The sequence below is a fragment of the Vibrio sp. V33_P6A3T137 genome (assembly GCF_009904835.1).
Taxonomy (GTDB): domain Bacteria; phylum Pseudomonadota; class Gammaproteobacteria; order Enterobacterales; family Vibrionaceae; genus Vibrio; species Vibrio metschnikovii.
This window is the reverse complement of the sequence record NZ_WXWK01000118.1, coordinates 1-57,671: the sequence shown is the minus strand read 5'-3', so window position 1 is coordinate 57,671 and position 57,671 is coordinate 1. Positions and strand designations below refer to the sequence as shown.

Genomic DNA, 57,671 nt, shown 5'->3' with positions numbered 1-57,671 from the left:
TAAATTTGGTAACGATGCACGCATTAAAATGCTAGAAGGCGTTAATGTTCTCGCTGACGCGGTAAAAGTGACTCTTGGCCCTAAAGGTCGTAACGTAGTATTAGACAAATCGTTTGGTGCTCCAGTTATCACTAAAGATGGTGTGTCCGTTGCGCGTGAAATTGAACTGGAAGACAAATTCCAGAACATGGGCGCACAAATGCTAAAAGAAGTCGCTTCACAAGCCAATGATGCTTCTGGTGACGGTACGACAACCGCAACCGTATTAGCACAAGCGATCATTACTGAAGGCTTGAAAGCTGTCGCTGCGGGTATGAATCCAATGGATTTGAAACGCGGTATTGATAAAGCTGTTGTTGCTGCCGTTGAAGCGTTGAAAGACCTATCAGCACCATGTGCAGATACTAAAGCCATCGCTCAAGTGGGCACTATTTCTGCAAACTCTGATTCAAGCGTGGGTAATATCATTGCTGAAGCAATGGAAAAAGTTGGCCGTGATGGCGTTATTACGGTTGAAGAAGGTCAAGGTCTACAAGATGAGCTTGATGTTGTGGAAGGTATGCAATTTGATCGCGGTTACCTATCTCCTTACTTCATTAACAACCAAGAAGCGGGTAGCGTTGACTTAGACAACCCATTCATTCTGTTGGTTGATAAGAAAATTTCTAACATCCGTGAATTACTGCCTGCGCTTGAAGGCGTCGCCAAAGCGTCTCGTCCATTACTGATTGTTGCGGAAGATGTCGAAGGCGAAGCGTTAGCCACTCTCGTTGTTAACAATATGCGTGGTATCGTTAAAGTTGCTGCGGTTAAAGCACCTGGTTTTGGTGACCGTCGTAAATCAATGCTACAAGACATTGCTATTCTAACTGGCGGTACCGTTATCTCTGAAGAGATTGGTCTTGAACTTGAAAAAGTGACGCTGGAAGATCTTGGCCAAGCAAAACGTATTTCTATCACCAAAGAAAACACCACCATTATTGATGGTGCTGGTGAAGAAGGAGCTATCAAAGGCCGCGTAGTGCAAATTCGTCAACAAATTGAAGATGCAACATCAGATTACGACAAAGAGAAACTGCAAGAGCGCGTTGCTAAATTGGCTGGCGGTGTAGCAGTAATCAAAGTCGGCGCAACCACTGAAGTTGAAATGAAAGAGAAGAAAGACCGCGTAGAAGATGCGCTACACGCGACTCGCGCTGCGGTTGAAGAAGGTGTTGTTGCGGGTGGTGGTGTTGCACTAATTCGTGCTGCCGCTAAAGTAGCGGGCCTTGAAGGTGACAACGAAGATCAAACCGTGGGTATCCGCCTTGCGCTTCGTGCAATGGAAGCCCCTATTCGTCAAATCGTTAAAAATGCTGGCGAAGAAGATTCGGTGGTTGCTAATAATGTTCGTGCTGGTGAAGGTAACTACGGTTACAACGCTGCAACGGGTGAATATGGCGATATGATCGAGATGGGTATCTTGGATCCAACTAAAGTTACTCGTAGTGCACTACAGTTCGCTGCTTCAGTTGCAGGTCTGATGATCACTACGGAAGCAATGGTGACTGAGCTACCAAAGAAAGATGGCCCAGCAATGCCTGATATGGGCGGCATGGGTGGTATGGGCGGCATGATGTGATGCTAGCCTAATGCGCTAATTAGTAAAAAACCGGAGTGAAAACTCCGGTTTTTTTATATTTATCGAGAGTGAAATGATGCAATTAACGGCCACGAAATCGTTGATGAACACCACGGCGTAAACTTTGAAAAGTATTTTCCACTTTATCAACACCATAGAGCACTAACAAAACCAGCAGGGTAATCACCACCGATTGTACCCAATAGCCTAAGCCGATCATTAAACCGAGTGCTGCGAGCACCCAAATTACCGCGGCAGAGGTTACGCCATGAATTTTACCGTCTTGAGTCATCATTACGCCGGCGCCTAAAAAACCCACCCCAGTAATAATTTGTCCTAGTACGCGCGCTTGATCTAAGGTATTTGGCGACAAAGACACTGCCATCGCCATAAAAAAATAGGTTCCGGAGATAATCAAAATCGAGGTTCTAATCCCAACGGGTTTGCCACGAGTTTGTCGCTCAATACCGACCAACAACCCATTAACCGCACAACAAAACAGTGCGTACCAGCTGAACGGCCCTAGATCAAGTAGGGTGTCTAAAGTGAACATGTTGTCTCCAAATGTGAGCGCGCGACAAAGGCGTCAGTATGCGTGATCTTGTTTGATTAGTTAAATCATAGACTTTATTGGTTTTGATAAAAAATGTTTATACTCTTTTTATCATCATCGACCACAATCACCGCAGTGATGACTTTTGACGGTGGTATGATGACCGATAGAGTTAGCGAATCATTCGAGGTGGAGATCTAAGGGCGTTTTGCTCGGTCGTCCACCAATTTCTCTGGTTAGCTTGGGAACTAAGTAACCAGACACTTGCTCGATCAGCCCTGCGATAATCGCTCTAGCTTGCTCATCACTAACATAAAAATGCGCCGCGCCTTGCACTTTATCTAGTACATGCAAGTAATAGGGCAAAACTCCAGCATCAAATAATGCTTCACTTAATGCGACTTGTGCCGGTACTGAATCGTTGACGCCTTTTAAGAGCACGCTTTGATTGAGTAGCGTTACTTTTTCGGCCCTTAAGCGAGCCAGTTGTTGGCTCAGTTCAGCATTAATTTCATTAGCGTGATTAATATGGGTTACGAGGATCACCTGCAAACGAGTTTCGGCGCATAAGCTTACTAGTTCATCGGTAATGCGAGCGGGGATCACCACGGGTAAGCGAGAATGAATCCGTAATCGCTTAATGTGTGGGATAGCGGCAATCTGTTCGATGAGCCAGCCCAGCTCATGATCTTTTGCCATGAGTGGATCGCCACCGGAAAGGATTACTTCATTGAGCTGTCGATGTTGGGCGATGTAGTCGAGGCTTTGCTGCCACACCAATTTATTGCCTTTATTGTCTTGATAAGGGAAATGGCGTCGAAAACAGTAGCGACAATTGATCGCGCAGCCACCTTTGACGATCAGTAAGCAGCGATTACGGTATTTATGCAATAACCCCGGCGTCGAGTTATTTTGTTCTTCGAGTGGATCCGTCGAGTAGCCAGGGTGAATAATAAATTCGTCACTCAATGGTAGCACTTGGCGCAAAAGGGGATCGTGAGGATTACCTTTTTCCATCCGCTCAACAAAACTCTGGGGCACTCGCTGCGCAAAAAGCGCTCTGGCTTTAAAGCCAGATTGCCAAGGCGATGGATCGATGGCTAACTGTGTGAGTAACTGCTCGGGATCGGAGATCCCATTCGCTAGCTGTTGCAGCCAGTTTTGCTCAACAGATTGGTGTTTTCGGGTTATTATATTTGGCATTGAATTTAACTCGAAGAAGGTAAGAGGAAAAAATGGCTACTGTTAGCACGAACGAATTTAAAGGCGGTCTGAAAATTATGCTTGATAATGAGCCTTGTGTCATTCTCGAAAACGAGTATGTGAAGCCAGGTAAAGGTCAAGCATTTAACCGTGTACGTATCCGTAAATTGCTTTCTGGTAAAGTGTTAGAGAAAACCTTCAAGTCAGGTGATTCTGCCGAAGTGGCTGATGTGATCGACATCGATCTGGATTATTTGTACAGCGATGGTGAATTCTATCATTTTATGAACAACGAAACGTTTGAGCAAATTGCCGCGGATGTAAAATCAGTCGGTGATAGCGCGAAATGGTTGGTTGAAAACACCAGTTGCACTTTGACATTATGGAATGGTAACCCAATCTCGGTCACGCCACCAAACTTCGTTGAATTAGAAGTCACCGAAACCGATCCTGGCCTAAAAGGCGATACGCAAGGTACTGGTGGTAAACCTGCGACTTTAGCTACTGGCGCTGTAGTTCGCGTACCTTTATTTATCGCTATTGGTGAAGTGATTAAAGTCGATACCCGCAGTGGCGAGTATGTTGGACGCGTGAAATAAGCTTCTATCCCCTTCCTACTTGAAGCTGCTGCGGTATTGGCTACGTTTGTTCACCTCAATCACATAGTTTGCCTATGCTCATGGGGATTTACTCACTTGCCGCCTACCTGCATCTTCAACTCGTTTGGGCATATCTCATCAAATAGAGATAAAAGAGCCAGCGCAATGCGCTGGCTCTTACGTTTAGTGTCCTTCCATCAGGGGTGAGCATCGATGGAAGGTTGAATGGTTAAATCAGCTTGCGTAACTAGATCAGAAAAATAAACACAACGGCTAACACAGAAATCAGCGCCGCAAATGCGTAACAAGCAATTTTTCCCGCCAAGCCAGTGTGAAATTTCAGATCGTGCATACCATGATGTAGACGGTGCATGGCATGCCACATCGGCAAAGCAAGGGTACCTATAATAAATAAAGCACCAATAATGCTGGTCGCGAAAGCAGTGACTCGCTCATAACTCATGGCTTGCGCATCAATCATACCCAGTGGAACCATGATCCCAAGCACGAGTACCGTGACCGGAGTAATCATCGCAAACCAAGTACCACCAGCACCAAATAGGCTCCACCAGATGGGTTCGTCTGAACGTTTTGGATTGGTATTCACCACAATAAGCTCCTTACACCACAATGAGAACGATCAGTGAAATGACAGCCACTGCCGCCCACTGAGTTAAGACAATGATCTTTTTATCCAGCAACTTACCTTTAATGCGAATCGGCATGACTTGCGGCATCATGCCAAAAAAGGTGTGTGCATGAAATAAGCTCCCCGCTAGAGCAACGATGTTAATCGCTACAACCAGTGGATTCGCCATAAACGCTAACCAATTCTGCCAAGCCTCGGGACCTTTGACTAAAGATCCCAGCCCGATAGTCAAAAATAGCGTGAATAGAATGAGTGGCAGTACGGTTGCTTCGCGTACCATATAAAGACGATAGAAAGGATCATCCTTCCACCACGTACGGGTCATTTCACGAACGTAAGGTTTACGATTACTCATTCTATGCCTCCACTTTTTTAGGTGAACCGTCAGGTTTCAACATGGCAATCACGAAATCCATGGAGGACTCGATTTTGCCTTGGTTAACGGCTGCAGCCGGATCAACATGTTTTGGGCAGACTTCTGAGCAGTAGCCAACGAAAGTACAGCCCCAAGCGCCGTTATCACCGTTGATCAGTTTCATGCGCTCGGCTTTACCGTTATCTCGGCTATCCAAATTATAACGGTGCGCCAAGGTCAGTGCTGCCGGGCCGATAAACTCAGAGTTAAGTCCAAATTGAGGGCAAGCGGCATAACACAGACCACAGTTGATGCAGCCTGCAAACTGCTTATAGCGAGCCATCTGCTCTGGCGTTTGTAAGTTCGCACCATCTTCAGGGGTACGATCATTACCAATGATGTACGGTTTAATCGCTTCTAGTCGTTCGATAAACGGCGTCATATCGACGATTAAATCTTTCTCAATCGCGAAGTTAGCGAGCGGTTCAATCTTGACACCATTTGGATAGTCACGCAGGAAGCTTTTACAGGCTAACTTAGGCACACCATTGACCATGATGCCGCAAGAGCCACAAATCGCCATCCGACAAGACCAGCGATAGGCGAGATCTTTATCGACATTATCTTTGATGTAACCGAGGGCATCGAGGACCGACATCGTGTCATCAAACGGTATCTCAAACGCCTGTAAATGAGGCTTTGCATCTTGCTCTGGGTCGTAACGTAAAATATCGACTTTTTGAATACGGTCTGCGGCCATTATTTTTGCTCCTCTGCGCGTTGCTCGGCGGCTTTTTCTGCGGCTGCGGCTTGATCAGCGGCTTCACCGTAGAGGCGCGCTTTAGGTTGAGACTTAGTGATTTTTACATCGCTGTAATCAATCTTTGGTGCGCTATCCGGTTGATAAAAGGCCAATGAGTGTTTCAGGAAGTTGACATCATCACGTTCAGTGCAGCCTTCATCAAGACGCTGGTGAGCACCACGCGATTCTTTACGTAGCATCGCTGAGTGTGCCATGGCTTGCGCCACCTCTAAGCCATAACCGACTTCAATCGCATACAGCAGATCGGTATTAAAGACTTTACCTTTATCTTTGATGCTGATGCGCTTATAACGCTCTTTCAGTTCAGCTAACTTATCGATGGTGGTTTGCATTAGATCTTCTTGGCGATAGATTCCACAACCCGCTTCCATGCTATGACCCATTTCGGTACGGATCGTCGCCCAGTTTTCATCACCCTCTTGATTCATCAATGCTTGAATCCGTGCTTCAACGGCCTTGACTTGCTCGTTAATCGCCGAGTCGTTCCAGCCTTTAAAGCTTTCCGCCCGTTGCACGGCATGTTCACCAGCGACGCGGCCAAAGACAACAAATTCAGCTAATGAGTTAGAGCCTAAACGGTTGGCCCCGTGTAGACCAACGGAGGCACATTCACCCACCGCAAATAAGCCTTTAATGCGAGTTTCACACTGGCCATTGGTTTCGATACCACCCATGGTGTAATGGACCGTTGGACGAATAGGAATAGGCTCTTTCGCTGGGTCAACGTTAACGTAGGCTTTTGATAGTTCGCAAATAAACGGTAAACGTTCTTGCAGATATTCTTCACCAAGATGACGCAAATCAAGTAGGACAACATCACCTAATGGATGTTTAATGGTGTTGCCTTTTTGCTGTTCGTGCCAGAAAGCTTGTGACACTTTGTCACGTGGTCCAAGTTCCATGTATTTATTTTTCGGCTGACCAACTGGGGTTTCTGGGCCCATGCCGTAATCTTGTAAATAACGGTAACCATGTTTATTGACGATGATACCGCCTTCTCCTCGGCAGCCTTCGGTCATTAAAATACCGGTACCTGGTAGTCCGGTTGGGTGATACTGGACAAATTCCATATCACGCAGTGGCACACCATGACGATACGCCATCGCCATGCCATCACCCGTTACAATACCGCCGTTGGTATTGCAATGGTAGACACGTCCAGCACCGCCAGTAGCGAGCACTACCGATTTTGCTTTAATAATGACCAGTTCACCTTCTGCCATATGAATGGCAATCAGGCCTTGCACTTCACCATCAACGACTAATAAATCGACCACAAAGTATTCGTCAAAACGCTTGATTTGTGGGTATTTAATTGAAGTTTGGAAGAGAGTATGCAGCATATGAAAGCCGGTTTTGTCGGCGGCAAACCAAGTCCGTTCGACTTTCATGCCTCCAAAACGACGAACGTTGACTTCCCCATTGTCTTTACGACTCCAAGGACAACCCCATTGCTCCATTTGGATCATTTCACGGGTTGCATTAGCAACGAAATATTCGACGACATCCTGTTCACACAGCCAATCACCACCACCAACGGTATCGTTAAAATGATTGTCTAGGCTGTCTTCTTCCTTGATAACTGCTGCGGAGCCACCTTCAGCGGCAACGGTATGGGAACGCATAGGGTAAACTTTAGAAATTAGTGCAACTTCTAAATTTGGGTTAGCTTCAGCCGCTGCAATAGCAGTACGAAGACCAGCGCCACCAGCGCCGATGACTGCGATATCTGTGGTAATCGTTTGCACAGTTATCCTCCAGTGTAGTGTATTGTGAGGCTTGGTTATCGCCTCTGATTATTATGTGGCGCGTGATGCGGCTAGAAAGATTCTTGATCCGCTCTCGCTACTCAACACTTGAACTCAAGTGCTGGCTCTAGTGTAGAAGAGCAGAGCGAAGAAAAAATTGATTCTGTTGGGTTTTTGCTTCGGTAGTGCAAGTACAAGCATACTTAATGTGCTTTGTGTGATAACGATCACGTACAGAGTGTGTGCTGTGGTTTATTTGGTTTTTTGGTTTCTCAGAGTAAAATGATGCTCTTTGTTCAATAACAGATATTTTTTATGAGTCAGCCACAGTGGATGCCGAGTGCATCAATTGCCCAATTACAGCAGCGTGCCCGTTTATTACAGAATATCCGCCAATTTTTTGCTGAGCGTGAGGTACTAGAGGTAGATACTCCTGCCATGAGTCAGGCGACGGTAACTGACATCCATCTGCAAACCTTTCAAACTCAATTTGTTGGGCCGGATTATGCCGCAGGAAAAACCTTGTATCTGATGACCAGTCCTGAATTTCATATGAAACGCTTACTGGCGGCAGGTAGTGGCTCTATTTATCAAATCAACAAAGCATTTCGTAATGAAGAAAATGGTCGTTATCATAATCCCGAGTTCACCTTACTCGAATGGTATCGAGTCGGTTTTGATCATCATGATTTGATGGATGAGGTGGATGCTTTACTGCAGATGATACTTTCTACCGATACCGCGGAGAGAATCACTTATCAAGATGCTTTTTTGCAGGTATTAAACGTCTGTCCGCTTGAGGCTAACCTCGTCGAGCTTAAGCAGGTGGCTGCTCAATTAGGTCTCAGTGATATCGCTGAGCCTGAGCAAGATCGTGATACTTTGTTGCAATTGCTGTTCAGCATTGGGGTTGAAGCTCATATCGGGCAACATAAACCTGTGTTTGTGTACGATTTTCCGGCTTCTCAAGCCGCATTAGCCAAGGTAAACCGAAACGATCCACGAGTGGCGGATCGCTTTGAGGTGTACTTTAAAGGCATCGAATTGGCGAATGGTTTCCATGAATTAGACGATGCGGCTGAGCAGCGCAAACGCTTTGAACAAGATAACCAAAAAAGAGTGGCGATGGGGCTTGTTGCGCAGCCGATCGATGAGCATTTATTGGCGGCTTTGGCTGCGGGATTGCCTGCTTGCGCTGGTGTCGCGTTAGGGATTGATCGTTTGATCATGTTGGCACTGGATGAAGATCACATCGATAAGGTCACGGCTTTTCCTTTTCCTCGCGCTTAGCACTCGCGTCAAGCTGGCAAGCCCGTTATACTCCATCACTGTTTTGAATTTCCACTGTAAGAGCACAGGATATGCAAGAGTACATTGACTTTTTTCAACAGAACATGATCCTCTCCCTCGCATGGGTAGGGGTGTTTATCGCGTTGATCTTAAATATTTATAAATCTTCCACCGCCGTCTATAAAGAGATCGGTGCCGCTCAGGTGACCCATTTAATGAACCGTGAAAATGGGATTGTGGTTGATATTCGTACTAAAGATGAATATAAGCAGGGACATATTACTGACGCAGTTCACATTTTACCATCTGAGATCAAAGCGGGTAACTTCCCTGCTATTGAAAAACATAAAGCTGACCCCATCATAGTCGTATGTAAAACAGGCCATAACTCTCGTGAAGCCGCGACACATCTAGCCAAAGCAGGATTTGAAAATGTTAGTCTGCTTAAAAATGGTTTAGTAACGTGGAGTGAAGCGAAGTTACCTTTGGTTCGTGGCAAAAAGTAATCGTTGCTGTGTCGTTTTGAGTAATGTTGCTTGCCACAAGCTGCGCTGAATGATTCGAGTTGTGATCGTTGCCATTGATTGGCAACGCCCTCTGGATGATTTATCGGTACTCGTTTAGTCTCAAGACAGTTGACTGACCACTATTTTTGATATTAAGGATTTTAATCATGGCTGAAGCCGCACAACAAGAAGCACCACAACAAAATTTCGCAATTCAACGTATCTTCCTCAAAGACGTTTCATTTGAAGCACCAAACTCTCCGACGATGTTTCAAAAAGAGTGGAATCCAGATGTTAAATTGGATCTAGACACGCAAAGTCGTGAGTTGGGTGAGGGTGTCTATGAAGTCGTGCTTCGTTTGACAGTAACGGTAAAAAATGCTGAAGAAACGGCCTTCCTGTGTGAAGTTCAGCAAGCGGGTATTTTTACTGCAGAGCAAATGGAAGCGGGCCAACTGGCTCATTGTTTGGGTGCATTCTGCCCAAATATTCTTTTCCCTTATGCGCGTGAAACTATTTCGAGCTTAGTGGTTAAAGGTACTTTCCCGCAGTTAAACCTAGCGCCAGTCAACTTCGACGCTCTATTTATGAACTACCTACAACAGCAAGCTGCCGGTGAAACTGCGCAAGCTTAATTTGATTTAATGGCTGTCTATATTCCTTACTGCTTGACCTCGCTTAGGAATAGGTAGAAAAATGCACAGAGCCGCTCATTGAGCTAAGCGATGTGCATTTTTGTTTTTAGTCTCGATCTAATAAGCGGTTACGAGCCGTTCAGGTTATTCATTCATTCGCTATTCATTAGGTAAAAAAATGACCGATTCGAAAGCACAGCATGTCAGTAGCAAACCGATAACCATGACCGTGATTGGTGCCGGTTCTTACGGTACTTCTCTGGCTATTTCGCTAGCACGTAATGGAGCAAATATTGTGTTATGGGGGCATGATCCTCAGCATATGGCTCGTTTACAGTCTGATCGTGCCAACCAAGAGTTTCTTCCCGGGATTGCCTTTCCAGACAGTTTAATTATTGAATCTGATTTGTCGAAAGCGGTGCAGGCCAGCCAAGATTTACTGGTTGTCGTTCCGAGCCATGTCTTCGGGGTAGTATTACGCAGCTTACAACCTCATCTGCGTCAAGACAGTCGTCTTTGCTGGGCAACCAAAGGCCTTGAACCTGAAACGGGACGTTTATTGCAAGACGTCGCCCTCGACATTCTCGGCAGTCGTGTGCCATTAGCGGTACTGTCTGGCCCTACCTTTGCAAAAGAGCTTGCTATGGGCATGCCAACGGCAATAGCGGTGGCTTCGCCTGATGCTCAGTTTGTTGTCGACTTGCAGGAAAAAATCCATTGCAACAAAACCTTTCGAGTGTATGCCAACCATGATTTTATCGGCATGCAACTGGGCGGTGCAGTGAAAAACGTGATTGCGATTGGTGCAGGCATGTCCGATGGGATTGGTTTTGGTGCTAATGCACGTACGGCGTTAATTACTCGAGGTTTAGCAGAGATGTCTCGTCTTGGCGCTGCCTTAGGAGCACAGCCAGAAACCTTTATGGGCATGGCAGGATTAGGCGACTTAGTATTAACGTGCACCGATAACCAGTCTCGTAATCGTCGTTTTGGTTTAGCGTTGGGTCAAGGTAAAGCGGTGGATGCTGCTCAGCAAGAGATTGGACAAGTGGTTGAAGGTTATCGTAATACCAAGGAAGTGTCGTTATTAGCTGCGCGTATGGGGGTTGAAATGCCGATTGTTGAGCAAATTTATCAGGTCTTATATCAAGGTAAAGATGCCCGTTTGGCTGCGCAAGACTTGCTCGCACGAGATAAAAAAGCTGAGCAATGATCGAGACTGCTGATGTGATCAGTAATCGATAACGGTTGAATTTTCAATACCTGATAGATACTGTGGAAGGATAGTGCTATCGCGACCCGTCTGGAGGATGAGCGTGATGAGGCTAAGTCAGTGAAAGGCAAAATAAAATGAAGCAGTGCGCACAGAAAAAAGTTTGGCAAACCATCATCCAAGAAGCACGTGAACAATCGGAACAAGAGCCGATGTTGGCGAGTTTCTATCACGCGACGATCATTAAGCATGACAGTTTATCGGCAGCATTAAGCTATATTTTAGCCAATAAACTCAATACGGCTTCTATGCCGGCCATGGCGGTGCGTGAAGTGGTAGAGGAAGCTTTGGCCGCTGATCCGACGATCAGTGAGTTTGCTGCCTGCGATATTTGTGCGACCGTGAATCGTGATCCTGCCGTATCGATGTACTCGATGCCGCTATTGTATCTCAAAGGTTATCATGCGCTACAGGGGTATCGCGTCGCCAACTGGCTTTGGAAGCAAGGGCGCATTGCACTGGCGACTTATCTACAAAATCAAATTTCAGTGGCTTGTCAGGTGGATATTCATCCTGCTGCAACCATTGGCTGTGGCATCATGCTTGACCATGCAACTGGGATTGTGATTGGTGAAACCGCCGTGGTTGAAAATGACGTCTCCATTTTACAAGATGTGACGCTAGGTGGTACTGGTAAAGAGTGTGGTGATCGTCATCCAAAAATTCGCGAAGGAGTGATGATTGGTGCGGGGGCCAAGATCCTGGGCAATATTGAAGTCGGTGAAGGCGCGAAAATTGGCTCGTGTTCAGTGGTATTGCAGCCGGTACCTCCTCATACCACCGTTGCTGGAGTGCCAGCGCGTATTGTTGGTCGTCCGAAAACAGATAAGCCCTCATTAGATATGGACCAGCAATTTAATGGTCGCTCACAAACCTTTATTGGTGGTGATGGTATTTGATCGCCTATCTACCTTAGCTACCCTGACCACTTCGAGTGGCGGTTAGGAAGGGAAGTAAACCAACAAAAAAAGAGGATGCTCAGCATCCTCTTTTTCATGTTGGGTCAATCAAGCCATCGCATTGAGTTCAGCGAGCGTCTCTTCTGCCCATTCGATCCATGCTTGACGGGTAAGTAAATTACGGCGTAAGGTCAGGCGTTCTAAACGCTGCTGTTTATCCATCATCGCAGGATTGGCATAGTATGCAGACTCGATGTCTTGATAGTGGGTAACAAGCTTACGAGATTCCTCAATTAATCCAATTAACTGGAGACGATAAGGTTCAGCAGATTGTACTGAGCACGCCATGAGCTTCGCACTGAACTCGTCTCTAACGGTTGGATGTGCCGTTGGTTGGTCAAACCATTCGCCTAAAGCTCGGCGGCCGGCTTCTGTTATTGAGTAAACTTTACGATCAGGCTTGCCATCTTGAGGCTCTAGTACACAAGTCACTAACCCTTGCTGCCCCATTTTGTTCAGTTCACGGTAAACTTGTTGATGACTTGCCTTCCAAAAATAGCCAATACTGGCTGAAAATTCCTTAGTGATATCGTATCCAGTAGCGTCACGAGTACTAAGAACGGTGAGAATAACGTGTGGTAATGACATGTCTTTAATCCAAATGGTGAGTAACTTCGTAATCGACTGAACCATCTTATGTACTTCTATCGGTACATTGGGATATGAGGTATCAGTCATGCAGCATCGAGTGCTGTCTCTGTCACCTTAAAAAGCCTTGTATCACCTAGGATTATGATGTTGTATTGATTGGACTGTGATTTGAAATAGTTATTAGGGCATCACAGGGTTTAGCATTATATCTAAATAATAAGCATAAAGTAGAATAAAAACAGTTTTTCGAATAAAAAAGTTGATAATTTTCTCAATAATCGCGGAAAGGCATAGAAAAGGCCATCTTTAGATGGCCTTTTGGTCTCTGTCTAGAGTTTTATTCTGTTTTTACTAACCTGTATTGCGCATTCCGGCTGCAATGCCAGCAATAGTGACCATTAACGCTTCCTCTAACTCGGGATCCGCCTCGGTGGATTGACGAGTCCGATACAACAACTCAGCTTGCAGCATGTTCAATGGCTCAACATAGATATTACGCAGACGAATCGACTCATGACCCCACGGATCGCTTTGCATCAGGTTCTCATTATTTTCAACATTGAGTACCGCTTTGATGTCTTTTTGGAGCTGGTCTCGTAAGCGATCGCCTAATGGACGTAATGCTGGCTCGACCAAACGTTGGTCATAGTAACGAGAGACATCAAGGTTACATTTTGTGTATACCATCTCTAACATGCCTAAGCGAGTAGAGAAGAATGGCCATTCACGACACATCTCCTCAAGCAGAGCTTGATGGCCTTTATCAACCGAGTATTGAATCGCTTCCCCAGCACCGAGCCACGCTGGGAGTACCAAACGGTTTTGACTCCATGAGAAGATCCAAGGGATCGCTCGTAGGCTCTCCACACCACCTTGCGGATTACGTTTGGCTGGGCGTGAGCCAAGCGGCAGTTTACCTAACTCAAGTTCAGGGGTTGCTTGACGGAAGTAAGGGACAAAATCCGGTTCGCCACGAACAATCGCTCGATACGCTTCACAAGAGACTTGTGAGAGGACTTCCATTAAGTCGCGCCACTCTTGCTTTGGTTCTGGTGGTGGTAATAGATTCGCTTCTAAAATAGCGCTGGCGTAAAGATGCAAGCTGTTGATCGCAACTTCGGGTAAGCCAAGTTTAAAACGGATCATTTCCCCTTGTTCGGTGACGCGCAATCCGGCTTTTAAACTCTTCGGTGGTTGTGATAACAGCGCAGCATGAGCCGGCGCACCACCACGACCAATCGAGCCACCACGACCGTGGAATAACGTCAGATCAATGCTCTCTTCTTCACACACCTTGACCAAGTCTTCCATGGCCCGATATTGAGCCCATCCGGCGGCCATCACCCCTGCATCTTTTGCGGAATCAGAATAGCCAATCATCACCATTTGTTGGTTTTGAATGAAGCCACGATAGAGATCGATAGCGAGTAGCTGTTTAATCACGCTTTCGGCATTATTGAGATCGTCGAGCGTTTCAAACAACGGGCAGACACTCATGCGGTAAGGGCAGCCAGACTCTTTTAATAATAGATGGACAGCCAAGACATCAGAGGCGGTATGAGCCATAGAAATTACATAAGCACCAAAGGCATCTTGCGGTTGGGCGGCAATGATTTTGCACGTTTCTAAGACCTCTTTGACCGATTCAGACGGCTGCCAATCTAGCGGAAGTAGCGGACGTTTAGAGCTCAGCTCATTGGTTAAAAAAGCCAGTTTGTCTTGTTCGCTCCACTGATTGTAATCGCCAATCCCTAGATAGCGTGTCAGTTCGGATAATGCCTCAGCGTGGCGGCTACTTTCTTGACGAATATCGAGACGAACCAAATGGACGCCAAAGGCTTTGACTCGACGCAGAGCATCAAGCAGTGATCCATCGGCAATCACCCCCATGCCACATTCATGCAGTGATTGATAGCACGCGTATAATGGGTCCCATAACTGACTTTCGGTCCGTAAAGGCGCTTTAACCGCCAATTTTTGGCCATGTAATTTACTGTCGAGAATATCCAGTGTGTCTTGCAATAAGTGACGTACACCTTTGAGGACCGCGCGATAAGGTTCGTGCTCTTCTTCACCCGCTAAAGCGCGGAGTGCATCGGTACACTTGGTCATTGATAATTCGCTGATCAATTCATTAATGTCAGCTAAGTATAAATCGGCGGCTTTCCAGCGTGAGAGGAGTAAAACTTCACGTGTGACACTATGGGTCACAAAGGGGTTGCCGTCGCGATCTCCACCCATCCAAGACGAAAAATGCACGGGACGTGCGTCAATCGGTAACCCTTCACCAAGGTTAGCTTTAATATTGTCGTTTAGCTCACGTAAAAATTCTGGAACGGCTTGCCAGAGAGAGTTTTCGACCACCGCAAAGCCCCATTTCGCTTCATCGAGTGGTGTTGGACGTTGTTTACGAATGACGTCAGAGTGCCAGCCTTGAGCAATTAATTGCTCTAAACGACGTTCAGTTTTTTGACGTTCTTTAGAAGACAGATCGCTCAGCTCAAGATTCGATAAACATTGGTTAATTTTGACCAAATTATTGATCATGGTACGACGAGTAATCTCCGTCGGATGGGCGGTGAGAACTAATTCAATGTTTAAATCACGAACGGCTTGGATTGCATCGAATTGGCTGATTTTTTTATCGGCCAATTTTGCGAATAAGCTTTGCAGCTCGTTGGCTTCACCAAGATGGTCTTCGCTATGCCGAGAAATGGTATGATATTGGTCCGCGATATTGGTTAAGTTGAGAAATTGGTTAAAGGCGCGCGCGACCGGAGTCAGTTGATCATTATTGAGGTGTTTGATTTCTTCGATGAGTTTTTCTCGATCGGCTTGGTTGCCGGCTCGAGCTGATTTAGAAAGTTGTCGGATGGTTTCGACTTTTGCCAAAATAACGTCGCCGTCAGCAGCTTGGATGGTTTGCCCTAATAATCGACCCAGCATGCTCACGTTACTTTTTAGAGCGGCGTATTTTTCATTCATTATCATCCTGCCTTGTAAAAAAATTACATCCAATGTCATCTATTTAATTACACAATCTAGCGAAGTTTGTCTAGTAGAGTCAAACAAAGCATACAAAGATTTCATTTATGTCAGGCTGCATTTTGTTAGAAAAATGGTGGCAAAATAACTTATTTTGTTGAAATTTTCTTACAATTGATTGAAACCATTAGCATGCTTATGCTGGCATCATCGATATAAAACCTTGATGAGATGTTGCGCCGCTCTCGCTATCAACACCATCCAACGAGCGGCGCGGGGGAAATGGGATTACTCAGTAAAGCAGTATTTATTGATGGCTTGAGAAAGAATATTCACGGTCGGTTCGATAAAATCGAAGGATAAATATTCATCGGGTTGATGCGCTTGATCGATAGAGCCGGGACCGAGAACTAAGGTTGGACACAACTGCTGTAGAAACGGAGCTTCAGTGCAATAGTTGACCGTTTGCGAGGGTTGTCCACACAGTTCACTCACGCCAAGGATAAACGGGTGATCGTGCTGACACTCGTAACCAGGGATAGGTTCATGCAATGCTTCAATCGCAATTCGACCTGGCCATTTGTCTTGAACGTCTTTGAGTGCGCCGCGCAGTAGGTTATCGAGTCCATCTAAGCTAATTCCCGGTAAAGGCCGGACATCATAATGCAGCTCACAACAGCCACAGATACGGTTCGGACTATCGCCGCCATGAATATGGCCGAGATTGAGGGTCGGACTCGGGATCTCGAAGCCTGGGTGATGATACTCTTTAATCAGTCGGTCACGCAGTTGCATCAGGGCAAACATGACTTCGTACATAATCTCAATCGCATTAACACCCAGCGCAGGATTGGATGAATGACCAGACTGCCCTGTTACGCGAATCGCATTGGCGACGTGGCCTTTATGCCCACGAACAGGCACTAAGCTGGTCGGTTCACCAATAATGCAGTAATCGGGTTGAAAAGGTGCGTTAGCCGTAAAATGTCTGGCACCCAGCATGGTCGTCTCTTCATCACAGGTCGCTAAGACATACAGGGGTTTATTTTGCTTACTCCAATCGATATTTTTTACTGCTTGATAAATGAAAGCAAAAAATCCCTTCATATCGGCGGTGCCTAAGCCGTAGAAACGATCGTTCGCTTGAGTTAAAGCATGAGGTTCAAAATTCCAGCGACCTTGATCAAAAGGCACCGTATCACTATGCCCAGCCAAGAGTAGTCCGCCTTCTCCCGCGCCTTTTTTGGCGATTAAATTATGTTTTCCTGGCGCAACCACTTCGACTTGAGTGGTAAAGCCGAGTGCTTCAAACCATTCGGCTAATTTAGCAATCACCTCACTGTTGCCGTGATCCCATGTCGGGTCAGTGGAGCTGATGGAAGGCGTGGAAATCAGGCCCGAATAGACCTCCAAGAAACTAGGTAATTGCATATTATCTTTGCTCCTACTATTGACAGAGTATCGCTGAAAATGTAAAACACATATTAAATCACTTTTTATGAATAAAAAACCAATTAAGACTCGTTTTTATAAATTAAAAATCAGTTTTAACTTGGCTTTCACTCCGCTTTGGGATGGGTATTAATGTTAAAAACCGCAATTATTGGTGCAAGTGGCTATACCGGTGCTGAATTAGCGCTGATGGTGGAAAAACACCCTCAACTCAAACTAGCAGGTTTATATGTTTCCGCCAACAGTCTCGATGCAGGAAAATCAATGGCTGAGCTGCATGGTAAATTAGCTGGGCTGATTGACATGGAGATTGAGCCTTTAGTTGACCCATTTGTTGTTGCGAGTCAGTGCGATGTGGTGTTTTTAGCGACGGCTCATGAAGTGAGTCACGACCTGGCACCGATTTTTCTCGCCCAAGATTGTCAGGTTTTTGATTTATCTGGTGCCTTTCGTGTGAAAAGTGAGGATTTTTATCCTAATTATTATGGTTTTGAGCACCAGCACCGTGAGTGGTTAGATAAGGCGGTGTATGGCTTAGCAGAATGGAACCGTGAAGCCATTCAGCATAGTTCACTGATTGCCGTTGCAGGGTGCTATCCGACGGCGGCGCAACTGGCTATTAAACCGTTGATTAACGCAAATTTGTTGGATACTGAGCAATGGCCAGTGATTAATGCGACCAGCGGCGTGACGGGGGCAGGTCGAAAAGCGACCTTAACCAACAGTTTTTGTGAAGTTAGCCTGCAGCCTTATGGCGTATTTACTCACCGTCATCAACCAGAAATTGCTACCCATTTAGGCTGTGAGGTGATTTTTACCCCGCATCTGGGCAATTTTAAACGGGGTATTTTAGCCACAATAACCATGAAGTTGGCAGCCGGTGTTACGGCGCAGCAGGTCGATGAGGCATTTACTCAAGCTTATGCTGATCAGCCTGCGGTGAGGCTAAAATCCAGTTTGCCATCGATTAAAGATGTGGAATTTACGCCGTTTTGTGATTTGGGATGGCGAGTGCAAGGTGAGCATATCATCGTCGTTTCAGCGATCGATAACTTACTAAAAGGGGCATCGAGTCAAGCGATGCAATGTTTAAATATTCATTACGGTTTTTCTGAGCTAACGGCTTTGGTGTAAAGCACCAAGCGTAAGGGTGAAATATGACAGATACACAGCATAATCCATTGGTGATTAAATTAGGCGGCGCAGCGCTGTCTTGTTCTGACACGCTAAGCAAATTGTTTGGCGCTATCGCACTGTATCAAGCTCAAGCTCAGCGACGAATTGTCATTGTTCATGGTGGCGGCTATTTGGTCGATGAGTTGATGGCAAAATTACACCTGCCGACGGTAAAGAAAGAAGGGCTACGCGTTACCCCTTATGAACAAATTCCTTTTATTGCCGGAGCGTTAGCGGGAACGGCCAATAAAATGCTCCAAGGACAAGCCATAAAAGACGGTTTGAATGCCATCGGTTTATGTTTAGCGGATGGCAGCTTATGTCAAGTCGAGGAACTCGATCCTGAACTGGGAGCGGTGGGTAAAGCTCTGCCGGGCGATTCACAACTGTTACAAGCCATTCTTAATGCTGGCGGGCTACCGATCATCAGTTCGATTGGGCTTACTGCAAACGGACAAATGATGAATGTCAATGCCGATCAGGCGGCGGTGGCGGTGGCCGGTGCACTGGATGCCGAGTTAGTTCTGCTCTCTGATGTGAGTGGAGTATTGGATGGCAAAGGGCACTTATTGCCGAGCTTGAACGCTCAGCAAGCCACCAGTTTGATTGCTGGTAAAGTGATCACCGATGGGATGATCGTCAAAGTCAAAGCCGCACTAGAGGCCGCCAATGATTTGGGGCGTCCGATTCAAGTCGCCACATGGCGCTATCCGGAAAAGCTGCACAAACTATTTGCTGGTGAAAGTATTGGAACCCAATTTTTACCGCAATAAATCACAATAGGCAATGAGTGGCGCATGGCCACTAAACACAATCAATAGACCTTAGTGCAGACCGCTAAGCGGGTACTGGGTAATGGAGAAAGCATCAATGAGTAAAGTTCAAGTTAATAAAGTAGTAGTTGCCTATTCTGGTGGTCTAGATACTTCAGTGATTATTCCGTGGCTAAAAGAAAACTATGCCTGTGAAGTGGTTGCCTTTGTTGCAGATGTCGGCCAAGGAGAAGAAGAGTTACAAGGCATTGAAGCAAAAGCGAAAGCCTCAGGCGCTTCAGAGTGTTATGTGGTCGATTTAAAAGAACAAATGGTTGCTGAATACATCTATCCAACCTTAAAAACAGGCGCGTATTACGAAGGGAAATATCTGCTGGGTACCTCAATGGCTCGCCCAATCATCGCTAAAGCACAAGTAGAGATCGCTCGTAAAGTCGGCGCTGATGCGCTGTGTCATGGTTGTACTGGTAAAGGCAACGATCAAGTACGTTTTGAAGGTGCGTTTGCTGCCCTTGCACCAGATTTGCATGTTATTGCCCCATGGCGAGAGTGGGATATTGTCAGCCGTGAAGAGTGTCTCGACTATCTGGCTGAGCGTAATATCCCTTGCGCAGCATCGTTAACTAAAATTTACTCACGTGATGCTAATGCGTGGCACATTTCCACTGAAGGTGGTGTACTGGAGAGCACTTGGAATGCACCCAATGAGGACTGCTGGGTATGGACCGTTGATCCTGAACAAGCACCGAATGACGCTGAGTATGTCACTTTACAAGTGGAAAAGGGGCAGGTAGTTGGTGTCGACGGTGAGCTGATGACACCTTATAACGCCTTAGTTTATTTGAACGAAAAAGGGGCTAAACATGGTGTTGGTCGGATCGACATTGTTGAAAACCGTTTGGTGGGGATGAAATCTCGCGGCTGTTATGAAACTCCGGGAGGCACGATCATGATGGAAGCACTACGTGCAGTAGAGCAACTGGTGTTAGACAAGGCATCGTTTGAGTTTCGTGAAGAGCTCGGCATTAAAGCCTCACATCTGGTGTATGATGGCCGTTGGTTCACCCCACTACGTGAAGCGGTGTTTGCCGCTGCTGATCAGCTCGCTCAGCAAGTCAACGGTGAAGTGGTGATCAAGCTTTACAAAGGGCAAGCGATCGCCACTCAGAAACGTTCTGCGAACAGTTTGTATTCAGAAGCGTTTGCTACCTTTGGGGCTGATGAAGTATATGACCAAAGTCATGCTGGTGGATTCATTCGTTTGTATTCTTTGGCGAGTCGGATTCGTGCCTTGAACGAAAATAAATAAGCCTCACTGGATTGAATGAGGCCATCGTTAGAGATTAGCTCATAAGGATCGCTCGGCGATCCTTGTTTTTAACCCGAGTACAAGATGTTTTCCTATGGCGTATGCGCCTTAGGTCAAAGGTAGGAGAAACGCAATGGCATTATGGGGCGGAAGATTTACCCAAGCAGCAGACACCCGGTTTAAACAATTTAACGACTCCCTGCGTTTTGACTACCGATTGGCTGAGCAAGATATTGTCGGCTCGATTGCTTGGTCGAAAGCATTACGGTCAGTCAACGTACTAACAGAACAAGAGCAACAAGCATTAGAATTGGCATTAAATGAGTTGAAGCTCGCGGTAATGGAAGATCCTGAGCAGATCTTGTCATCGGATGCGGAAGATATTCACTCGTGGGTTGAACAGCAGTTAATCAGTAAAGTGGGCGATTTAGGTAAGAAACTGCACACCGGACGTTCACGTAATGATCAAGTCGCCACCGATTTAAAATTATGGTGTCGTCAGCAAGGCCAGCAATTACTGCTCGGCTTGGATAGATTGCAGAGTCAGTTGGTTTCGGTCGCTGAACAACATCAAGCGACAGTACTGCCTGGTTATACGCACTTGCAACGTGCTCAACCCGTCACGTTTGCTCATTGGTGTTTGGCATATGTTGAGATGTTTGAGCGTGACTACTCACGTTTACAAGATGCGCTACAACGGCTGGATACTTGTCCCCTCGGCTCTGGCGCTTTGGCTGGAACCGCTTATCCTATTGATCGTCAGCAGTTGGCCTATGATCTTGGGTTTCGCCGGGCTACGCGTAATTCACTCGATTCGGTGTCGGATCGCGATCATGTGATGGAACTGATGTCGGTGGCATCGATTTCGATGCTTCACTTATCGCGTTTAGCCGAAGATATGATCTTCTATAACTCCGGTGAGTCTGGATTTATTGAATTAGCAGATACCGTAACCTCTGGCTCTTCATTAATGCCGCAGAAGAAAAATCCTGATGCTCTGGAACTGATCCGCGGTAAAACTGGTCGGGTTTATGGGTCATTAGCGGCGATGATGATGACCGTAAAAGCTTTGCCTTTGGCTTACAACAAAGACATGCAAGAAGATAAAGAAGGGCTGTTTGACGCGCTTGATACTTGGCATGATTGTATGGAAATGGCAGCCTTGTGTTTTGACGGGATCAAAGTGAAAACTGAGCGGACTTTAGAAGCGGCCAAACAAGGGTATGCTAATGCTACTGAGCTGGCCGACTATTTAGTGGCTAAAGGTATCCCGTTTCGTGAAGCGCACCATATTGTCGGCGTCGCGGTAGTTGGCGCTATCGAAAAAGGCTGCGCATTGGAAGAGTTATCCTTGGCTGAGTTAAAAGCCTTTTCTCCCGTGATTGAAGATGATGTTTACGCCATTTTAACCATCGAATCATGCTTAGAAAAACGCAGTGCACTCGGTGGTGTCGCTCCGTCACAAGTGGCTTATGCCGTTGAAGAGGCCGAAAAACGTTTGGCGAAGCGGGATACAAGTGCGGTCAAAGTACGTCCGGCACGCTTAACCGATATTGAACGTTTAGAAGGCATGGTTGCTTATTGGGCAAACATGGGCGAGAACTTACCGCGTTCACGAAGCGACATTGTACGCGATATCGGTTCGTTCGCTGTGGCTGAACATCATGGTGAGATCACGGGATGCGCCTCGCTCTACGTTTACGATTCAGGATTAGCAGAAATTCGTTCTCTTGGGGTTGAAGCGGGCTGGCAGCGTCAAGGTCAAGGGCGTGCGATTGTCCATTACTTAGTGAAAAAAGCCCAGCAAATGGCGATTAATAAAGTGTTCGTACTGACTCGTTCTCCGGAGTTCTTTATGAAACTGAACTTTATTCCAACCTCGAAAACGTTATTGCCGGAAAAGGTATTAAAAGATTGTGAGCAGTGCCCGCGGCAACATGCTTGTGATGAAGTAGCCTTAGAAGTGGATTTTGCCCAGCGGATTGTTATCCATCAACGATAAGTGTTGAGATCTTTTATGGTGAAACCAAGCAAAAGAAAAGATCAAAAAAGATCGTGTAAAGTGGAACCAACCAGAAAAAGCACAGTCTATATCTGTACCACTGCTTTTTCTTAGATCGCTCTAAGAGAGCCCTAAAACTCCTTTTCGTTTTAGGGCTTTTTTGTGGGCGAGTGATCAGTCGAGTTTTTTTGACGCTCTCGCCAAGGCAGTACGACAAACTTCATCCATAAATGTAAAAATAACAAACCATTAAAAGCGAAACCTGCGAAGAGAAGGGCGATGGATGCGATGGCGGTTGGCTCATTTCTAAATAACCAAAACCAGACTCCCCAGCAAGCGACAGATAGTACGGTTAACCAATCAATACAGCGTTGGCAACGACCAATTTTTTTCCAGAACCATGCTTGATCACAGTAGTGACAACTGGTGAGTTTCATGGTGACTCCTTAATGGATGAGGTGCAGCGCTTAAGTATGTTATCGCGTTAAGCGAAACACGAGAAGTATTAACCCATCAGTGTGAGATTAGTGGCAAAACATAAAAGCTTTGATAGTCATCAGCATTCAATGTTATGGTTTTTGATAGGTATATTCTTACTGCAGCAGTGACGCTATAACGAGACGCCTTTTCTGTTGCTTTCGATATGATTGATGGTTTTTATCTAGGAATAAGATGAACATTCGAGATTTTGAATACTTAGTTGCTCTTGCTGAGCACAAGCATTTTCGTAAAGCCGCTGAATCCTGCTTTGTCAGTCAGCCGACTCTTAGTGGACAAATTCGCAAGCTAGAAGATGAACTTGGTACGGTATTGTTAGAGCGTAGTAGTCGGCGGGTATTATTTACCGATTCTGGGCTACAGCTTGTTGACCAAGCCAAACGTATTCTCAGTGAAATTAAAGTTTTCAAAGATATGGCCAGTCAACAGGGAGGGGCCATGAGTGGCCCGATGCACATTGGGTTTATTCCGACGCTAGGCCCTTATTTATTGCCGAAGATTATCCCTGAGCTCAAAGCTCGATTTCCTGATTTGGAACTCTATTTACATGAAGCGCAAACGCATCAATTAGTGCGTCAGTTAGAAGAGGGCAAGCTCGATTGCTTGGTATTAGCCTCGGTTGAGGAGAGTGCCCCTTTTAAAGAGATCGATATCTACAACGAGCCGATGAGTATTGCTGTGCCTTGTTCACACGAATGGGCCAATCGTGATGAGGTGGATATGTTGGAACTGAACGGTAAAACCGTATTGGCATTAGGCGATGGTCACTGCTTACGTGACCAAGCGTTAGGTTTTTGTTTTGCTGCGGGGGCGAAAGACGATGAGCGTTTTAAAGCCACCAGTTTAGAAACCTTACGTAATATGGTCGCCGCTGGGGCTGGGATTACTTTATTACCTCAGCTCTCGCTACCGGATGAAAAAACCAAAGATGGTGTCTGTTATATCAAAGCGGTCAATCCACAGCCATCACGACAAATTGTTTTGGCTTATCGCCCCGGTTCACCGCTGCGCCAGCGCTATGAACAGCTAGCTCAGGTGATGAAAGAGCGCCTACAAGCGTTAGCCACTCAATAGCCTGCCTGTTCAGTGTCTGAAAATAACACCGCCCCTAATTGGGGCGGTCAAGATTAAAATAAGCTGTCACTATCATCTAAGTAGATACTGTGAGGGGTGTCCTCTTGTACATACTCTTTCGGTTCCGTTCCTTGGACAAAGTATTCGAACATAGAACTGGAATCTAATTTATTGGTGAGTAGCCCACTGTCGCGATCAATTCTCACGCGAATGATTTTCGGTGGAATGGCTTTGGGTTGGGCCGGTACACCATCGAGAGCGATGCGCATAAATTCTACCCATCCCGGTTGGGCTGTTTTCGCTCCGGCTTCCGCGCCAGTAATATCATCATCAGTATTCGGGTTAGGGGCTGTGCTACCTAAGTTACGACTATGATCATCAAATCCGACCCAAGCCGTTGCGACCATGCCTGGTCCAAAGCCATTATACCAAGCATCTTTCGAGTCGTTAGTTGTTCCTGTTTTTCCGCCCACATCACGACGTCTTAAGGTTTGTGCGCGCCAACCGGTACCATTCCATCCCGTTCCTGCACGCCAATCACCGCCACCCCAGATATTGCTATACATCATTTCACGAACGAGGAAAGCATTCTGTTCGGAAATCACCTGTGGTGCATAATTGACCGTGGCATCTTGCTCATTGAACGGATTATCGGATGAAGATTGACAATCCTGATGACAAACCACTTTGGGGTTAGCTAAAAACTCGACATGGCCAAAACTGTCTTCCACTTTGCTGATGTAGAACGGCTCAACATAATATCCACCGTTAGCAAATACCGAATAGCCTTGAGCCATTTTGACGGGCGTTAAGCTGCCTGCGCCTAGGGCAATGGTCTCAGAGCGAGGTAATTGAGATAACTCAAAACCGAAGCGGGTCAAGAAATGGCGAGTCTCTTCCAAGCCGACTTCTCGCAGTACCCGGACTGCCATGACGTTTTTCGACTGCGCTAGACCAATCCGCAGACGAGTGGGGCCGACGTAAGTCGGGGGCGAGTTTTTAGGACGCCAAGCAATACCTTGGCTTTGATCCCATTGGTTAATCGGAGCATCATTGATTAATGAGGCTAGAGTGAGGCCTTTTTCCAAAGCCGCAGAGTAAATGAACGGCTTGATACTTGACCCCACCTGACGGACCGATTGGGTTGCACGGTTAAAATTACTGTGCACGAAGTTAAAGCCACCAACCAGTGCTAGTATCGCACCATTATCGGGATCCATAGCAACGAACGCCGTATTCGCATTAGGCACTTGACTTAATGTCCAGTGTTCTTGTTCATCACCTATAGCGTGCTGGCGACGAATCCACACTTGTTCACCTACCGCAAGAATATCACTGGCTTTAGTCGGTAAAGGCCCTTGACGATCGTCAGTAATAAATCGCCTTGCCCAGTTCATGTCTTCCCATGCAATGGTTTTTAGCCCGGCATTTTTTACCCAAACCTGAGCCGATTTTTCTTCGACCTTAACGACAATCGAAGGCAGAAGATCACCGTAAGTGGGTTCACTACGTAAGTGAGCGATCATGGTCGGGGTATCCCAAGCCGATTGCCCCGCTTTCCAGAGTACTTTTTCGGCACCACGGTAGCCGTGACGCATGTCGTAAGCGAGGAGATTATCGATAGCGGCTTGGTTTGCGGCTTGTTGTAACTTGGTGTTGACCGTCGTGTAGACATTCATCCCAGAGGTATAGGCCGCTTCTTCACCATAACGTTCGACCATCCATGCGCGCGCAATTTCTGCCACGTAAGGAGCTCGTAGCTCAATTTCTGCGCCATGGAATTTGGAGATTAATGGTTCATTACGAGCCTGATCATACTCTTGTTGCGTGATGTAGTTTTCTGCCAGCATGCGTAATAAGACGACATTGCGACGGTGAGTGGCTCGCTCCACAGAGAAAAGGGGATTCATGGTAGAAGGGGCTTTGGGTAGGCCAGCAATCATCGCTATTTCGCTTAAAGTCAGATCTTTGACTTCTTTACCAAAGTAGGTTTGGGCTGCGGCACCAACACCGTAAGAACGATGACCGAGATAAATTTTATTCAGGTAAAGCTCCAAGATCTCTTCTTTACTCAAGAGCTGCTCAATATGAATGGCAATAAAGATCTCTTTAATTTTACGCATGATTTTCTTCTCATTGGATAAGAAGAAATTACGGGCCAGTTGTTGGGTAATGGTACTTGCCCCTTGAGAGGCACTCCCTGATGCCATGACGGCCACTGCAGCACGAGTAATACCAATCGGGTCAAAGCCGTAGTGTTCGTAAAAACGTGAATCCTCGGTTGCTATCACCGCTTCGAGTAATTCTGGTGGCATTTCATCAAGGCGCAATGGAATGCGTCGTTTTTCACCAAATTGAGCAATCAGTTTACCGTCTTCACTAAACACCTGCATGGGAGTTTGTAGCCGAAAGTCTTTTAATTCAGCGACATCGGGTAGATCTGGCTTTACATAAAAATAGAAGCCAAAGATTGTAGTGACTCCAAGAATAATGCAAATCAATGAAAATATGAGTAAACGCTTTATGAACTTCACCGGAGAATCCCTGTTTAGTAGAGGCTGTCTTAGTACAAACCCCTGTACTCTAGACTAAAACCTCAGCACTTAAAAATAGTGAACGGTTATTTTCTCACAAATAAGTGTGTGAGGCTGAGAATTGTCACTGGAGTTAATGGCATGAGTAAATCATTAGTTATTGGTGTCGATATCGGTCACCACAGCATCAAAGCTGTGGCTCTTAAACCAAATGGCGACAATTATTCGCTACACGGTTGCACAGAAATCGTCATTACTGACGACATTTTCGCCGATAACGACACGTTGAATTATCAGAAAATTGTAAAGAAACTCAAAGAACTAAAAAAGAGTTTGCCGCTATTTAGTCGCAAGGTTGCGATTGCACTGCCTGACACGGCGGTAATTAGTAAAGTATTACAAATAGATAGCGACTTAGACCCTCGTGAAAAAGAGTTTGCTATTTATCAGGCTTTTTCTCATCAATCGCCGTTGCCAATGGAAGAACTGAGCTTAGATTTTGTTCCCTTACCGATTCAAGCGTTCGCTAAAAACCGAACTGCGACCTATCAGGTGTATGCCACCCGAAGAGAAGTCGTCGCGAGTCGATTATCGGCGATTCAACAAGCCGGACTGGAAGCAACCTTACTGGATGTGCAATTACATGGTCTGGCTCAGATTTGGCAGCAGGTGAGTCAGGCTCAACAGCGCTCGAATTGGATGTTGGTCGATGTTGGTTATACCCAAACAACGTTATGTATCGATTTTGCTGATAAAGCGCCGTTTTATAAGGATATTGCTTTAGGTACACGCTGGTTTGAATTGCCGTCTCTGGCGGAAACGATGGCGCGCAGCGATGAACGTAACCAATGGCTATTCAATCGATTATTTGTCGAACGCCTAACCCGTCAACTGCAGTTATTTACTTCCGTTCATGGTCAGCAAAGCCTAGCGGGGATCTGGTTATCTGGTGGCGGGGCGATGATGGATGGGCTAGCAGAAACCATCACCGAGCAGCTTGGATTACCCTGTGAACGGTTCGCGCCATTAGCGACTTTTGTCAACAAAATCACTCAACGTAAGCGGTTAAATGATCAGCCTAAATTCACGACGGCTGCTGGTCTTGCGTTGCGAGGAATAGCATGGTTGGAGAGTGGGCATGTTGCATAGTATCAATTTATTCCCTTGGCGAGAGGCGCAGCGTGCTGATCATAAACGGCGCTTTCTCCAGCTTATGAGTCTTGGTGTCTTAGTCGCTTTGCTCATGCAATGGGGGACCGGCCATTACCTTGATCAGCAACAACAGCACCAACAGGCACGATTAGATTTTTTGAATCAGCATCTTCAGCAACTGGATCAGAGATTACGGGCGCTCAAAATGACCGAAGCTGAGCATCAAGCACTGCAAGCCCGGCTCAGTGTTGTTGAGTCCTTACAGCAAAAGCGCAATAAAACCACACAATTGATGAACTTGATGCCAGAGTTGATTCCTGAAGGGGTTTACGTCGACAAAATTAGTATGAAGGGGGATGCGGTCGAAGTCAGCGGGATTAGCGATAGTACCGCACGCTTAGCCACCATGTTAGATAAATTAGAAAGGTCACCACACTTATCAGCAGTAGGCATGCACTCGATTGTCGCTGGGAATCAGCGTTTTAATAAAGATTTTCAGAGTTTTAAGGTCTCTTTTCATTTTCATACTGCTCAACCAGGATTAGAGGCGTTGATTCGGCAAGGTGAACATCATGGCTAATTTTCGTGATTTAGATATCGATGAATTGCTTGAATGGCCGCTCAACGCACAACTGACGGTGATTGTGTTGGTCATGGTAGTGATTCAAGTCATCGGCTATGGCATGTATTTATCACCTAAACAAGAGGCACTCGAAGGGCTCAATCAGCAAGAGCAGAGTCTTAAATCATTAGTACGCATTAAGGCCAATAAAGTCGCGGCATTACCTCAGTTGCAAACTCAATTGGATGAGTTAGCTGAGCGTTATGATTTTTTATTGCGCCAACTCCCAGCACAGCAAGAGCTGGCCAGTTTGCTTGCTTCCGTCAACGAGCTGGGATTAGAACATGGGTTAACCTTTACTCGAATTGATTGGGGAGAAAAGCAACCGCAGGCATTTTTGTATCGCTTACCATTGAATATTGAACTGACGGGAAGTTACCACAACATTGGCGATTTTTCTCAGGCGATAGCCACGCTACCAAGAATCATCAATGTTGATGATGTGGATTGGCAAAGAGTCAGTCAAGAGAGCAGTACCTTACATTTCAGAGTACGGGCTTACACCTATCAATTTAAAGCGGAGGCAGGCGATGAGAAATAGTACGTCAATCGTGACTGCGCTAGTCACTTTTGTTTCTTTGATCGGCTGTAAAGCCAATCAAGAGTCTCTGGTGGACTACTTAGCGGAAGTGGAAGCTAAGAGTCAACAAGAGGTTGCTCAGCTAACGCCAGTGATTGCGTTTCAAGCTTTTGAATATGCACAGCATGACGCACGCGAGCCTTTTGTTTTACCACGAGAAGCGATTGCCCAAAATCAACCGATCACCAATCGCCATTGCTGGCAGCCTAAATCGAGAGGAAAAACCACTTCACTGGAGCGATATCCGCTAAATCAATTGCAATTGCGTGGTGTGATGCGCCGTGAAAGAGAGGTTTCTGCTTTGATTCAAACACCTGATGGAATGGTGGTTACTCTCCAAGCGGGTCAGTACGTCGGAGTAAATAATGGGCAAGTTATACGCGTGGCCGAGGATCATCTATTGATTAAAGAAACCTTACCAGATGGATTGGGGTGCTGGAATCAGCGTCACGTCACATTGGCTTTGAAATAAACATTTCTGTTTAGAGACTAAATTATGATTAAAGGATTACCTTCAAGTATCGCGGTAGTGCTGCGCTATCTGTGCATCACGCTATGGCTAGGTTTAGCATTGACGACGCAGGCTGCTCTAGCGAGTGATAGCAATCAGTTTAAACACATCGATTTTCGGGTAACCCCCGACAAAGCCGCGGTGATTGTGATTGAGTTAGCGTCGGCATCGAGTGTGGTTGATGTCCAGAAAACGACGCAGGGGTTGAGTATTGAATTATTAAAAACCGATGTGGCTGAGGAACAGCTTTATTTACTTGATGTTCAAGATTTCGCAACCATAGTTGAGAGTGTGGAAGTTTTTCGTCAAACACCAAGCACGTTGTTGTTGGCTAAAATACACGGTCCCTTTCATTATGATTATCAGCTCAAAGGTCGTTACGTTGAAGTGACGATCACGCCGTTAAAAGCCGAGGTTCAAAGTGCGCCAGCCAATCTACTTGAACCATCAGCCAAGCTGATTTCGATTAACTTTCAAGACATTCCGGTACGTAACGTTTTACAACTGATCGCTGATTATAATCAGTTTAACTTAGTGGTATCTGATTCAGTGGTAGGGAATTTAACCCTGCGTTTAGATGGTGTGCCATGGCAGCAAGTGTTGGACATTATTTTGCAGGTGAAAGGGTTGGATAAACGGGTTGAGGGCAATGTGATTTTGGTAGCGCCTAAGGCGGAACTCGATTTACGTGAAAAACAACAGCTGGAAAAAGCCCGTTTAGCAGAAGAGTTGGGAGACTTGCAGTCAGCCATCATCAAAATAAGTTTCGCGAAGGCGTCAGATATCGCTGAGATGATTGGTGGGACGGGAGCGGTGAATATGCTCTCTGAACGAGGTTCAATCAGTATCGATGAACGCACCAATGCCTTATTAATTCGCGAATTGCCGGAAAATATTCATGTGATCCGAGAGATCATTTCGGCGTTAGATATCCCTGTTAAGCAGGTACAAATTGAAGCGCGAATTGTGACCGTGAATGAAGGTAATCTTGATGAACTCGGTATTCGTTGGGGCGTGAGCTCAACACGCGGTAATAATACAGTTGGTGGTTCAATAGAAGGTAACTTAACGGGTATTGGTCTCTATCAACCAGAAGATGGTAGCGAAATGATCAATAACTTCCTTAATGTCAATTTGGGAGCCACAGCAGCGAATGCTTCGAGCATCGCGTTTCAGGTGGCAAAGCTGGGTTCAGGGACACTGCTCGATCTTGAACTTTCAGCGATGCAGCGAGAATCGAAGGCGGAAATTATTTCCAGTCCACGGCTCATCACTACCAATAAAAAGCCAGCTTATATAGAGCAGGGGACAGAGATCCCCTATTTAGAATCGTCTTCCAGCGGTGCGACTACGGTGGCATTTAAGAAAGCGGTACTGAGTTTACAGGTTACCCCGCAGATTACGCCGGATAATCGTTTGGTGCTGGATTTAAGTGTTACCCAAGACCGACCTGGCGATATTGTCAAAACCGGTACCGGAGAAGCGGTAGCGATCCACACGCAACGGATTGGTACTCAAGTTTTAGTCAATAATGGCGAAACCGTGGTACTGGGCGGTATTTTCCAACACAGCATCACTAATACGGTCGATAAAGTGCCATTACTGGGTGATTTACCGTTACTCGGTGCGCTTTTTCGACGTAGCTATCAGCAAATGGGCAAAAGTGAGCTACTGATTTTTGTTACTCCAAAGGTTGTAATTCAGTAACTTAGTGTGATTATTTCCGCTAAAGCAAAATTAAAGTTGCATTAGTGGCACCTTATCTAGATAATTTCGGGTCTTATCACGAATTATCTGTGAGGAATAGGTGCCACAAGCATTCCTATCGTCGACCGCTGTCTGGCGAATCTTGTGGCGATGTCATTGAATTAACGTTGTAAATTACTGCTAAACATGGCCGAAAAACGCAATATTTTTCTTGTTGGCCCGATGGGCGCTGGCAAAAGTACAATTGGTAGACACTTGGCTCAACAACTTCATATGGAGTTTGTTGATTCCGATACTGTCATTGAAGAGCGCACTGGCGCAGATATCGCATGGGTATTTGACGTTGAAGGTGAAGAAGGCTTCCGCAAACGCGAGGAAGCGGTGATCAATGATCTTACTGAGCAACAAGGTATTGTTCTCGCCACTGGTGGTGGCTCAGTGATCAGCAAAGAAAACCGTAACCGCCTTTCTGCTCGAGGCGTGGTTGTCTACTTAGAAACCACTATTGAAAAACAATTAGCACGTACTAACCGTGACAAGAAACGCCCTTTATTACAGACGGATCATCCTCGAGAAGTGCTAGAAGCACTTGCTGATGAGCGTAATCCTTTGTATGAAGAAATTGCGGACATCACAGTACGTACCGACGATCAAAGTGCAAAAGTGGTAGCCAACCAGATCGTAAAAATGCTAGAAGAACACTAACCAGTTCTTTTATTTTGGAGTGCAAACCATGGAACGGATTACGGTCAGCCTAGGTGAGCGTAGCTACCCCATTTCAATTGGTGCCGGATTATTAAATAATCCGGCCCTTCTTCCTCTTTCCGCCCAGCAAAAAGTGGTGGTGATCACCAATCATACGGTTGCGCCACTTTATGCTGAGCGATTACTTGCCGTTCTAAACCAAATCGGCTGTTCATCGGCTCTACTGGAACTTCCAGACGGCGAACAGTACAAAAATCTCGATACCTTCAATACGGTCATGAGCTATCTACTTGAGCATAATTACAGCCGCGATGTGGTGATTATTGCGCTTGGTGGTGGGGTGATTGGTGATCTCGTCGGGTTTGCGTCAGCGTGTTATCAACGCGGTGTCGATTTTATTCAAATCCCAACCACATTATTGGCTCAAGTCGACTCTTCTGTCGGTGGAAAAACCGCGGTGAATCATCCGTTGGGTAAAAATATGATTGGGGCATTTTACCAGCCTCAAGCGGTGATTATTGATACTGACTGCCTAGCGACACTGCCCCCCCGAGAGTTTGCCGCCGGCATGGCTGAAGTGATCAAATATGGCATTATTTATGATCATGATTTCTTTGTGTGGCTTGAAAACCATCTTGAAGACTTGTATGCGTTAGAGGCGTCCGCGCTGTCTTATGCGATTGCTCGTTGCTGCCAGATAAAGGCGGAAGTCGTTGCTCAAGACGAAAAGGAATCCGGAATTCGCGCTTTATTAAATCTAGGTCATACCTTTGGCCATGCCATTGAAGCCGAGTTAGGTTATGGCTGCTGGTTGCATGGTGAAGCCGTAGCGGCAGGCACGATGATGGCCGCAGTAACGGCTAAGTTACAAGGTTTGATCTCAGAGCAGCAGCAACAGCGTATTCATGCCATACTGAAAAAAGCGCGCTTACCTGTGCACACGCCGAGCAGCATGAGTTTTGATGATTTCATTAAACATATGATGCGTGATAAAAAGGTTTTGGCGGGTGAGTTACGCTTAGTGCTCCCAACCGGTATCGGAACGTCTGAAGTGGTAAAAGGGGTTTCGCAAACGGTGATTAAGCAAGCGATAGAAGATTGTCGTAATATATAGTGGTATTCTGCCTACTTGATGTTACAGCGGTGCTGGCCAGACGTTCCCATTCAATCTAAATTAGAATGAGTCTACCTGACCGCTGTATCGTTGATCAGTCAGTTTCGGTATCAGTATCAGACATTAAGCCATTAGGATCGTCGATGAGTGTGGAACATGAACTAGAGTTAGATTCGCAAACTGAACTGTTGGAACGATTACAGTTACTGACGCGTTTTGGTTCCAACCTAGTGAATGTTTTTGGCGGTCTAGGTGCCGGAAAATCTTGGTTAGCGCAACGTTACCTTGAGTATTGGGCGGCGGATAAAAATCAATCCTTACTTTTATGTCATCCTAATCAAAGCGATGAGCAGCATCGTACCACCATTCTTAGCCAAGTGTTATCAGAGCCACTGTTTAATGCCAAAGATGCGTTGCTTGATAGTTTTTCACGTTTGATTGGCGAGCGTACGACATGCGATATTGTTGTGGTGATTGATGATGCGCATTTGTTGTCTGATACGTTACTCTCCGAGTTATGGATGTGGGTGCTTGAAGCTCAGACTAATCCTCGCTGGACCATTAATGTGGTGTTATTTGCGCAAGCTAATCGTCTTGATGCGTTATTAACTCGCTTAACTTATGGTCAAGAACATAAACCGATTGAACTCGAGATCGAGCCATTATCAGAGTATGAGGCCGACCGGTTATTTGAACAGCGAGTCATGCGTTATGTTGATCCAACACTGGAGCGTCAAGCTCGTAGCGCATATAAAAAAGTGAATTATCTTCCGGGGGAGATCATGGCGTTAGTCGATCAAAAGCGTGAGAAGCGCATCATTATTCGCTCGATCATCGGCTCACCGCTGAATATTGGCTTGCTGGTACTATTATTGATGTTATTTATTGGTGGTGGCTACTGGTGGCTATGGTCCCAGCCGTCGCCAAATGAGACATTGCCTGTATTAACTCAACGAGCTGAGCAAACGGCGATTCCGACGTTACCGTCTCAAGAGGACAATGCTCGTTCTTATCAAAACGTCGCTGTGACGTCTTCACAACCGAACCCATCCAATCCGATGGCCGATGATGCCATTGCTTTGCCTCCCAAAGTGGTTGAGAGTTTAGAAGGGGTTGGTATCGCTGATACTGCACATCAGCGAGTGGTGATCACTTCCGATGTGGTAGATGCCTTACTGGATGGTCGTTCGGAATCAGTCGCTGTTGAGGTTAATCGCTATCCTATCACTCAAGGGACGAATGACGATTTGTCGATAGTGGAATCTGCTCCGTCATCAGGATCTATTCGTTTCTCTTTCGCTAGAGAAGAGTTGATGGCGATGTCGCCGCGCAGCTATACCTTACAGTTGGCGGCGGTGAATTCTCTGCAAGAAGTCCAAAACTTTATTGACCGTTATTCACTGACAGAAACGCTATACGTCTACCCAACCGTTCGTGATGAGGTGGATTGGTATATCGTTACTTATGATAACTATCCAACCATCCAGTTAGCTCGTGACGCGGTGGCTACTTTACCGCCTGCGGTACAAGCACTCGGTCCTTGGGCCAAATCACTTAGCCAAGTTCAACGTGAAATTCAACGTGCGAAATAACGCTGAGATTCAGTAGAAAATATGTTACATTCCGCACCCTTATTTTTGGTGATTGATTAGAGCAGTAGATGAAAAAGCAGCGTGCCTTTTTGAAATGGGCTGGGGGAAAGTTTGGCCTAGTCGAAGAGATTCAACGCCATCTGCCACCTGCAAGTCAGTTGGTTGAGCCTTTTGTCGGTGCAGGTTCGATTTTCCTTAATAGCGATTTTGAACATTATTTGTTGGCGGATATTAATCCGGATTTAATCAATTTATACAATTTATTAAAACATCAGCCGCAAGAGTATATTCGCGAAGCCAAGCGTTGGTTTACACCAGAAAATAATCGTAAAGAAGCCTATTTAGACGTACGTAAACAGTTTAATGACTGCGATGATGTGATGTATCGTTCGTTGGCTTTTCTGTATATGAATCGTTTTGGGTTTAATGGTTTATGCCGTTATAACAAAAAAGGTGGATTTAACGTGCCGTTTGGCTCGTACAAAAAACCGTATTTTCCTGAAGCCGAGCTAGAGTTTTTTGCACAGAAAGCGCAGCGTGCCACGTTTATTTGCGCAAGTTACCAACAAACTTTTCATCAAGCCATGGCATCCAGTGCTATTTACTGTGATCCTCCTTATGCGCCGTTGTCGAATACCGCGAATTTTACGGCTTATGCAGGGAATGGATTTAGTCTTGATGACCAAGCGGCTTTAGCCGATTTGGCTGAGAAAACCGCCCAAGAGCGGGGTATTCCGGTCCTTATTTCCAATCATGATACGATTTTAACTCGTCGCCTTTACCATGGTGCGCAACTGAATGTGGTTAAAGTTAAGCGCACGATCAGTCGTAATGGTGCTGGGCGGAATAAAGTCGATGAGTTATTGGCCTTATTTACACCTTAGTCAATAAAGTAATTCTCACTCTCTGAGGGAGTGAACGTCGCTTCCGGTTAGGATCTTTGCCACCCCTAGGTTAGAATACTGGGCATATTTTGTTTGCTATGTTCTATCACCGAAGAGGTCAGGTATGAAAGATTTTCTTATTGCTCCATCCATTCTCTCTGCAGATTTTGCGCGCCTTGGCGACGATGTTGATAAAGTGCTTGCCGCTGGAGCGGATGTGATTCACTTTGATGTGATGGATAATCATTACGTACCTAATCTGACCTTTGGTGCGCCAATTTGTAAAGCGCTACGTGATTATGGTATTACCGCGCCAATCGATGTGCATCTTATGGTTGAGCCGGTTGATCGAATTATTCCTGATTTTGCTAACGCTGGCGCATCAATGATCACCTTTCATGTGGAAGCCTCGAAGCATGTTGATCGCACCTTGCAACTGATCAAAGAGCATGGTTGTCAGGCTGGAGTGGTGCTGAATCCAGCCACGCCGCTCAGTCACCTCGATTACATTATGGACAAAGTCGATTTGATTCTCCTAATGTCGGTCAATCCAGGTTTTGGAGGCCAGTCCTTTATTCCGCACACGTTAGATAAGCTACGTGCGGTACGTGAGCGTATTACGCAAAGTGGTCGCTCCATTCGTTTAGAAATAGACGGGGGCGTAAAGGTCGAGAATATCCGTGAAATCGCCCAAGCTGGCGCGGATATGTTTGTTGCCGGGTCGGCAATTTTTGGCGAGCCAGATTATAAAGCGGTGATTGATGCTATGCGTAGTGAACTGGCTGGTGTTGAACGTCGTAATTAATAAGATAGTTATTATTCCTTACCGCTGAGCGCCGATGACGTCCATCGGCAAGCGACTGTGATTCGTCGGTAGGGAGAGCACAAATAGGACAGAGTTTTGCAATCAATAAAATTAATCGCGTTTGATCTCGATGGGACACTGCTTGATAGTGTGCCAGATCTTGCTGTTGCTGCTGATCAAGCGGTGCGCGCTTTGGGCTATCCTGGGGTAACGGAATCTCAGGTACGTGACTATGTCGGTAATGGTGCCGATGTGTTAATCGGTCGCTGTTTAAGTCAAAGTCTCAATATCGACCCTGAGCTGAATAATGATACTCATCAACAAGCGCGTTTGTTATTTGATGAGTATTATGCGCAAACGGGCCACCAATTGAGCCACCTCTATCCGAATGTAAAGCATACCTTGGCGGAACTGCATCGCGCGGGGTTTATCTTAGCGTTGGTGACCAATAAGCCGAGTAAATTTGTGCCTGATGTTCTTGCTCAACATGGTTTAGCTGAGCTATTTAGTGATGTGATTGGTGGCGATACCTTTAGCCATAAAAAGCCCGATCCTATGGCCCTTAATTGGTTGCTCGAAAAGCACCACTTGAAGGCAGAGCAAATGTTGATGGTCGGTGATTCGAAAAACGACATTTTAGCGGCCCAAAATGCGGGCTGTGCTTCATTTGGCTTAACCTATGGTTATAACCACGGTGAGCCAATTGCCAATGCCAAGCCTGATGTGGTGGCGGATGATATCGTTCAACTCCTCGATGTTGTTATGGTTTGCGCGTAAAAATTATCACTTGCCTCTGGTAAAATACTCATCAATGAGTACACTGCTAAACTGCGCCTATTCACTGTAAGCGCAGTTTTTTATTGGTTTTATACCCTTCCTACTTGAAGCTATTGCGGTGTTGGCGACGTTCGTTCACCCCAAGCATAGAACTTATCTATGCTCGTGGGCTAGGTTCATTTGCTGCCGATTAGTCATGCTCAGTGGTGTGGGTATCGCCTTCCCTTATTTTGAATCACAAGGAAATTATACTCATGAGCAAACCCATCGTATTGAGTGGTGTTCAACCATCTGGTGAACTCAGCATTGGTAACTATTTGGGTGCTCTGCGTCAATGGCAACAGATGCAAGATGATTATGATTGTCAGTACTGTGTGGTTGATTTACATGCGATTACCGTACGTCAAGATCCAAAGGCGTTATATGAAGCGACACTCGATGCGTTATCCATCTGTTTTGCCGTTGGTGTCGATCCGCAAAAAAGCACCTTGTTTGTCCAATCTCATGTGCCTGAACATACTCAACTTGGCTGGATACTTAATTGTTATACCCAAATGGGTGAACTCAGTCGCATGACTCAGTTTAAAGACAAATCGGCTCGTTATGCCAATGATGTCAATGCCGGACTATTTGGTTATCCAGTATTGATGGCGGCCGATATCTTGCTCTATGGCGCGCATCAAGTTCCCGTGGGCAGCGATCAAAAACAGCACCTAGAACTCGCGCGTGATATCGCGACACGTTTTAACAATATTTACAGTCCAGAACAACCGATCTTCACCATTCCTGAACCGTATATTCCGCAGGTCAATGCACGAGTCATGAGCCTGCAAGATGCGACTAAGAAAATGTCAAAATCGGACGATAATCGTAAAAATGTGATTACGTTATTGGAAGATCCCAAGTCGATTATCAAGAAGATCAATAAAGCGCAAACGGATACCGAAACACCACCGCGTATCGCCTTTGATACTGAGCAAAAAGCTGGTATCTCGAATTTAATGAGCCTATATTCAGCGGCCACAGGCAAAACCTTTGCTGAGATTGAAGCGCAATACCAAGGCGTTGAAATGTACGGTCCTTTTAAAAAGGATGTCGGAGAGGCATTAGTCGCGATGCTTGCTCCGGTACAAGCGGAGTACCATCGTATTCGCGATGACAGAGCCTATCTGGATGCGGTCATGAAAGCCGGGGCCGAAAAAGCCTCCGCTCGCGCTGCTCTCACACTGAAAAACGTTCAGCAAGCGGTTGGATTTGTGCCTCGTCCATAAGCTCCCCCTTGATTCTACGACACTGAATAAGCCCAAAGCGAATGACTCACTTTGGGCTTATTTGTCTGCTAGCGACTACAAGATGAATCAACACGGTCTACACTTAGTGGGAGTAGTACAGTAAGGGGATCGCGATGAAATGGTGGTTATTGTGTGGATTGCTGATCATCAGCAATGGATTAGCTGCGAGCCCTTTACGGGTTTGTGTAGGTAATATGAATGTATGGCCACCTTTTACTTATTGGCAAGGCGCTACCGATGAAGAAAAAGCTCAATCATTAACCGGATCAGCCACGACATTGGTATTACAATCCCTTGAACACTTAAACGTGGATTATCAGCTTTTGTTTATGCCGTGGGCGAGGGTACAGCATGAGCTAGCTCAGGCGAATGGACGCTGTGATTTGACGTGGAATGCCAGCTATCGTCATGACAGAGCGGAATACAGCTACTTTTCAGTCACCCTGTATCGTATTCAACTCGGTTATTTTACTCTCGCTGATTCGAATAATCTCCTCAGTCATCATCAAGGTTCTGGCGTATTGTGTGGTGTACACGGTTTTAATTATCAAGACTTTGGCCTATCTCGCGAGCCATCGTTGCGTTTAAACACCGTCCAACAAGCGTTAGATATGTTACAAAAGCAGCGCTGTGATTGGTTTCTAAGTGAAATTGAGCCAATTTATGGTGGTATTCAGCTTGGTCTTTATCAGCTTGAACGGCCAATTACACCTCATTTATTGGGTAGAGATAAGCAGTTTCATGTGCAAATCCGTCGTGATTTACCGGAGGCATTATTCCTACTCAATGGTATTAACCAATATTTACTCGATGCCCAGCAAAGTGGACATGCACAAGCTGTATTTGATCGTTTTTTATTGTTCAATGCGGCGGAACATCAAGACCCTTAATGTCGATGACTCTTATTCGACTCAAGTAAAGCACTTGCCTTTCTACAACGGTGCTGCACAATATCGCCTTCTGTTTCTTCAACTGACTGGCACGGCTGATATTATGTTGCTTCTCATCGATAACTACGATTCTTTTACCTACAACTTATATCAATATTTCTGTGAATTAGGGAAAGAGGTCAAAGTCGTACGTAATGATCAGATAGACATCAAGGGGATTGAAGCCCTTAATCCGAGCCATTTAGTGATTTCCCCCGGACCTTGTACGCCGAATGAAGCGGGGATTTCTCTCCAAGCGATCACTCATTTTGCCGAGAAGCTACCGATATTAGGGGTATGCCTTGGTCATCAGGCGATCGCGCAAGTGTTTGGTGGACACGTGGTGCGCGCCAGACAAGTCATGCACGGTAAAACATCACTGATTAAGCACAATGGACGCAGTGTGTTCGTTGGCTTAAACAATCCCTTGACGGTCACCCGCTACCACTCATTAGTGGTTGCAAAGCACTCGCTACCGGCATGTTTTGAACTCACGGCATGGACAGAATTAGACGATGGTTCTGTCGATGAAATTATGGGTTATCAACATCGAACGTTACCGATTGATGCGGTGCAGTTTCATCCCGAATCGATTAAAACCGAGCAAGGGCATCAGCTACTGGCTAATTTCTTAAATCGTTAAGCCAACCATTACCGATCTTGATCACTTTTCTTAACATTTCTTTCGTCTAAATGGCGCTTGATCGTGATGTGCGATTTTATGCGCCTTTATAGTCTCTCTCCTTGGTGAATCCCTTGCCTTACAATGGCTATCTATTCTATTTTGCATGCGAAGGTAAAAAATACTTCATAAAAGACAGTCGTTAGTGCATAAATAATCAGAGGCGATATCGAGTACACTAGTATTGATGTCGTGAAAAGAATATTTCGCTATTGAATTGGTTAATATTTTGTAAATACAATGCCGTATTAGTGATAATGCCATACAAAATCTTACGCTAAGGTTTTGTCGCCAAATGGCAGAGCAACTTGGCATGCGGTATAAGAAGGAATGGGTAATGACAATGGAAAAACAGATACAACGTGGTTTATTTGATGAGGTGATGGTGCCTTGTTATAACCCGATGGCGTTCATCCCAGTAAAAGGACAAGGCTCCCGAGTTTGGGATCAGCAGGGACGAGAGTACATCGATTTTGCTGGTGGTATTGCAGTCAGTTGCTTAGGACACTGCCATCCGGCCATGGTTAATGCATTAACCGAGCAAGCCAATAAATTGTGGCATTTGAGTAATGTGATGACTAATGAGCCAGCATTACAACTTGCTAATAAATTGATTGAACTGAGTTTTGCTGACAAAGTCTTTTTTGCCAACTCAGGCGCTGAAGCCAATGAAGCGGCACTGAAATTAGCTCGTCGTTATGCGGCTGACGTTTATGGTCCAGAGAAAACGGAAATCATTGCCTTTAAACAAGGCTTCCATGGCCGAACCTTCTTCACTGTCACGGTAGGTGGACAAGCGGCTTACTCTGACGGTTTTGGACCGAAACCCGGCGATATTACTCACCTGCCTTATAACGATATTGATGCTTTGCAAGCGCATATGTCGGATCGCACCTGCGCGATCATGATGGAACCCCTACAAGGCGAAGGCGGTATTATTTCGCCAACGCCAGAATTTGTTCAGGCGGTGCGTGAACTGTGCGATAAGCATAACGCGCTACTGATTTTTGATGAAGTTCAAACTGGTAATGGGCGTACGGGGCACTTTTATGCTTACCAAGGTTTAGGTGTCACGCCAGATATCTTAAGTACGGCGAAATCATTAGGTGGCGGCTTCCCGATTGGTGCGATGTTAACCACTAATAAGCTTGCCGAGCATATGAAAGTCGGTACCCACGGTTCAACGTATGGCGGTAACCCTTTAGCGTGCGCTGTTGGTCTGGCCGTCGTTGATATTGTTAGTCAACCAGAAACCTTAGCGGGTGTGAAGCAACGTGAAGCTTGGTTTCGCGAGGGATTAACCAAAATTAATGATAAGTACCATGTGTTTTCTGAAATCCGTGGTCAAGGTTTACTGCTTGGCGCGGCACTCAATGAGCAGTGGCAAGGCCGTTCTCGAGACATTTTATTAGCGGCTGGAGAGCATGGATTAATGCTGTTGGTGGCGGGACCGAACGTGATCCGTATGACGCCTTCATTATTGATCACTCAACAAGAAATCGAACAAGGATTGGCTAAACTCGAGCAAGCGATCGCAACACTCGTGTAGTCTTTCTGCTATTCACACCCACCATGGATAGCGGTGGGTGTTTGCTGTCTTCGCTAGGCCAAGCTGGCCTAGTGCTATGCATCTGGAGGGAATATTGATGCTAGTTATTCGCCCTATTGCAACGTCTGACTATCCGGCACTTCATGACTGTGCCATTGAATCGGGTCATGGCTTTACGTCACTGCCCGTTAATCAAGAATTACTCACCAATCGTATTGAACACTCAGAATACAGCTTTGCTAAACCGTCCGTAACGCAACCAGGGGATGAAGGTTATTTAATGGTCGGTGTAGACAGTGTAACCGGAGAGGTGGCTGGTACGACGGGGATCGAAGCGGCGGTTGGTTGGGATCGTCCTTTTTATTCTTATCATATTAGTACGATTGTCCATGCCTCACATAAGCTTGGGGTCAACAATGTCGTTAAATTACTCACCTTTGGTAACAACTACACCGGATGCTCAGAGATTTGCAGCTTATTTTTGCGAGAGCACTTTCGCCAAGGTTTGAATGGCCGCTTAATGTCAAAGAGTCGTTTTTTAATGATGGCGGAGCATCCAGAACGTTTCTCTAAAACCATCTTTGCTGAGATGCGAGGCGTCTCTGATGCGGATGGTAATTCTCCCTTTTGGCAGTGGCTGCAAGAGCACTTCTTTTCAATCGACTTTACCTTGGCTGACTATTTAACTGGGATCGGTAAAAAAGGTTTTATTGCCGACTTAATGCCCAAGTTGCCGATTTATATCAATTTACTCAGTCCTGAAGCCCAAGCGGTGATTGGCCAAGTGCACGAGAATACTCGTCCAGCCCTCAAGTTATTGGAAGACGAAGGATTTACTTGCCGTAATTACGTCGATATTTTTGATGCCGGCCCAGCCGTAGAATGTGATGTCCGTAATATTGAATCGGTGCGTAATTCTGTTCGTGCTAGGGTTGAAGTCGCGCGTCATTCCAGCACCCAACAATATTTGATGTGTAATACCTCATTTACTCATTTTCGTGCTACCGCCGAAAAAGCGGCCTACAACCGTGAGCGAGAAACGGTGTTGATTACTCCCGAAGTGGCTCAAGCATTAAACGTTGACCAAGGGGATTGGTTGCGAATTTTGGCTCAATAGTTTTTAGATAAGGAAGATACAATGACTCAGTGGATAGCAGGTCAATGGATTGCTGGACAAGGCGATGCGTTGAGTTCAATCAGCCCTTACGATGATCAAGTGATTTGGCAAGGTAATAGCGCCACAGCAGAGCAGGTTGAACAAGCGATCAGCGCGGCTCGCCAAGCATTCATCGCATGGAAAAATCGCCCGTTTGCTGAGCGTGAACAAGTGGTGTTGGCTTTTGCTGAGCAGGTCAAAGCCAACAGTGAAAAAATTGCTGAGGTAATCGCTAAAGAAACCGGCAAACCATTATGGGAAACGCGCACCGAAGCCGCGGCGATGGCTGGTAAAATTGCGATTTCTATTCGTGCTTACCATGAACGTACTGGGCAGCAGCAACGTGAGGTGGCAGGCAATACGATTGTATTGCGGCATCGTCCTCTTGGCGTAATGGCGGTATTTGGTCCATATAATTTTCCTGCCCATTTACCCAATGGCCATATTGTTCCTGCTTTACTGGCTGGTAATACCGTGGTGTTTAAACCTTCAGAGCAAACCCCATGGACTGGTGAGCTAGCGATGCAGTTATGGCAAGCGGCGGGATTACCTGATGGTGTGCTTAACCTAGTACAAGGTGCGAAAGAAACGGGTATTGCGCTCGCGCAATCAAAAAATATTGATGGCTTGCTCTTTACTGGTAGTGCGAATACGGGGCACCTCTTACATCGTCAGTTTGCCGGTCAACCCGATAAAATGTTAGCACTGGAGATGGGCGGCAATAATCCGATGGTGATTTCTGAGCACTATGGCGATATTGATGCGGCGGTATACACTATTATTCAGTCAGCGTTTATTAGTGCGGGACAACGTTGTACTTGCGCTCGTCGTCTTTATTTACCTGAAGGCGAAAAAGGCGATAAGTTGCTTGATAAGTTGCTAAAAGCGACCGAGCAGCTGCGCATTGATCAGCCTTTTGCTGATCCTGCACCCTTTATGGGGCCACAGATTTCACGTGCTGCCGCTGAGTTTATTTTGACGGCACAAGCGAATTTACAAGCGTTAGGCGGAAAAAGTTTATTAACCGCGAAGGCACAACAAGCGGCGTTCGTCACACCAGGGATTATTGATGTCACTGCGATTAATGATTTACCTGATGAAGAATATTTCGGCCCATTATTGCAAGTCATTCGTTATCAAACACTGCCTCAAGCTGTAGCACTGGCTAATAATACGCGCTTTGGTTTGTCAGCAGGCTTAGTGTCGACCGACGATCAAGAGTGGCAATATTTTATTGATCATATTCGCGCCGGAATTGTTAACCGTAACCGTCAACTTACCGGAGCCAGTGGCGATGCTCCCTTTGGTGGGCCGGGTGCGTCAGGTAACTTACGCCCCAGCGCGTTTTACGCCGCGGATTACTGTGCTTACCCAATGGCGTCGATGGAAGGGCAAGCGACAGAATTACCCGCGACACTATCACCAGGGGTTGTTTTGCCTTAAGTCGTCAACACAGCTAAAGAGTGTAGATAATGTTTAACCCATAACGTCTCTATCGCGAGAGACGTTATCCACCCACTGACAAGGAGGCGTCATGACGCCAAGTGCGCTTTTTCAATGTTTATGGAATGACTATATTCAGCGTCTTTGCCCTGCGGCAGAAAAAGTCCATCATTTGCTCCAGGAAGACGAAGTACTGATCAATGACCACATTGCTTTACGAACTTTTAATATCGCACCACTGGGTATAGAGACTTTGGCCAAGCCGTTTCTGGCCTTAGGCTACGTTGCTTGCGGTGATTATCTGTTTGAAAGCAAAAAGCTGGTGGCGAAGCATTATGAGCACCCTGATCCTAAGCAACCTAAGGTATTTATTAGTGAATTGAAGGTCGAAGAGTGCTCAGCAGAGTTACAAGCGATAGTCGCTAAGTTAGTGGCTCAAGTCGAGACGACTCGCCTTGATGATGTCGATTTTCTTTACGCGGGCCGTCTATGGGATCTTTCGTTTGCGGATTATCAAATCTTAGCCAAAGAAAGCGAGTATGCGGCGTGGTTAGCCGCCCATGGTTATGGGGCCAATCACTTTACGGTGAGTGTTAATCAGCTCAAGGCATTTAATGAGGTCAAAGCGGTCAATGATCATCTGCGTCAGGCGGGCTTTACTATCAATGAAAATGGCGGTGAAGTGAAAGGCACACCAGAAGTATTACTAGAACAGTCCTCGACTATGGCTGATAAGGTGCCAGTCTCGTTTAACGACGGTGTTGAAGTGATCCCTGGTGGTTTTTATGAGTTCGCTAAACGTTATCCGATGGCGAACGGTCAACTGTATAGCGGCTTTGTGGCGGCTTCAGCAGATAAAATCTTTGAAAGTACCGATCTTCGTTAGTAAAAAAAACGGAACGGGTAGCCAACGATGAACAACAAAAAAGCTACTTTAGGTCAACTAAAGTAGCTTATTCAGGCTTTAAGCATGTTAAACCAGAGGTTAACGAGTGCCGTAGACCACGATGGTTTTACCGTGTGCTGATATCAGATTTTGCTCTTCAAGCATTTTCAGAATCCGGCCAACGGTTTCACGAGAGCAACCAACGATTTGACCAATTTCTTGACGAGTGATTTTGATTTGCATCCCATCAGGGTGAGTCATTGCATCGGGTTGTTTTGCTAGGTTTAGTAGAGTTTGTGCAATACGACCAGTCACATCAAGGAACGCCAAATCACCGACTTTTTGGCTGGTCACTTGTAGGCGACGAGCCATTTGCCCTGATAGACGCATCAGGATATCGGGGTTAACTTGAATCAATTGACGGAACTTCTTAAAAGAAATTTCCGCGACTTCACAAGGGGATTTAGCTCGAACCCAAGCGGTACGTTCTTGATCTTCTTCGAACAGACCAAGCTCGCCGATGAAATCACCTTGGTTAAGGTAAGAAAGAATCATCTCTTTACCTTCTTCGTCTTTAATTAGTACCGCAACAGAACCTTTAACAATGTAGTACAAGGTTTCCGCTTTTTCGCCCGCATGGATCAGCGTGCTTTTTGAAGGGTACTTATGAATATGACAATGTGAAAGGAACCACTCTAGTGTTGGGTCGGTTTGAGGTTTACCTAGAACCATAATATCTCACTTCCTCTGCAGGGTACGCTCGCTGCTGTCCGTATATTTTAGCGAAGCCTTAATGGATTAACTAGAATAAGAGGACTTCCTAATGGCTGCAAGCTATCTTGTGTTCGGTAAGGAATAGTATCCTTTTTCGAACGCGATTTCTTGATTTTAATCGTATCAAACCATGGATATTTTACGCAAAAACGTGCACATGATCACGGTATGAAAAGTAATCGTGTTAATAAGACCGTAGCCTGACCGATTATGCGAATTTCTTACTCATCAGGTCAAGATAAGGCAATCTCAACCAATTTTTCCGGATTCAATTAATTGCTGGAGTAAGGGTTGCACGATAAGTTCCATAGCAAAGCCCATTTTGCCGCCAGGAACCACAATCGTGTTGTGACGCGACATAAACGAGCCATCAATCATTGCCAGTAAATAGGGATAATCGACATTCTTTATTCCGCGTAAACGGATCACCACAAAGCTTTCATCTAAACTCGGGATGCCTTTCGCATTGAGAGGATTTGAGGTGTCGACCGTAGGCACTCGTTGAAAGTTAATGTGCGTACGCGAAAACTGAGGGGTAATGTAATTCAGATAATCGTCCATTGAGCGAACGATAGAATCCATGACGGCTTCACGAGAATGGCCGCGGTCACGAGTATCGCGCACGTATTTTTGGATCCATTCCAAATTGACAATTGGAACCATGCCAATCAAAAAATCGACATGTTGCGCGACATTAATGTCACCATCGACCACTCCGCCATGTAAGCCTTCATAAAATAAGACATTGGTATCATCAGGCAACTGCTGCCAAGGTGTGAAGGTACCAGGCATCTGATTATAGGGGACGGCTTCATCAAAAGTATGCAGATAACGACGAATTTGTCCTGCGCCCGTTTTGCCATATTGGCGGAAAAAATCCTGCAGAGCAGGGAAGTCATTCGCTTGCGGACCGAAGTAGCTAATATGTCGACCTTGTTCTCTTGCTTTACGAATTTCAATATCCATTTCTGGACGAGTGAAGCGGTGGAAGCTATCACCTTCCACCCAAGCGGGTTTAATGTTCATCATATTGAACATTTTGCGGAAAGCTTCTGATGTGGTCGTTGTACCAGCGCCTGATGAACCGGTGACCGCAATAATGGGGTGTTTTGCTGACATGACATACCTTGTCTGTTGATCCTTGAGGGGCAAAGCCCATGGCTGGTTTCACTATATCATGGAAAAAACGCAGCAGAAAACGCCGATTTTTACCGTCAGCGTGCGGTACTTTTGATATCGATCGTTTCGTGTAACTCAGAATAGACGATCATCGCTTGCCCACTGCGCAGTTGAGCGATGACTTGATCGATTTTGTCTTGTAAGCTGATTTCACTTTCACCGTAGTCAGTGCCTTCGCGTAATACAAACTCACGAATTAAATTGTCTAGAGTGTCACTGGCGATATGTTGCCAAGGAACGATCATAAATACCTCATGATTTTATGAACTGATAATCTCTGTTTTACGATATTTTGCTGCCATATGACGCTAAATGACGCTAATTTTTATTTCTGTCGCCAATTAGCGTAGTAACTCGGCAAAGCCTGCTCAAGCCAGAACCTAGGTTGACGTAAGCTGCCAGCTAAAAAGCCAACATGGCCACCGTGTTCAAATAATTGGTAGTTAATCTGTGGGTTTAAAGGACCGCGCGGGATCACTGCTTCAGTCATAAACGGATCATCGGCAGCATGAATGATCAGCGTAGGGATAGTAATCGCGCCTAATTTCATGAGTCCTGAGCATTGTTGATAGTACTCTTGCGCATCTTTAAAGCCGTGTAGCGGTGCGGTGATCAAATCATCAAATTGATAGAGCTTGCTTACTTGACGAATGGATTGCGTGGTTAAACCTAGCTCATTTTGTAGCAATGGGGCTTTTCTTAACGCATTATTTTTTAATGATGAGAGTAAATAACGGCGATAAATTTTTGAAAAGCCCTGTTCAATGCGTTGCGAACACGCCGCTAAATCCAGTGGTGCGGAAATGATGGTTGCCGCATCGACAATCGGATCATCCCGATAGCGCGCCAAATAGTTGACCAGCATATTACCGCCTAAAGAGACTCCAGTTGCAATGATGGTACGCTGAGGGAATTGCGCTCGTAGGTATTCAAGTACGAAACGCGCGTCTTCCGTTTCACCCGAATGGTAAGCTCGAGCTAAGCGGTTGGGTTTTCCGCTGCAGCCTCGAAAATGCATCATCACCGATAGCCAACCATGTCGAGCAAACGCATCCATTAAGCCATTAGCATAAGGGCTATAAAAACTGCCTTCTAAACCGTGAAATAAGACAAAAATGGGTTTATCGACACCGGGGAGGGCTGGTTCACTCCATGCTAAATCAAGAAAATCGTTATCTGGCGTGGTTAAGGTTTGCCAAACCGGCGTAAAGCAAGCCGCTCGACGAATTAAGCGCGGTAGTAGGGTTTGTAAATGTGGGTTGGTTAATCCCTTCGCGGCAGTAAACGGCGACATCAAAAACCTCAATTCTTTATGAGCATCATGTTGGTTTTACCGGGGTAGAGAATAGAGAGATCAAATGCTCAGCGCCAAGTTGTCGACAGTAGCGCTCAGTCAACGCTAGGTCTTTGGTCGGGGATAATCGGAATCCCTGTACGCAGCCGATCAGCTCTGCTTGTTGCTGTTTTTCTAACCGCAATTCAAACTGTAGCGCTTCACGGTACAGTGTTTCTGATAGGTGAGACTTTAGTTTACGGCGCAACTCACGAAAAGAGTGAACTAAGCTTTCTGAATGACTTAAACACGCCAATAAGCGTGGCCATTCTGAGTCGTTAATACTGAGTTGTTGTTCGTCTAACCACTTGAGCAGCAAGAGTAAATTAACATTCCCCTGAAACTGGTTTTGCAGACACAAGCACGCTTCTTTTACTTCATTAACCGCATAATAGTCGAGGCTAAATTGCCATAAGCCTTCTAACGTTAATGATGAATACGCGTGCGTTGGGATCATTACTGAGTGAATTCCTGTTCCAGTTGTTCAAGATGTTCTTGCTCGGCCATCCAATCACTTTCTACTTGTTCAAGCGCGCTTTTTGCTGACGCTTGATTAGCAATCACTTCGGTTAATTGGGCTTTGTTCTCTGCGTCATACAAACTGGCCTCAGAGAGATTTAACTCGGCTTGGGCGAGAATGGCATTCAATTTATCCATTTTCTCTTCTAACTGTGTCAATTTTTTGCGAATTGGCGCGGTTTGTTTACGAAAATCAGCTTCGCGACGTTTTTGCTCTTTTTTCGCCGCAGCACTGTTGGTGCTGTCTTTGACTGGCTGAGTCGCTTGGGCTTCTTTGCGGGCAATTTTCTGCTGATCGGTTAGCCATTTGTAGTAATCGGTTAAGTCACCATCAAAAGGAGCGACTTGCTGATCATGCACTAAATACAGCTCGTCAGTGGTCGCGCGTAATAGGTAGCGGTCATGACTGACGATAACCATTGCACCTTCAAAGCTTTGTAAGGCAAAGGTCAAGGCTTGGCGCATGTCTAAATCTAAATGGTTGGTGGGTTCGTCCAACAACAACAGATTAGGTTTTTGCCACACAATCAGCGCCAGCACCAAACGGGCTTTTTCGCCACCGGAGAAAGGGGCCACTTTTTCTAGCGATTTTTCACCCTGAAAACCAAAACTGCCTAAATAATTGCGCAGCTCAAGTTCGGTTTTATCAGGGGCAATTTGCATCATGTGCTGCAACGGCGTTTCTTGTGGGTGTAATGTTTCCAACTGATGCTGGGCAAAGTAGCCGATTTTCACGCCTTGAGAGTAAGTGAGATCGCCACTTTGCGGTTTCAGTTCACTGGAGAGCAGTTTAATTAATGTTGATTTACCCGCGCCATTACGACCTAGCAAACCAATTCGGCTACCCGGGACTAAGTTAAGACGAATCTTTTCGAGGATCAGCCGATCGTCATATCCGGCAGCCACGTTATCCATCATTAAAATCGGATTAGGCAAGGCGGCAGGTTGACGGAACTCAAAGCTAAACGGGTTATCAAATTGCGCTGGTAAAACTTGCTCCATTTTTTCCAGTGCTTTAATTCGGCTTTGTGCTTGGCGCGCTTTTGAGGCTTTATAGCGAAAGCGATCAATGTAGCTTTGCATATGTGCCATCTGCTTTTGCTGTTTTTGATATTGCGCTTGTTGCTGCATTAGCTTTTGCGCGCGTTGCACTTCAAACGATGAGTAGTTACCGGTGTACTCATTGAGCTGTTGATTTTCAATATGAATAATCCGATTGACGATCGGGTCAAGAAAATCACGATCGTGAGAGATCAACAGTAGCGTACCAGGATAGCTTTGTAGCCAACGCTCAAGCCACATCACTGCATCTAAATCGAGGTGGTTAGTGGGCTCGTCGAGGAGCAATAAATCAGAGCGACAGATCAGCGCTTGGGCAAGGTTAAGACGCATGCGCCAGCCACCAGAAAATTGGGTTAAATTCCAACTCATTTGTTGTTGACTGAAACCTAAACCATCCAGCAGTTCGGCAGCGCGCGCTTGAATGCTGTAACCACCAATGGTTTCAATATGACCATGCAACTCGGCAACACGGGTGCCATTATCTTGCTGTTCTGCTTCACGGAGTTGTTGTTCTAAGCGACGATATTCTCGATCACCATCAATCACGTATTCTAAAGCTTGTCGCTCTAAAGCGGGCGTTTCTTGGGCAACCCAAGCCAACTCCCAGTGAGCCGGTTGATTAAATGAGCCGGCATCAATCGATAACTCCTCTTTCATTAATGCAAATAGTGTTGATTTACCACAGCCGTTTTTACCGACTAAACCGACTTTATCGCCGGGATGAATAGTGGCTGAGGTTTTATCAAGCAGCGGTTTTCCGCCACGGAGTAATTGAATGTCAGAGAAGATAATCATAAAGAGTCGTGTCTAGTTAGCCGTGTATGTCGCCGCGAATAGTAGGAGTAATCTTGATCAATGTCGATGATTATACCGATTCGTTGATGGTCTTCCTAGGCTGTTCTCTATCGTTTAGCGACATTGGCTCGTTACATGCTCGGCTATCGCTTGGTCGGCTTTAAGGCTACAATTTGTGTTACTGTTGAGCCGCTTACGATAAGGAAATCCGTTGGTTGCTCTATCGACCGTTCGCATCTATTAAAGAGAATCAAGGAATGACCAAGGATAAGGATAAAGAGAACGCATCCTCCCATCATCAAGTGGGCACCGCCGATCGACCCAAGGTATTGGTTATTTACGCTCACCCCGACCCTGATCACTCGCTGGCTAATCGTCTGCTGATTGAACGAATTATCGCTTTGCCTCATGTTGAAGTACTTGATCTGTACGCGACCTATCCCGATTTTTTTATCGATGTGAATCAAGAGCATCAACGTTTACTGGAAGTTGATGTGATTGTCTTTCAACACCCGTTGTACATGTATTCGTGTCCTGCATTATTAAAAGAGTGGATTGATAAAGTGCTCGGTAAAGGTTTTGCCTTTGGACCAGAAAGTGCGCTGCAAGGTAAGTGTTGGCGAAGCGTGATCACGACCGGTGGGCATCGAGAGGCTTTTAGTGCTGAGGGATACAATCGTTATCCATTGAGTGAAATTCTACAACCTTTTGAATTAACCGCCGCGTTATGTCGTATGCGCTGGATTGATCCGTTAGTGATGTATTGGGCAAGGCACATCAGTGATGCTGAACGCAGGCAACATGCTGATCAGTATGTCGCTTGGCTAGAAGGGTTACGTCATGATGACTGATTGGCTGTCCAGTTCGGTGATTTTTTTGACGGCTGCCGTGGTCGCAGTACCGATTGCTCAACGTTTAGGGCTTGGGGCTATTTTGGGCTACTTACTCGCCGGGATTGTGATTGGTCCTTGGGGTTTTAAGCTTATCACTGATGTTAATGCGATTTTGAACTTTGCCGAATTTGGTGTGGTACTGCTGCTATTTTTGATTGGCTTAGAGCTAAACCCTAAGCGATTGTGGCAAATGAAAGGACCGATCCTTGGGCAGGGTGGGTCACAGATGTTAATCACCAGTAGCGTGCTCGCGAGCGGTTTATGGATGTACGGTTTCTCTTGGCCAGTGAGTATCACGGTTGGGTTGATTCTTGCTCAATCATCGACGGCAATAGCGCTACGTACCATTGATGAAATGCGGTTAACCTTAAGTGATACGGGACGCACGGTATTTGCCGTGTCGCTGTTTCAAGATTTAGCGGTTATTCCAACGCTCGCTTTAGTTGCCATTTTTGCCGGCCAAACAACGGGTGACAGCTTGCCATTAATGTGGATGTTGGCAGGGGTAGCAGGGCTATTAATGGCTGGGCATTTCCTATTGCAGCCTTTATTTCGGTGGGTGGTGAATAGCCAAGTGCGCGAGCTATTTACCGTAGCCTCGCTATTGTTGGTTATTGCGATTGCCTTATTGATGGAAAAGCTGGGTTTGTCGATGGCCTTAGGGGCTTTTCTGGCAGGCATGCTGCTTGCGGAAAGTGAGTTTCGTCATGAGTTAAGTACAGCCATTGAGCCTTTTAAAGGCTTACTGTTGGGGCTATTTTTTATCGCCGTGGGCATGTCGGTTAATATCGCCTTACTGTGGCAGGAGTGGTGGCTGGTCAGTCTGCTGGTGATCGGGTTAATCAGTGTCAAAATGGCGATCATGTATGGTTTAGCGCGTCTAGCTAAAGTGCGCTCGAAAGCACGCAGTCGCAGTGCGTTGATTTTGAGTCAAGGCGGAGAAATTGGTTTTGTCATTTTGACGGCCGCGACGGAGGGGCAATTATTCACGGCTAGTCAGTCAGCGTTGCTGGTTTTAGTGATCAGTGTCTCGATGATGACGACCCCATTATTGCTCAAACTCCAAACCTTCTATTATAGCCAGACGTTAAATAGCCCTGAAGAGGAGCCTGACAACACGATTGGCCATCAAACTCCGCAAGTGATCATCGCTGGTTTTGGTCGCTTTGGACAGATCGTTGGCCGATTAATGTACGCCAATAAGATTAAAATTACCGTATTAGAGAGTGATGCCAGCCAAATTAAACTGCTGCGTAAATATGGTTATAAGGTGTTTTATGGCGATGCGACCCACCTTGAACTGTTGCGCTCTGCGGGGGCTGCACAGGCAGAGGCGATAGTGATCTGTACCGATGAACCCGATGAAGTGATGCGGATTGTGACTTTGTGTCAACAGCACTTCCCACAATTAAAAATCTTAGCACGGGCGCGAAGTCAGGTAGAGGCCTATCAATTATTAAGCCACGGTATCGCAGGACATTCTCGAGAGACGTTTCTTGGCGCTTTAGATTTAGGCCGCCAAGTACTTGTGCAATTAGGCATGCACCCTTATCAAGCGAAACGAGCAGAAGCGCACTTTCGGCGGTTGGATGTCACGATGCTTAAAGAATTATTGCCGCAGCACAGTGATGATAAAAACTTAACGTTACGGACTAAAGCGGCTCGTAAAGAGCTGGAAGAGATTTTTGGACGAGAGATGGCAAATGATCGTCAAGCTCGTGATTATTGGGAAAAACGTAGGACGAAATAGTGAGCACAAAAAAACGTTTTATTGCTGGAGCCAGTTGCCCAAATTGTAAAACACAAGACACACTGCGCTGGTGGATAGAGAATAATATTGAGCTGGTTGAGTGTGTAGAATGTGATTACGCAGAGCAACGTAAACCGCAATCGGTAGAAAAAAGCCAACATGCTACTGAGCAAATGATTGGGATTTTTAAACCAGAATAATTGAGTTTCAGTGTATAATCTTCATAATATTGCTCATCTCTCTCTTAATCTGAGATGAGCAAAACAAAACCAACCTCCTTGGAGCCGTTATGAAAATTGAAAAAAATATGGTTGTGAGCATTGCCTACCAAGTAAAAATGGAAGATGGCGTGGTCGTAGACCAATCAACAGTGGAAGCCCCACTGGAGTATCTACATGGTCACAACAACCTAATCACTGGTCTTGAGCGTGAGCTAGAAGGTAAAGTTATCGGTGATAAATTTAGCGCTACTGTCGCACCAGAAGATGCTTACGGTGAACACAGTGATGCGCTAGTACAACGTGTTCCTGCGGATGTTTTCCAAGGTGTGGATGAGTTGGAAGTCGGTATGCGTTTCTTAGCTGATACCGATCAAGGTCCTATCCCTGTTGAGATCACCGAAGTCGATGGTGATGAAGTGGTGGTTGATGGTAACCACATGTTAGCCGGCCAGACCTTGACGTTTGATGTTGAAGTGATTGCGCTACGTGAAGCGACAGCTGAAGAGCTTGAGCATGGTCACATTCATCATGCTGGTGGCTGTGGTCACGACCATGGGCATGACCACGATCACGATGGTTGCTGCGGTGGCGAAGGTCATCACCATCATGGACAAGAAAAAGAAGGCTGCTGTGGTGGCGGTAGCTGCGGCTCTCATTAATCGATAGCCAAAGATAACTTATTACGATGGAAACGAGCGGCTAAGACCGATTGGTATTCGGAAATCGTGTAAGTTTGTCGATATTGAAAGCGTTAACTGTTCTGCGGTTAGCGCTTTTTTTAAAGGAACTCTACGATGAAATCTCCTTTTGCAATCGCCATTCATGGCGGAGCTGGCACTATCTTGCGTGAGCAGATGAGCGCTTCACTGCAGCAAGAAATAACCCAAACCTTAGAGGCGGCGGTGCGCGCGGGACATCAGCACTTAGAGCAAGGCGGCGATGCGCTAGATGCGGTTGTCGCTGCTGTTACTTTACTTGAAGATTCGCCGTTATTTAATGCTGGCAAAGGCTCCGTCTTGACTCATCAAGAAATGGTTGAGATGGATGCCGCGGTGATGGATGGTCAACAACGGCGCGTTGGCGCGATTGCTGGGGTAAAACACATCAAAAATCCGGTTGTTCTGGCGAGAGATGTGCTATTGCACAGTGAGCATGTATTTTTGATTGGGGAAGGAGCAGAAGCCTTTGCTTTTGCGCAGGGCCATACGTATACCGAACAGGACTATTTTTTTACTGAGCGACGTTATGAGCAATTATTAGCCATGAAAGCCAGTGATCAAACGGCGTTATCTGAATCGGTTTATCCAGATGATAAGAAATATGGCACCGTGGGTGCGGTTGCGCTCGATCAACAGGGTAATTTGGCGGCGGCGACCAGTACAGGTGGCATCAGCAACAAGCGCTATGGACGCGTCGGGGATTCGCCGATCATTGGCGCAGGTACGCTGGCTGAAAATGGTAATGTGGCTATCTCAGCCACTGGAGTGGGTGAATATTTTATTCGCTATCAGGTAGCGGGAGAAGTCGCCGCTCGAATGCGTTACCTGCAACAAGACCTCGTCACCGCCTGTGAGACGGTTATTCAAGGTGAACTCAAGCAAGTGGGAGGCGAAGGAGGATTGATCGCTATTGATCAACAGGGCCACATTCATTTTGCGATGAACAGTTCCGGCATGTATCGTGCGGCGATTGACCGTGATGGGATTTGCTCGGTAAAAATTTATGCTGATGAATAAACGCGGCGATGCCTTCTGAGTGTCAGGTTGATTTTCATCAGTGTCTCACTACTGGCGACTGGCAATTGCCACGCGTTTAAAAAATAACTGCAAGTCGAAGGATTCGGTGCTAGAATCCTTTTTTAACTAGCAATCAGACTTGGAAAGATGGGAAATAACGTAGTCGTTCTAGGCACCCAGTGGGGTGACGAAGGTAAAGGCAAGATAGTTGACCTTTTAACAGAAGATGCCAAATATGTGGTTCGCTATCAAGGTGGCCATAACGCTGGACATACTCTAGTCATCGACGGTGAAAAAACCGTTCTTCACTTAATTCCGTCCGGTATTCTCCGCAACAACGTAAAATGCATCATTGGTAATGGCGTGGTTCTGTCACCCGATGCATTAATCAAAGAGATGACACCGCTTGAAGAGCGTGGCATTCCTGTTAAGGAGCGTCTGTTTATTTCTGAAGCTTGTCCTTTGATTCTTCCTTATCATATCGCTCTTGATCAAGCGCGTGAACTGGCTCGTGGCAAAAAAGCCATTGGTACCACAGGTCGCGGCATTGGTCCTGCTTATGAAGATAAAGTGGCGCGTCGTGGTCTGCGTGTTGGCGATTTGTTCAACATGGTTTCCTTTGCTGAAAAACTTAAAGAAGTCATGGAATTCCATAACTTCCAGCTAGAGCATTTTTATAAAGTAGATCCAGTGAGCTATGACGACGTCTTAGCTCAAGTCCAAGGGTACGCTGAATTGTTGACCTCTATGGTCATCGATGTGACGGATGAATTGGATGCAGCCCGCAAGCGTGGCGACAAGATCATGTTTGAAGGTGCACAAGGTACGCTGTTGGATATTGACCACGGTACTTATCCTTATGTAACGTCTTCTAACACGACCGCTGGTGGTGTAGCTGCTGGTTCAGGTTTTGGCCCTCGTCATCTAGGTTATATCTTAGGTATTGCAAAAGCCTACTGTACTCGTGTTGGTGCGGGTCCCTTCCCAACAGAATTGGATGATGAAGTAGGTAACCACTTAGGTACTAAAGGTCATGAATTTGGCGCGACGACGGGCCGTAAACGTCGTTGTGGTTGGTTTGATGCGGTGGCTATGCGCCGTGCGATTCAAATTAACTCAGTCACTGGCTTTTGCTTAACCAAGTTAGATGTACTTGATGGACTGGAAGAGCTAAAAATCTGTACGGGTTATCAAATGCCGGATGGTTCTGTTGCACAGGTATCACCAATGGCAGCAGATGCTTTCGAGGCGGTGACGCCTATTTACGAAACCATGCCAGGTTGGTCAGAAAATACTTTTGGCGCGACATCAATTGAATCATTACCTCAAGCGGCGATTAATTACATTAAACGCATTGAAGAGTTGACGGGCGTGCCAATTGATATTATTTCAACGGGCCCAGACCGTAACGAAACGATCATCAAAGTACACCCATTTAACGTGTGATTTTTTGATTCGCTTGACGATTTCTCTATTTAAAAAGCTGGCGCTTCGCCAGCTTTTTTTATGCCTCATTCTTCATACTCTTGGTCTTGGTGGCAAAAAGTTGCCGCAAAGAGGCAATTTATCCTAAAGTGAATGCTAGGGCTGCCGATACAAGAATCAAGCCGAGCCCTTGCGCGCTGTCGCGCTATACTATTATGGCTATCGGATTCAACCAAGAGTGCAAGTATGAAGCTACGTACGGTAGCCGCTTCTATATTATTCGCATTTCACTCTTCCTTCGGTCACGCCAACGTGGCGGATGTTAAAGAGCCTGTGCCGATTTATTCTGAAGCTGAGCTAATCAAACTGATTGAACAGAACCAACACTTGGAGCGACTGAAAGCCGATCGCTGCCAGTTGGTTGAGGACATTGTTGCTCGTGCAACTCGGATCAGTCTGCCTGCGTACGAGTTTTTATATGGTGATATGCTGGCGTGGGGCGTTTGCGTTGAACAAGATGTTGAGCTGGGCTTATATTATATGGAAAATGCTGCCCATCAAGGATTAGCCAGTGCCCTAGAACAGCTTGGTCGTTATTATTCGCGAGGCACGTTGGTCCAGCAAGATAGAGAGCGAGCCATTCCGTATCTTCGTGAAGCGGCGGCGATGGGCAATCTTAATGCTCGGATTCATCTTGCTGAGCTGTTATTACGCGATCATGGTAGCCCGTTAGATTATGAAGATGCCTATCGTTGGTTATACAATTCCGTGACTGCCGATCAGCGAACTCATAATCGAATTACCTTGCTGCGACAAGGATTAGAAATGAGGATGCCAGAAAATATCATTGCTCGAGCAAAGCGCCGAGGCAGCTTCTGGTAAATAAAGCTTGTTTATCTTAGCTTTTTTCTCTATCATTCTGTCGCTTGCTGGATGATTGTCATGCAGTAAGTGATAGATATAGAATATTATTAATACTCAATCCTATCT

General features: G+C 46.0%; 53 protein-coding genes and 2 pseudogenes (1 of these 55 running past the window's edge). 38 read left to right on the top strand and 17 right to left on the bottom strand.

What is annotated here, in order from left to right; genetic code table 11:
- On the top strand, positions 1-1,621 hold the 3' portion of the coding sequence (groL, locus tag CAG60_RS11275) for a chaperonin GroEL (RefSeq protein WP_158138974.1). Its footprint begins 17 nt before the window's first position; only the last 1,621 of its 1,638 coding nucleotides appear in the window; its start codon lies beyond the left edge, outside the window; its stop codon occupies positions 1,619-1,621.
- A gap of 82 nt (positions 1,622-1,703) precedes the next feature.
- On the opposite strand, the gene CAG60_RS11270 is transcribed toward groL, so the two are convergent.
- Entirely contained in the window at positions 1,704-2,174 is a 471-nt protein-coding gene (locus CAG60_RS11270) for an MgtC/SapB family protein (protein WP_158138973.1), read from the bottom strand.
- A gap of 180 nt (positions 2,175-2,354) precedes the next feature.
- Complete coding sequence (epmB, locus tag CAG60_RS11265) at positions 2,355-3,377, bottom strand: EF-P beta-lysylation protein EpmB (RefSeq protein WP_161438956.1); 1,023 nt, start codon at positions 3,375-3,377, stop codon at positions 2,355-2,357.
- A gap of 32 nt (positions 3,378-3,409) precedes the next feature.
- On the opposite strand from epmB, the gene efp reads away from it, so the two are divergent.
- Positions 3,410-3,976, top strand: coding sequence for an elongation factor P (gene efp / locus CAG60_RS11260; RefSeq protein WP_004394459.1), 567 nt, complete (start codon positions 3,410-3,412; stop codon positions 3,974-3,976).
- A gap of 247 nt (positions 3,977-4,223) precedes the next feature.
- Here the strand turns inward: efp and frdD are convergent, their stop codons facing one another.
- From frdD to frdA, 4 genes are read right to left on the bottom strand one after another with little or no spacing between them, the layout of a single operon-like run.
- A complete protein-coding gene (gene frdD / locus CAG60_RS11255) occupies positions 4,224-4,586 on the bottom strand; it encodes a fumarate reductase subunit FrdD (protein WP_158144625.1) in 363 nt (120 codons plus the stop codon).
- A 10-nt stretch (positions 4,587-4,596) separates the two neighbouring features.
- Positions 4,597-4,980: a fumarate reductase subunit FrdC gene (frdC, locus tag CAG60_RS11250; protein WP_161438955.1), complete on the bottom strand. Its 384-nt coding sequence runs from the start codon at positions 4,978-4,980 to the stop codon at positions 4,597-4,599.
- Position 4,981: 1 nt separating this feature from the next.
- Positions 4,982-5,740, bottom strand: a complete 759-nt coding sequence (locus tag CAG60_RS11245; RefSeq protein WP_004394462.1) for a succinate dehydrogenase/fumarate reductase iron-sulfur subunit — start codon at positions 5,738-5,740, stop codon at positions 4,982-4,984.
- On the bottom strand, positions 5,740-7,551 hold the full coding sequence (frdA, locus tag CAG60_RS11240) for a fumarate reductase (quinol) flavoprotein subunit (protein ID WP_158138971.1): 1,812 nt from the start codon (positions 7,549-7,551) through the stop codon (positions 5,740-5,742). Before frdA ends, CAG60_RS11245 begins: the two co-directional genes overlap by 1 nt.
- 315 nt (positions 7,552-7,866) lie before the next feature.
- Between frdA and epmA the strand changes: the two genes are divergently transcribed.
- From epmA to cysE, 5 genes are all read left to right on the top strand, one after another.
- Entirely contained in the window at positions 7,867-8,841 is a 975-nt protein-coding gene (gene epmA, locus CAG60_RS11235) for an elongation factor P--(R)-beta-lysine ligase (RefSeq protein ID WP_161438954.1), read from the top strand.
- A gap of 71 nt (positions 8,842-8,912) precedes the next feature.
- Entirely contained in the window at positions 8,913-9,347 is a 435-nt protein-coding gene (locus tag CAG60_RS11230) for a rhodanese-like domain-containing protein (RefSeq protein ID WP_158138969.1), read from the top strand.
- Positions 9,348-9,514: 167 nt separating this feature from the next.
- The gene (gene secB / locus CAG60_RS11225) at positions 9,515-9,982 is read left to right on the top strand and encodes a protein-export chaperone SecB (protein WP_004394468.1); all 468 of its coding nucleotides are present in this window, start codon (positions 9,515-9,517) and stop codon (positions 9,980-9,982) included.
- Positions 9,983-10,160: 178 nt separating this feature from the next.
- Positions 10,161-11,195 carry an NAD(P)H-dependent glycerol-3-phosphate dehydrogenase gene (gpsA, locus tag CAG60_RS11220; protein WP_040903938.1) on the top strand — a complete coding sequence of 345 codons (1,035 nt, stop codon included), beginning with the start codon at positions 10,161-10,163 and terminating at the stop codon, positions 11,193-11,195.
- A 137-nt stretch (positions 11,196-11,332) separates the two neighbouring features.
- Complete coding sequence (cysE, locus tag CAG60_RS11215) at positions 11,333-12,154, top strand: serine O-acetyltransferase (protein WP_004394470.1); 822 nt, start codon at positions 11,333-11,335, stop codon at positions 12,152-12,154.
- Positions 12,155-12,262: 108 nt separating this feature from the next.
- On the opposite strand, the gene CAG60_RS11210 is transcribed toward cysE, so the two are convergent.
- From CAG60_RS11210 to argE, 3 genes are all read right to left on the bottom strand, one after another.
- Positions 12,263-12,802, bottom strand: a complete 540-nt coding sequence (locus CAG60_RS11210) for a PadR family transcriptional regulator (protein WP_158139081.1) — start codon at positions 12,800-12,802, stop codon at positions 12,263-12,265.
- Between the two features lie 354 nt (positions 12,803-13,156).
- The gene (gene ppc, locus CAG60_RS11205; protein WP_161426185.1) at positions 13,157-15,790 is read right to left on the bottom strand and encodes a phosphoenolpyruvate carboxylase; all 2,634 of its coding nucleotides are present in this window, start codon (positions 15,788-15,790) and stop codon (positions 13,157-13,159) included.
- Between the two features lie 288 nt (positions 15,791-16,078).
- On the bottom strand, positions 16,079-17,221 hold the full coding sequence (gene argE / locus CAG60_RS11200; RefSeq protein WP_004394473.1) for an acetylornithine deacetylase: 1,143 nt from the start codon (positions 17,219-17,221) through the stop codon (positions 16,079-16,081).
- Positions 17,222-17,374: 153 nt separating this feature from the next.
- Between argE and argC the strand changes: the two genes are divergently transcribed.
- The 4 genes from argC to argH all read left to right on the top strand — a co-directional run bounded on the left by argC (position 17,375) and on the right by argH (position 22,502).
- The gene (argC, locus tag CAG60_RS11195; RefSeq protein WP_161426725.1) at positions 17,375-18,376 is read left to right on the top strand and encodes an N-acetyl-gamma-glutamyl-phosphate reductase; all 1,002 of its coding nucleotides are present in this window, start codon (positions 17,375-17,377) and stop codon (positions 18,374-18,376) included.
- A gap of 23 nt (positions 18,377-18,399) precedes the next feature.
- Complete coding sequence (argB, locus tag CAG60_RS11190) at positions 18,400-19,191, top strand: acetylglutamate kinase (protein ID WP_161426724.1); 792 nt, start codon at positions 18,400-18,402, stop codon at positions 19,189-19,191.
- 97 nt (positions 19,192-19,288) lie between these two features.
- Complete coding sequence (locus tag CAG60_RS11185; RefSeq protein ID WP_158138964.1) at positions 19,289-20,500, top strand: argininosuccinate synthase; 1,212 nt, start codon at positions 19,289-19,291, stop codon at positions 20,498-20,500.
- Positions 20,501-20,633: 133 nt separating this feature from the next.
- Positions 20,634-22,502 carry an argininosuccinate lyase gene (gene argH / locus CAG60_RS11180; protein WP_161426722.1) on the top strand — a complete coding sequence of 623 codons (1,869 nt, stop codon included), beginning with the start codon at positions 20,634-20,636 and terminating at the stop codon, positions 22,500-22,502.
- Positions 22,503-22,651: 149 nt separating this feature from the next.
- Here the strand turns inward: argH and CAG60_RS11175 are convergent, their stop codons facing one another.
- On the bottom strand, positions 22,652-22,939 hold the full coding sequence (locus CAG60_RS11175) for a DUF3624 domain-containing protein (RefSeq protein ID WP_040903944.1): 288 nt from the start codon (positions 22,937-22,939) through the stop codon (positions 22,652-22,654).
- 235 nt (positions 22,940-23,174) lie between these two features.
- On the opposite strand from CAG60_RS11175, the gene oxyR reads away from it, so the two are divergent.
- Positions 23,175-24,074 carry a DNA-binding transcriptional regulator OxyR gene (gene oxyR, locus CAG60_RS11170; protein WP_004394478.1) on the top strand — a complete coding sequence of 300 codons (900 nt, stop codon included), beginning with the start codon at positions 23,175-23,177 and terminating at the stop codon, positions 24,072-24,074.
- A 53-nt stretch (positions 24,075-24,127) separates the two neighbouring features.
- Here oxyR and CAG60_RS11165 read toward each other — a convergent pair whose 3' ends face one another.
- Complete coding sequence (locus CAG60_RS11165) at positions 24,128-26,608, bottom strand: PBP1A family penicillin-binding protein (RefSeq protein WP_161438953.1); 2,481 nt, start codon at positions 26,606-26,608, stop codon at positions 24,128-24,130.
- Positions 26,609-26,749: 141 nt separating this feature from the next.
- Between CAG60_RS11165 and pilM the strand changes: the two genes are divergently transcribed.
- The 19 genes and pseudogenes from pilM (at position 26,750) to CAG60_RS11075 (ending at position 44,994) form a co-directional block, all read left to right on the top strand.
- Entirely contained in the window at positions 26,750-27,757 is a 1,008-nt protein-coding gene (gene pilM, locus CAG60_RS11160) for a type IV pilus assembly protein PilM (RefSeq protein ID WP_154169995.1), read from the top strand.
- A complete protein-coding gene (locus tag CAG60_RS11155; RefSeq protein ID WP_161426721.1) occupies positions 27,747-28,340 on the top strand; it encodes a PilN domain-containing protein in 594 nt (197 codons plus the stop codon). The genes pilM and CAG60_RS11155 overlap by 11 nt, the downstream gene beginning before the upstream one ends.
- The gene (locus CAG60_RS11150; RefSeq protein ID WP_154169997.1) at positions 28,333-28,923 is read left to right on the top strand and encodes a type 4a pilus biogenesis protein PilO; all 591 of its coding nucleotides are present in this window, start codon (positions 28,333-28,335) and stop codon (positions 28,921-28,923) included. The genes CAG60_RS11155 and CAG60_RS11150 overlap by 8 nt, the downstream gene beginning before the upstream one ends.
- On the top strand, positions 28,913-29,434 hold the full coding sequence (locus CAG60_RS11145; RefSeq protein ID WP_040903953.1) for a pilus assembly protein PilP: 522 nt from the start codon (positions 28,913-28,915) through the stop codon (positions 29,432-29,434). Before CAG60_RS11150 ends, CAG60_RS11145 begins: the two co-directional genes overlap by 11 nt.
- Before the next feature lie 24 nt (positions 29,435-29,458).
- Positions 29,459-31,180 carry a type IV pilus secretin PilQ gene (locus CAG60_RS11140; protein ID WP_158144635.1) on the top strand — a complete coding sequence of 574 codons (1,722 nt, stop codon included), beginning with the start codon at positions 29,459-29,461 and terminating at the stop codon, positions 31,178-31,180.
- Positions 31,181-31,366: 186 nt separating this feature from the next.
- On the top strand, positions 31,367-31,885 hold the full coding sequence (gene aroK / locus CAG60_RS11135; RefSeq protein ID WP_040903956.1) for a shikimate kinase AroK: 519 nt from the start codon (positions 31,367-31,369) through the stop codon (positions 31,883-31,885).
- Between the two features lie 28 nt (positions 31,886-31,913).
- On the top strand, positions 31,914-32,999 hold the full coding sequence (gene aroB, locus CAG60_RS11130) for a 3-dehydroquinate synthase (protein ID WP_004394485.1): 1,086 nt from the start codon (positions 31,914-31,916) through the stop codon (positions 32,997-32,999).
- A gap of 65 nt (positions 33,000-33,064) precedes the next feature.
- A pseudogene (locus tag CAG60_RS16870) lies at positions 33,065-33,538 on the top strand (AAA family ATPase); the annotation flags it as partial.
- 528 nt (positions 33,539-34,066) lie between these two features.
- A pseudogene (locus CAG60_RS16865) lies at positions 34,067-34,591 on the top strand (SPOR domain-containing protein); the annotation flags it as partial.
- A 68-nt stretch (positions 34,592-34,659) separates the two neighbouring features.
- Positions 34,660-35,475: a Dam family site-specific DNA-(adenine-N6)-methyltransferase gene (locus tag CAG60_RS11120; protein WP_004394487.1), complete on the top strand. Its 816-nt coding sequence runs from the start codon at positions 34,660-34,662 to the stop codon at positions 35,473-35,475.
- 124 nt (positions 35,476-35,599) lie between these two features.
- Positions 35,600-36,280, top strand: coding sequence for a ribulose-phosphate 3-epimerase (gene rpe, locus CAG60_RS11115; RefSeq protein ID WP_004394488.1), 681 nt, complete (start codon positions 35,600-35,602; stop codon positions 36,278-36,280).
- Positions 36,281-36,376: 96 nt separating this feature from the next.
- Positions 36,377-37,057: a phosphoglycolate phosphatase gene (locus tag CAG60_RS11110; RefSeq protein ID WP_004394489.1), complete on the top strand. Its 681-nt coding sequence runs from the start codon at positions 36,377-36,379 to the stop codon at positions 37,055-37,057.
- A 254-nt stretch (positions 37,058-37,311) separates the two neighbouring features.
- Complete coding sequence (gene trpS, locus CAG60_RS11105) at positions 37,312-38,328, top strand: tryptophan--tRNA ligase (protein ID WP_161438952.1); 1,017 nt, start codon at positions 37,312-37,314, stop codon at positions 38,326-38,328.
- 134 nt (positions 38,329-38,462) lie between these two features.
- The gene (locus CAG60_RS11100; protein ID WP_161438951.1) at positions 38,463-39,239 is read left to right on the top strand and encodes a substrate-binding periplasmic protein; all 777 of its coding nucleotides are present in this window, start codon (positions 38,463-38,465) and stop codon (positions 39,237-39,239) included.
- 103 nt (positions 39,240-39,342) lie between these two features.
- Entirely contained in the window at positions 39,343-39,921 is a 579-nt protein-coding gene (locus tag CAG60_RS11095; RefSeq protein ID WP_158139079.1) for an aminodeoxychorismate/anthranilate synthase component II, read from the top strand.
- 376 nt (positions 39,922-40,297) lie between these two features.
- Positions 40,298-41,509 carry an aspartate aminotransferase family protein gene (locus CAG60_RS11090; protein WP_004394493.1) on the top strand — a complete coding sequence of 404 codons (1,212 nt, stop codon included), beginning with the start codon at positions 40,298-40,300 and terminating at the stop codon, positions 41,507-41,509.
- A 97-nt stretch (positions 41,510-41,606) separates the two neighbouring features.
- The gene (gene astA, locus CAG60_RS11085; protein WP_040903963.1) at positions 41,607-42,626 is read left to right on the top strand and encodes an arginine N-succinyltransferase; all 1,020 of its coding nucleotides are present in this window, start codon (positions 41,607-41,609) and stop codon (positions 42,624-42,626) included.
- A 21-nt stretch (positions 42,627-42,647) separates the two neighbouring features.
- The gene (astD, locus tag CAG60_RS11080) at positions 42,648-44,108 is read left to right on the top strand and encodes a succinylglutamate-semialdehyde dehydrogenase (protein ID WP_161438950.1); all 1,461 of its coding nucleotides are present in this window, start codon (positions 42,648-42,650) and stop codon (positions 44,106-44,108) included.
- A 91-nt stretch (positions 44,109-44,199) separates the two neighbouring features.
- Positions 44,200-44,994: a DUF1338 domain-containing protein gene (locus tag CAG60_RS11075; RefSeq protein WP_154170008.1), complete on the top strand. Its 795-nt coding sequence runs from the start codon at positions 44,200-44,202 to the stop codon at positions 44,992-44,994.
- A 99-nt stretch (positions 44,995-45,093) separates the two neighbouring features.
- On the opposite strand, the gene crp is transcribed toward CAG60_RS11075, so the two are convergent.
- From crp to CAG60_RS11045, 6 genes are all read right to left on the bottom strand, one after another.
- Positions 45,094-45,726 carry a cAMP-activated global transcriptional regulator CRP gene (gene crp, locus CAG60_RS11070; RefSeq protein WP_004394497.1) on the bottom strand — a complete coding sequence of 211 codons (633 nt, stop codon included), beginning with the start codon at positions 45,724-45,726 and terminating at the stop codon, positions 45,094-45,096.
- Positions 45,727-46,017: 291 nt separating this feature from the next.
- Positions 46,018-46,887, bottom strand: coding sequence for a phosphoribulokinase (locus CAG60_RS11065; protein ID WP_004394498.1), 870 nt, complete (start codon positions 46,885-46,887; stop codon positions 46,018-46,020).
- A 95-nt stretch (positions 46,888-46,982) separates the two neighbouring features.
- Positions 46,983-47,192: a YheU family protein gene (locus CAG60_RS11060; protein WP_004394499.1), complete on the bottom strand. Its 210-nt coding sequence runs from the start codon at positions 47,190-47,192 to the stop codon at positions 46,983-46,985.
- An 80-nt stretch (positions 47,193-47,272) separates the two neighbouring features.
- Positions 47,273-48,241, bottom strand: coding sequence for a hydrolase (locus CAG60_RS11055; protein ID WP_161438949.1), 969 nt, complete (start codon positions 48,239-48,241; stop codon positions 47,273-47,275).
- Positions 48,242-48,266: 25 nt separating this feature from the next.
- Entirely contained in the window at positions 48,267-48,737 is a 471-nt protein-coding gene (locus CAG60_RS11050) for a TIGR02444 family protein (RefSeq protein ID WP_161438948.1), read from the bottom strand.
- Positions 48,737-50,656, bottom strand: a complete 1,920-nt coding sequence (locus CAG60_RS11045; protein WP_161438947.1) for an ABC transporter ATP-binding protein — start codon at positions 50,654-50,656, stop codon at positions 48,737-48,739. Before CAG60_RS11045 ends, CAG60_RS11050 begins: the two co-directional genes overlap by 1 nt.
- Before the next feature lie 257 nt (positions 50,657-50,913).
- Here CAG60_RS11045 and kefG point away from each other — a divergent pair, with 257 nt between their 5' ends.
- The 7 genes from kefG (at position 50,914) to motX (ending at position 57,563) form a co-directional block, all read left to right on the top strand.
- The gene (kefG, locus tag CAG60_RS11040) at positions 50,914-51,507 is read left to right on the top strand and encodes a glutathione-regulated potassium-efflux system ancillary protein KefG (protein ID WP_158138953.1); all 594 of its coding nucleotides are present in this window, start codon (positions 50,914-50,916) and stop codon (positions 51,505-51,507) included.
- Positions 51,497-53,299: a glutathione-regulated potassium-efflux system protein KefB gene (gene kefB / locus CAG60_RS11035; RefSeq protein ID WP_161438946.1), complete on the top strand. Its 1,803-nt coding sequence runs from the start codon at positions 51,497-51,499 to the stop codon at positions 53,297-53,299. The genes kefG and kefB overlap by 11 nt, the downstream gene beginning before the upstream one ends.
- Positions 53,299-53,499: a YheV family putative zinc ribbon protein gene (locus tag CAG60_RS11030; protein WP_004394504.1), complete on the top strand. Its 201-nt coding sequence runs from the start codon at positions 53,299-53,301 to the stop codon at positions 53,497-53,499. Before kefB ends, CAG60_RS11030 begins: the two co-directional genes overlap by 1 nt.
- Before the next feature lie 89 nt (positions 53,500-53,588).
- Positions 53,589-54,179: a peptidylprolyl isomerase gene (gene slyD, locus CAG60_RS11025; RefSeq protein WP_004394505.1), complete on the top strand. Its 591-nt coding sequence runs from the start codon at positions 53,589-53,591 to the stop codon at positions 54,177-54,179.
- Positions 54,180-54,314: 135 nt separating this feature from the next.
- Positions 54,315-55,256: an isoaspartyl peptidase/L-asparaginase family protein gene (locus tag CAG60_RS11020; protein WP_161438945.1), complete on the top strand. Its 942-nt coding sequence runs from the start codon at positions 54,315-54,317 to the stop codon at positions 55,254-55,256.
- 147 nt (positions 55,257-55,403) lie between these two features.
- Complete coding sequence (locus CAG60_RS11015; RefSeq protein ID WP_004394507.1) at positions 55,404-56,702, top strand: adenylosuccinate synthase; 1,299 nt, start codon at positions 55,404-55,406, stop codon at positions 56,700-56,702.
- Positions 56,703-56,927: 225 nt separating this feature from the next.
- Positions 56,928-57,563 (top strand): flagellar protein MotX, encoded by a 636-nt coding sequence (gene motX / locus CAG60_RS11010; protein WP_040903975.1) that lies wholly within the window; start codon positions 56,928-56,930, stop codon positions 57,561-57,563.
- Positions 57,564-57,671 lie beyond the last annotated feature (108 nt).

Excerpts from the sequence above, each read along its gene's own strand:
- CAG60_RS11270 (WP_158138973.1), bottom strand. The coding sequence starts at position 2,174 with ATGTTCACTTTAGACACCCTACTTGATCTAGGGCCGTTCAGCTGGTAC.
- epmB (WP_161438956.1), bottom strand. The coding sequence starts at position 3,377 with ATGCCAAATATAATAACCCGAAAACACCAATCTGTTGAGCAAAACTGG.
- efp (WP_004394459.1), top strand. The coding sequence starts at position 3,410 with ATGGCTACTGTTAGCACGAACGAATTTAAAGGCGGTCTGAAAATTATG.
- frdC (WP_161438955.1), bottom strand. The coding sequence starts at position 4,980 with ATGAGTAATCGTAAACCTTACGTTCGTGAAATGACCCGTACGTGGTGG.
- CAG60_RS11245 (WP_004394462.1), bottom strand. The coding sequence starts at position 5,740 with ATGGCCGCAGACCGTATTCAAAAAGTCGATATTTTACGTTACGACCCA.
- epmA (WP_161438954.1), top strand. The coding sequence starts at position 7,867 with ATGAGTCAGCCACAGTGGATGCCGAGTGCATCAATTGCCCAATTACAG.
- CAG60_RS11230 (WP_158138969.1), top strand. The coding sequence starts at position 8,913 with ATGCAAGAGTACATTGACTTTTTTCAACAGAACATGATCCTCTCCCTC.
- secB (WP_004394468.1), top strand. The coding sequence starts at position 9,515 with ATGGCTGAAGCCGCACAACAAGAAGCACCACAACAAAATTTCGCAATT.
- gpsA (WP_040903938.1), top strand. The coding sequence starts at position 10,161 with ATGACCGATTCGAAAGCACAGCATGTCAGTAGCAAACCGATAACCATG.
- cysE (WP_004394470.1), top strand. The coding sequence starts at position 11,333 with ATGAAGCAGTGCGCACAGAAAAAAGTTTGGCAAACCATCATCCAAGAA.
- CAG60_RS11210 (WP_158139081.1), bottom strand. The coding sequence starts at position 12,802 with ATGTCATTACCACACGTTATTCTCACCGTTCTTAGTACTCGTGACGCT.
- ppc (WP_161426185.1), bottom strand. The coding sequence starts at position 15,790 with ATGAATGAAAAATACGCCGCTCTAAAAAGTAACGTGAGCATGCTGGGT.
- argE (WP_004394473.1), bottom strand. The coding sequence starts at position 17,221 with ATGCAATTACCTAGTTTCTTGGAGGTCTATTCGGGCCTGATTTCCACG.
- argC (WP_161426725.1), top strand. The coding sequence starts at position 17,375 with ATGTTAAAAACCGCAATTATTGGTGCAAGTGGCTATACCGGTGCTGAA.
- argB (WP_161426724.1), top strand. The coding sequence starts at position 18,400 with ATGACAGATACACAGCATAATCCATTGGTGATTAAATTAGGCGGCGCA.
- CAG60_RS11185 (WP_158138964.1), top strand. The coding sequence starts at position 19,289 with ATGAGTAAAGTTCAAGTTAATAAAGTAGTAGTTGCCTATTCTGGTGGT.
- argH (WP_161426722.1), top strand. The coding sequence starts at position 20,634 with ATGGCATTATGGGGCGGAAGATTTACCCAAGCAGCAGACACCCGGTTT.
- CAG60_RS11175 (WP_040903944.1), bottom strand. The coding sequence starts at position 22,939 with ATGAAACTCACCAGTTGTCACTACTGTGATCAAGCATGGTTCTGGAAA.
- oxyR (WP_004394478.1), top strand. The coding sequence starts at position 23,175 with ATGAACATTCGAGATTTTGAATACTTAGTTGCTCTTGCTGAGCACAAG.
- pilM (WP_154169995.1), top strand. The coding sequence starts at position 26,750 with ATGAGTAAATCATTAGTTATTGGTGTCGATATCGGTCACCACAGCATC.
- CAG60_RS11155 (WP_161426721.1), top strand. The coding sequence starts at position 27,747 with ATGTTGCATAGTATCAATTTATTCCCTTGGCGAGAGGCGCAGCGTGCT.
- CAG60_RS11150 (WP_154169997.1), top strand. The coding sequence starts at position 28,333 with ATGGCTAATTTTCGTGATTTAGATATCGATGAATTGCTTGAATGGCCG.
- CAG60_RS11145 (WP_040903953.1), top strand. The coding sequence starts at position 28,913 with ATGAGAAATAGTACGTCAATCGTGACTGCGCTAGTCACTTTTGTTTCT.
- CAG60_RS11140 (WP_158144635.1), top strand. The coding sequence starts at position 29,459 with ATGATTAAAGGATTACCTTCAAGTATCGCGGTAGTGCTGCGCTATCTG.
- aroK (WP_040903956.1), top strand. The coding sequence starts at position 31,367 with ATGGCCGAAAAACGCAATATTTTTCTTGTTGGCCCGATGGGCGCTGGC.
- aroB (WP_004394485.1), top strand. The coding sequence starts at position 31,914 with ATGGAACGGATTACGGTCAGCCTAGGTGAGCGTAGCTACCCCATTTCA.
- CAG60_RS11120 (WP_004394487.1), top strand. The coding sequence starts at position 34,660 with ATGAAAAAGCAGCGTGCCTTTTTGAAATGGGCTGGGGGAAAGTTTGGC.
- rpe (WP_004394488.1), top strand. The coding sequence starts at position 35,600 with ATGAAAGATTTTCTTATTGCTCCATCCATTCTCTCTGCAGATTTTGCG.
- trpS (WP_161438952.1), top strand. The coding sequence starts at position 37,312 with ATGAGCAAACCCATCGTATTGAGTGGTGTTCAACCATCTGGTGAACTC.
- CAG60_RS11100 (WP_161438951.1), top strand. The coding sequence starts at position 38,463 with ATGAAATGGTGGTTATTGTGTGGATTGCTGATCATCAGCAATGGATTA.
- CAG60_RS11095 (WP_158139079.1), top strand. The coding sequence starts at position 39,343 with ATGTTGCTTCTCATCGATAACTACGATTCTTTTACCTACAACTTATAT.
- CAG60_RS11090 (WP_004394493.1), top strand. The coding sequence starts at position 40,298 with ATGACAATGGAAAAACAGATACAACGTGGTTTATTTGATGAGGTGATG.
- astA (WP_040903963.1), top strand. The coding sequence starts at position 41,607 with ATGCTAGTTATTCGCCCTATTGCAACGTCTGACTATCCGGCACTTCAT.
- astD (WP_161438950.1), top strand. The coding sequence starts at position 42,648 with ATGACTCAGTGGATAGCAGGTCAATGGATTGCTGGACAAGGCGATGCG.
- CAG60_RS11075 (WP_154170008.1), top strand. The coding sequence starts at position 44,200 with ATGACGCCAAGTGCGCTTTTTCAATGTTTATGGAATGACTATATTCAG.
- crp (WP_004394497.1), bottom strand. The coding sequence starts at position 45,726 with ATGGTTCTAGGTAAACCTCAAACCGACCCAACACTAGAGTGGTTCCTT.
- CAG60_RS11065 (WP_004394498.1), bottom strand. The coding sequence starts at position 46,887 with ATGTCAGCAAAACACCCCATTATTGCGGTCACCGGTTCATCAGGCGCT.
- CAG60_RS11060 (WP_004394499.1), bottom strand. The coding sequence starts at position 47,192 with ATGATCGTTCCTTGGCAACATATCGCCAGTGACACTCTAGACAATTTA.
- CAG60_RS11055 (WP_161438949.1), bottom strand. The coding sequence starts at position 48,241 with ATGTCGCCGTTTACTGCCGCGAAGGGATTAACCAACCCACATTTACAA.
- CAG60_RS11050 (WP_161438948.1), bottom strand. The coding sequence starts at position 48,737 with ATGATCCCAACGCACGCGTATTCATCATTAACGTTAGAAGGCTTATGG.
- CAG60_RS11045 (WP_161438947.1), bottom strand. The coding sequence starts at position 50,656 with ATGATTATCTTCTCTGACATTCAATTACTCCGTGGCGGAAAACCGCTG.
- kefG (WP_158138953.1), top strand. The coding sequence starts at position 50,914 with ATGACCAAGGATAAGGATAAAGAGAACGCATCCTCCCATCATCAAGTG.
- kefB (WP_161438946.1), top strand. The coding sequence starts at position 51,497 with ATGATGACTGATTGGCTGTCCAGTTCGGTGATTTTTTTGACGGCTGCC.
- slyD (WP_004394505.1), top strand. The coding sequence starts at position 53,589 with ATGAAAATTGAAAAAAATATGGTTGTGAGCATTGCCTACCAAGTAAAA.
- CAG60_RS11020 (WP_161438945.1), top strand. The coding sequence starts at position 54,315 with ATGAAATCTCCTTTTGCAATCGCCATTCATGGCGGAGCTGGCACTATC.
- CAG60_RS11015 (WP_004394507.1), top strand. The coding sequence starts at position 55,404 with ATGGGAAATAACGTAGTCGTTCTAGGCACCCAGTGGGGTGACGAAGGT.
- motX (WP_040903975.1), top strand. The coding sequence starts at position 56,928 with ATGAAGCTACGTACGGTAGCCGCTTCTATATTATTCGCATTTCACTCT.